This window comes from Aeromonas sp. S5(2024) (assembly GCF_041403025.1).
Classification (GTDB): domain Bacteria; phylum Pseudomonadota; class Gammaproteobacteria; order Enterobacterales; family Aeromonadaceae; genus Aeromonas; species Aeromonas hydrophila.
In genome coordinates this window covers 403,468-461,138 of sequence record NZ_JBGLRI010000002.1, presented here as the reverse complement: position 1 = coordinate 461,138, position 57,671 = coordinate 403,468, and the positions used below count along the sequence as shown (strand labels likewise).

Genomic DNA, 57,671 nt, shown 5'->3' with positions numbered 1-57,671 from the left:
GAGCGTCTCCCTCGGTGCCGGTGGCATCAAGCATGCGGATCGCCTGCTGGCGGGCCCGGCCATTCGCCTCGACTATGTGGCGGGCGAGCGGGTCAAGGCCATGACCCTGAGCAGCAAAGAACAACCGGGCGGCATCAAGCTGGTGCTGCAGGCCGACGATCTGGCCGGCCTCAACGAAGGGGCGCCGCTCTGGTACAAGGGCCTGCAGGTGGGCCAGATCAACCAGCTCACCCTGGATGGCGGCGGCAACGCCAGCGTGGCCTTGGTCGTGCAGAGCCAGTATCAGCATCTGCTCAACCGGGCCCGTTTCTATCGGGCGGCGCCGCTGCAGATCGATGCCGACCTGAGCGGCATCAAGGTGGAAACCAGCCCGGCCAGCGCCTGGATTGGCGGCGGCATCAAGCTGGTGCAGGCCCCCGCCGGCGAGCGGGTCAACCGGCTCTATCCCAGCCAGGAGCTGGCCCTGCTCGGTACCCGGGATGCCAAGCCCCGTCGCTGGGTGTTGAAGGCGGAGCAGGCTGACGGCATCGGCATCGGCTCCCCCGTGCTCTATCTGGGGCTCGAGGCTGGCAAGGTCAACGCGCTGCGCGCCGCCAAGGAGGGGGTGGAGATCGAGCTTGAGATCGCCGCTGTCTATGCCCCCCTGCTGGAGCAGCAGCCGCAATTCTGGAAAAAGCCGGCGCTGGATACCCGGGTGCGGGTGGATGGCGTGCAGGTCAAGGTGGGGAACCTCGCCACCCTGCTGCGCGGCGCCATCGAATTCGATCGGCTCGGTACGGGTCGCAGCAGTCACCAGCTGTTTGACAGCAAGGAGCAGGCCAAGGCCAAGGTACGGACCCTCTCCCTGGTGGCCGACAGCAACCCGGGACTCGGGGTAGGCAGCCCGATCCGCTACCGCGGGGTCGACATCGGCAAGATTGAACAGATTGAGCTGGAGCCGACCCTGGGCCAGGTGATCTTCAAGGCCGAGCTGGATGGCCAGTATGCCGCGCGCTTCCTGCAGTCTGGTGCCCGCTTTACCCTGGTCCAGGCCAAGCTGGGGCTGGGCGGCGTGGCCCACCTCGATACCCTGATCAAGGGCGCCTTTGTGGAGGCGCAGCCCGGTCAGGGTGCAGGCAAGGAGCGCTTCCCCCTCAGCCAAAGCGGTCCGGCCGGTCTGGCGCTCACCCTCAAGAGCGCGTCGGTCAACGGCTTGAGCGTCGGCAGCCCGTTGCTGTTTCGCAAGATGGTGGTGGGCAGCGTGACCAAGGTGGCGCTGGCCCGCGATGGCAGCGAGGTGCTGATCGACGTCAACGTGGAGCAGGAGTACGCCCATCTGGTGCGGGCCAACTCCCGCTTCTGGAACGTCTCCGGGGTCAAGGCGGATATCGGCCTGACCGGTGGCACCATCGAGGTGGAGACGGTGCAGAGCCTGCTCGCCGGCGGCATCGCCTTCAACACCCCAGAGAAAGAGATGGGGCCGACCGTCAAGGCCGGCCACAGCTACCCGCTGCATGCCAAGGCGGAAAAAGAGTGGCAGGAGTGGAGCCCCCGCATCCAGCCCTGATCTCTCCCCTCACCCACGTTCACCCAAGCCCGGCACTGTGCCGGGCTTGTTTTTACCGGCCGCGCTTTCAGAATATTCCTACCCTTGTGATAAGATGTTGCCCCTCTTTTTCGGTCAACGAGACTGCACCGTGCACGACAACACCTATCTTCCCGATCACTTCTTGCGTCATATCGCGGCCATCATGCCGGCGCACCTCTCCATGGATGAGTTCGTGGCCAGTTGTCGACGACCGCTGCGGCGCAGCATCCGGGTCAACACCCTGAAGATCTCGGTGGCGGCGTTTGTGGCGCGGATGCAGCCGCTCGGTTGGCAGCTCGATCCCGTGCCCTGGTGCGACACCGGCTTCTGGCTGAGTCGCGAAGACGAGAGCGTGCCTCTTGGCAACACCGCCGAGCATTTGAGCGGCCTCTTCTACATTCAGGAGGCGAGCTCCATGCTGCCGGTCACCGCCCTGTTTGCCTGCGAGCAGACCCGGTGCGATGGCATGCTGCTGGACGCAGCGGCGGCCCCCGGCTCCAAGACCACCCAGATCGCGGCCTTGATGAACAACCAGGGCATGCTGGTTGCCAACGAGTACTCCAGCAGCCGGCTCAAGGTGCTCAGCGCCAATCTGCAGCGCTGCGGCGTGACCAACGTGGGCATGACCCATTTTGATGCCAAGGTCTTCGGCCAGTGGTTGCCGGAAACCTTCGATGCCATCCTGCTCGACGCCCCCTGCTCCGGTGAGGGGACGGTGCGCAAGGACGAAGACGCCTTGCGCAACTGGAGCCTCGAGAGCATCGACGAGATTGCGGCGGTGCAACAAGGCTTGCTGGAGAGTGCCTTTCATGCCCTCAAACCGGGCGGCGTGCTGGTCTACTCCACCTGTACCTTGAGCCTGCGGGAGAACCAGGCCGTCTGTCAGTCACTGCGGGACAAGTTCGGCGATGCGTTCAGCTTTGACTCGCTGGCCGATCTCTTCCCCGCTGCAGAGCAGGCCTGCACGCCGGAAGGATACCTGCACGTTTGGCCCCAAATCTTCGACAGTGAAGGCTTTTTCGTTGCCAGATTGCGCAAGCACCACTCCGTACCCAACACCATGTTCAAACCGGGCAAGCTCGGCAAATTTCCCTTCTCGCCGCTGCCGGCCAAAGAGTCAGAGCCCATGCTGCGCGAGATTGAAGCCGCCTTCGGGGTCGTGCCGCAGGGAAATCTGTTTGGCCGCAGCGAGGAGATCTGGCTCTTCCCCCAGCTGTTCGAACAGGTACAGGGCAAGCTGCGCTTCGATCGCATCGGGCTGAAATTGGCGGAGACCTTCAAGAAGGGTTATCGACTGACCCATGAGTGGGCGCTGGCCTATGGCGACGGTGCGAGCAAGGGATTCGTGGAGCTCGGCATAGCTGATGCACGGGAGTTCATGATGGGGCGGGATGTGTGGCCGGAGCAAGCCGCCGGCACTGGCGAGGTGATCGTCCGCTATCAGGGGCACACCCTGGGCATGGGGAAATGGGTGGGCAGCCGGGTCAAAAATGCCCTGCCCCGCGAGCTGGTGCGCGACAACAATCTGTTTGTGTAACGAGTGTTCTCGGAGCAGTAAAACCCACACTCCGGTTGAACTTTTACGTGGATCTTGAAAAGCCTTGAGCCTTGTCTAAGCTTAAGGCTATCCGAACACCAGTTAGCGCACGGCTCTGCAAGGAGCCAATTCCCCTATGCCAGGTACAAGGAATTCGTACCTGGCTTTTTTTATGCTCGCAGTTCGCATGTAGCAATTAGGCACCATGCCGCCGGTGCGTTTACTCGAGCACCTCTGCCGGCTCTGGTACTTCGACATGCGGCGCGGCTTGTTCCTGTTGCAGCTCATGTTGATAGAGCAGATCGATGGCCTGCTCGATGAGAGAAGCCTGGCTGTCTTCGAGCTGCAACCCCAGCATGGCCAACCGTTCGGCGTGGCGATTGCTGATCCAGCATTGCAATCGGCTGTGAGTTTCCTGCTTGCGTTTCACGTGCTGGCGCTGCCGCTCGGCGTTGTCTTGCGCACTGCTCACTTTCATTTCCTGGCTCATATCACCTTGCAACTTTGATTTTTATCGCCTGTTATCTCTCATCGATTCTTCACCATCCGCTGACGAACGTGAGGAGCCTGACTCTCCCCCTCTTGATGGGGTGAGCTCAGTGCGCTGCAAATATATCATTGGATCAACAAGATATCATTTAACATAAAAATATTAGTGACGCGGTTATATTACAGCAAGCCATCCAGGGCGTGATCCGAGAACTTGTGGGCATCGTCGAAATACTCCTGCAAGGTGCGGATGTCCTTGTGGCGGGTGACCTCGATGATCTTGTTCATCGGTTTGCCGGCAGTGACCGCCGAGGTGATGAAGCCGCGGCGCAGACTGTGGCCACTGACCTGGAGATCGTCGATGGCCTGACCGGTGCGCCGCTTGATCATCAGGTTGATACCCTGTGGACCGAGCGGCTCCTGCATGAGCTGACCCCAGCGATTCATCCGGCGAAACAGGGCGCCTTCGCTGATCCTGCTCTGTTTGAGCCAGCGCGCCAGTGCCGACACCGGACAATATTGTTTGCCGGGCACCAGGGCGATCTCTGTTTCATGGAGCTGATGTTTGCTGGGTTTGAGCCGAAGACGGATTCCCTGCCCCACAAAGTCGAGATCATCCACTTCAATTCTTGCGGCCTCCGAGCGTCGCAAGGCGCCGCTGAACATCAGCAACAACAGGGTGTAATCCCGCAGCCCTGCCAGATTGCCGGTGTCGATCTCATCGAGCACACAGGCCAGTGGTTTCAGGGTCAGCGCCCCCGTTTTGCGTTTGCGGTTGTCACCGAGCCGCACTATGCCCCGCATCATCTCCTTTATCTCTGCATGCTCGGTCGGCATGGGGTGGATCCCCTTCTGCTTGAAGGCATAACGAATGCCGGCGAGCCGTCTTACCAGGGTGGCCGGTTTACGGGGTTCACCGTTACACAGCTCCCCCCTCCCTTCTTCCTTGTCCAGCCAGACCCAGTCCGCCAGGATGCCGTCAGCCTGATCTGCCAGGAAGTTCATGATGTGATGATGGGTGGTCTGCAACGGATCGAGCCCATGCAGCTGACACCAGAATACGAAGATGCGGGTATCGGCCTGATAGGCATTGAGGGTGGAATCGGCTTTGGCGCTGCGCAGGAAGCGTCTGGCCCGGCTGTTCAGTTGAGGATCGAAGACACTCTGCAAAGCCTGTTGAGTTTGGGCCTGGATGTGTGGGTAGTTCACTTAACTCTATGATTTAATGCGGAGTTTCGTTGGATCTTACAGGATCTTGCAGATCTATCAAGTATCGATAATGAATATTATCGATACTTATGAAGAATGCTTTTAACCTATTTCTGCCCCCTCATTTATTCCTCAATTCCCTCTCATCCTTGCTCCGTTTTATCACGGTTGGGGATTTGATCTCATCAGCATCCACCACACCAAGTGAGAGATAACGATCTGCCATGATCGTTTTGGGATGGGTCATGATAAGTGTTGATTGTCATAGTAAAACGCCCCGCTATGCGGGGCGTTGTTTGTTATCGCTTTGCCAACTTGAACAACTCGAAGAAGTTGTGACTGGTTACTTGGGCCAATTCGGCCAGCGGCATTTGCCGCAGATCCGCGATGAACTGGGCCACGTCGCGCACGAAGGCCGGTTCGTTCTCCCTGCCCCGGTGCGGAACCGGCGCCAGATAAGGTGAGTCGGTTTCAACCAGCAACCGCTCCAGCGGCAGCGCCTTGACCACCGCCTGCAGAGCAGCCGCATTCTTGAAAGTGGCGATGCCGGAGATGGAGATATAAAAACCCATCGCCATGGCCGCCTCCGCCATCTCGAGCGACTCGGTGAAGCAGTGCAACACCCCGCCGACCTGCTCGGCCCCCTCTTCGCGCATGATCTGCAGGGTATCCTGCTGAGCATCGCGGGTGTGGATGATGAGGGGTTTGTTCAGGGCGCGGGCCACCCGGATATGCTCGCGGAAGGAGGCCTGCTGTACTTCCTTGTTCTCCGGCGAATAGAAATAGTCAAGCCCGGTCTCGCCGATGGCCACCACCCTTTCATCTGCCGCCTGGGTTAGCAACAAGGCGGCATCGACGCCAGGTTCCTGATTGAGAGGGTGCACGCCACAGGAGGCAAACACTTGAGGATAAGGGGCGATCGCTTCCAGCATGGTCGGGAACTGCGCCTGGGTGACGCTCACGCACAGAAAATATCCCACGTCCTGCTCGGCGGCCTTGGCCAGCACATCGGCCATATTGGTCTGCTTGCTGCCATAGCTCAGGCGATCGAGATGACAATGGGAATCAACGAGTAACATATAAAACCTTTGTAGCTAGATCTATAACCAGCGAGTCAGCCAGTTCATCAGATGGATGGTGGGATTGGAGAGTTGCCCCGGCTGGCAGGCCATCTTCAGCTCGACCAGCTGTTGCTCCGCCTCCAGCAGCTTCTCGCTGGAATGAAGCTCGGCCAGTTGCTGACTCAGCGCCGTCAGATCCGGCATCGCCAGCTGATGATGGCCGCAACCGGCCTGCGTCTTGAGGGCATCGCACAAGAACAGCTGCAGCCAGTGCAGCCTGACCTGGGTATCGGTCGCCAGCAGACCGCACACGTGGTTGGCCCGGGTCGGCGTCTGTGCCAGTGCAAGAAAACTCTCCAGCAGATCCCGGCGGGCACTGTCTTGCTGCTCTTCGATATAGCGCAGCACCCGCAGCGGCGCCCCCTGGCAGATCCGTACCTGGGCCAGCGTGGCCTGATGACCCTGCTCGGCCAGCCAGCGCACCGTCTCACCCTCGGCAGGCAACTGGCAGACATGTTTGTGACAGCGACTGAGAATGGTCGGCAGCAGGCGGGAAACCTGGGAGGCGATCAGCAGCAGCAAGCTGTCGCCGGCCGGCTCTTCAAGGGTTTTGAGCAGGGCGTTGGCGGCCGACTCCGTCATGCGCTCCGCATCCGGGATGATCACCACCTTGCCGCGAGCAAGCTGGGCCGAATTCTGCAGCCGTGAACAGATCTCGCGAATGGCCTCGACCCCGATGGTCTTGCTCTCCGTCGTCAGGGTGCCGAGATCCGGATGATGGCCCTTCTCAAACAGCTGGCAGGAGTGACATTGACCGCAGGGCTCACCCCGATCGGGCCGATGGCAGAGGTGCAAGCGCGCCAATTGTTCCGCAAGCTGCTCCTTGCCAAGACCGGGGTCGCCGAGCAGCAGCCAGGCGTGACCGAGTCGACCGGCCGCGGCGGTCTGGCTCAAGGCATGCCAGTCCGGGATCAACCAGGGATACATGAGGGCTCATCTTTCAGATAGTGGGCCAATGCAGTCTCGATGGCCGCCTTGACCTGCTCCGGCGCTTGGCCGGCATCGATCACCTTGATTGACTCATCGGCGGCAGCCAATTCCAGATAGCGCTGGCGGGTACGTTCGAAGAAGCTGAGTTGCTCGAGCTCGATCCGGTCCAGCTCACCGCGGTGGCGGGCCCGCTGCAGGCCGATGGCGGGATCGATGTCGAGATAGAGCGTCAGATCCGGTTTGAAGTCGCCGAGCACGGCCCGTTTGATGGCGCCGATGAGATTGGCATCGATGCCGCGGCCACCGCCCTGATAGGCCTGGGACGAAAGATCGTGGCGATCGCCCACCACCCAGATGCCGTCGGCCAGGGCCGGCTTGATGCGGGTTTCGACCAGCTGGACCCGGGAGGCGTACATCAGCAACAGTTCGGCTTCGATGGTGAGGCGCTCGTCGTGCACCTCCTTGACGATGGCTCGCATCCGCTCGGCCAGCGGGGTACCGCCCGGTTCACGGGTACACTCGATCCGCGCCACGCCGTGGCCATGCAGATAGTCGGTCACATAACGTACCGCGGAGCTCTTCCCTGCTCCTTCCAGTCCTTCAATCACGATAAATTTAGACATTAGGGTTTCTTCAATATGTATTCGCGGACCGCCCGATTGTGTTCATCGAGGGTCTTGGAGAAGTAGTGGGCACCGCCCCCTTTGGCGACAAAATAGAGGTAGTCAGTTGATTTGGGGTTGAGCGCCGCCTCGATGGAAGCCTTGCCCGGCATGGCGATGGGCGTGGGCGGCAAGCCGTCGATCACATAGGTATTGTAGGGGTTCACGTCGGTCAGGTCGCTGCGACGGATGTTGCCATCATACCTGTCCTTCACCCCGTAGATGACGGTGGGATCGGTCTGCAGCTTCATGCCAAGGCGCAGGCGATTGACGAACACCGAGGCAATCTGGGCCCGTTCTTCCGGCTGACCGGTCTCTTTCTCGATGATCGAGGCCATGATCAGCGCCTCGTAAGGGGTCTTGTAAGGCAGATTGGCCTGGCGCTTGTCCCAGCTCTGCTGCAGGAAGGCCCGCATGTCCTGATAGGCGCGGCGCAGGATGGAAATATCGCTGGCATGGGTGGTATAGGCGTAGGTTTCCGGCAGGAACCACCCCTCCAGCTTGCCATTGTCGATACCAAGCTCCTGGGCCAGATCCGCTTCACTCTGCTCCACCGTCAAGCGCTCCAAATAAGGGGCGCTGGCCAGCTGCTTCAGCCAATCCTCGAAACGGGATCCTTCGACGAAGGTCAGGCTGAAGTGAAACTCCTTGCCGGAGGCGAACAGGGAGAGGGTCTCCTTGAGGGGAGCCCCTTCCTTGATTTCATAGGTGCCGGATTTGATGGCAACCAGCTCGGGGTGACCGCGCAGCCAGAGCCGCACCGCCCAGGGGCTGGTTTCCCCCTCCCCCAGTTCGGCGATCAGGCGCGCCGCATGGGCCCCCTTCTCGACGGTGAAGAGGCGGGTCGGCCCCTTGTTGGTGAGCGTCTCCACCTGCTGCCATTTGTAATGTACATAGCCCCCGGCCACGGCAACTGTCAGCGCCGCGCCCGCGAGCAGGGTGTAAAGCCGATTAAACTTCAATGACCAAACGCTCCTGTAAGCGGCGGATCAATACCGGACTGGCATATTGGGTCTCCCCGATGCCGGTCACCGGCACTATGCCCATCAGGGTATTGGTCAACCATACCTCTTCGGCCTGCCACAGTGACTCCAGCGGAGCCTCCACGACACGCAGTTCAATGCTCATCTGTTTTAGCATCGCCATCACCTGGCGCCGCATGATGCCATCTATGCCGCAGTGGGCAAGATCCGGCGTAAACACCGTTCTGCCACGGCGCCAAAACAGATTGGCACTGACCCCTTCTACCAGAAATCCCCGGCTGTTCAAGACTATACCTTCGACTCCCGAACGCGCCGCAAGTTCGCTTTTCAGCAGCACCTGCTCCAGCCGGTTGAGGGTCTTGAGGCCCGCCAGCATGGGGGCGTCGCCCAGTCGTTGCTGGCACACCAGCAGTGGAATACCGGTTTGCTGCCACGCCGGGTAGTGGGCCGGGTAAGCGGCCAGCGACAGGATCCGGGTCGGCGCATGGCAGGCAGTGCCATCATACCCCCGGCCACCACTGCCTCGGGTCAGCATCACCTTGATCACCGCCAGCGTCTGGTCGCGAGCCATCCCGGCGACCTCGTCACCAAGCTGTTGCCAGTCCAGCTCGGCAAGGCCGAGTCTGGCGCTCGCTTGCTGCAGCCGTGCCAGGTGAGCCGGCCACCAGACGGGGCGACCATCCTTGACCAGCAAGGTGGTGAAATGGCCATCGCCATAAGCCAGGCCACGATCCATGGCGGAAACGCTGTCTGTCGGTATTCCATTGATCAGCAAAAGGATCCCTCCGATAAAAAAGGCCCGATACTGTCGTATCGGGCCCATACTATCCGCCCAGGGCGAATTATACGCGTTTGAAGATCAGTGAGCCATTGGTGCCACCAAAACCGAAGGAATTGGAGAGGGCATATTCGAAGTTGCCAGCCTTGGCAACATGAGGCACCAGGTCCAGATCGCACTCATCATCCGGGTTGTCCAGGTTGATGGTGGGCGGCGCCATCTGGTCGCGCAGCGCCAGTACCGTGATGATCGCCTCGATGGCGCCGGCGGCACCCAGCAGGTGACCGGTCATCGACTTGGTGGAGCTGATCATCAGAGATTTGGCATGCTCGCCAAACACCGCTTTCATGCCGCGCAGTTCGGCCACGTCACCCAGGGGGGTGGAAGTGCCGTGGGCGTTGATGTAGCCCACCTGCTCGGGGGCGATACCGGCATCCTTGATGGCATTTTGCATGGCGCGGGCGCCACCGTTGCCGTCAGCGGGAGGCGCCGTCATGTGGTAGGCATCGCCACTCATGCCAAAACCGACCAGCTCGGCGTAGATCTTGGCGCCGCGGGCCTTGGCGTGTTCGTACTCTTCCAGCACCAGCACCCCGGCACCATCACCCAGCACAAAACCGTCGCGATCTTTATCCCACGGACGGCTGGCCTTGGTGGGCTCGTCGTTGCGGTTGGAGAGCGCCTTGGCCGCCGCAAAACCGCCCATCCCCATCGGGGTAGAGGCTTTCTCGGCACCGCCGGCCACCATCACGTCCGCATCACCGTAGGCGATCATCCGGCCGGCCATGCCGATGGCATGGGTACCTGTGGTGCAGGCGGTGGTCACGGCGATGTTCGGCCCTTGCAGACCCTTCATGATGGAGAGATGACCGGACACCATATTGATGATGGTGGACGGCACGAAGAAGGGGCTCAGCTTGCGGGGGCCGCCGTTGACCAGGCTGCTGTGGTTCTGTTCAATCAGACCCAGGCCGCCGATACCGGAACCGATCGCCACACCGACGCGCTCGGCATTTGCCTCGTTGATGACGAGACCGGCATCATCCAGCGCCTGTATGCCTGCGGCGATACCGTACTGGATGAAGAGGTCCATCTTGCGAGCTTCTTTGCGGTTGATACCGTACTGCTCGGGATCGAAATCCTTGACCTGGCCTGCGAAACGGGTCGCAAACTCGCTGGCATCAAAGTGTTCGATGGGAGAAATGCCGCTCTGCCCGTTGAGCAGGGCTTGCCAGCTGGATTCGGCAGTGTTGCCTACCGGGGAAAGCATCCCCAAGCCGGTCACCACGACTCTGCGTTTTGACACTGAGGTAGTCTCCGAGAGGTGTTTTGAAAAGGGGTAAACATAAAAGAAGCGGCCCTTGGGCCGCTTCTTTCAGAACAGGAACTTATTCCTGATTAGCGGTGATGTAGTCGATAGCCGCTTGAACAGTGGTGATCTTCTCGGCTTCTTCATCAGGAATTTCGGTATCGAATTCTTCTTCCAGCGCCATTACCAGTTCAACGGTATCCAAAGAGTCAGCGCCCAGGTCGTCGACGAAGGAGGCAGCGTTCTTAACGTCTTCTTCTTTAACACCCAGTTGTTCGATGATGATTTTCTTTACGCGTTCTTCGATGTTGCTCATGACCTGAATTTTCCTTTAAAAATACGCTATTGCGTCTGGTTGGGGTAGTTTATTCAATTGACGTGAGTTTGCAAGTGGCTTGCCGCTGGTCAAACCACGAAATTCGCCAAACTTCGGCGTACTATCGCAAATTTGAACAGATCTCACGACAAATTGATTACACCATGTACATCCCGCCATTAACATGCAGGGTTTCGCCAGTGATGTAGGCGGCATCATCCGATGCCAAGAATACCACAGCAGCGGCAATTTCTTTCGGGTCGCCCAGACGAGCGGCAGGCACCTGGCTCATGATGCCGGCACGCTGCTCTTCATTGAGCGCCTTGGTCATATCGGTCTCGATGAAACCGGGGGCAACCGCGTTCACGGTAATGCCGCGGGAGGCCACTTCACGAGCCAGCGACTTGGTAAAACCAACCAGCCCCGCCTTGGCGGCCGCATAGTTGACCTGACCGGCGTTGCCCATGGTGCCCACCACGGAGCCGATGCTGATGATGCGGCCATTGCGCTTCTTCATCATGGCACGCAGCACCGGTTTGCTCAGTCGATACAGGGAAGTGAGGTTGGTGTCGATGATCTCGTTCCACTCATCATCCTTCATCCGCATTAGCAGGTTGTCACGGGTGATGCCGGCGTTGTTGATCAGGATGTCGATGTCGCCAAAACGCGCCTTGATGGCGGCGAAGACGGCTTCGATGGATTCCTGGCTGGTCACGTTCAGTGCCATGCCGCAACCCTGTTCACCCAGATAGGCGCTGATCGCCTCGGCGCCGCTCTCGCTGGTCGCCGTGCCGACTACCTTGGCGCCACGGGCCGCAAAAGTTTCGGCAATTGCACGGCCGATGCCACGACTGGCACCGGTCACCAACACAACCTTATCGGTAAAGCTCATTACTTGCTCCTGTTTACTTGATCTGGGCCAGCGCCTGCTCGAAAGAGGCTGCATCGTTGGCATGAATACCTTCCACGCGCTTGTCGATGCGCTTGGCGAGCCCGGTCAATACCTTGCCCGGTCCCATCTCGATCTCGAGGGTAACCCCCTCATTGGCCATCCGCTCGACAGTCTCGGTCCAACGAACCGGGCTGTACAGCTGACGCACCAGAGCCTGTTTGATGGCGGCCGGATCCTGTTCACAGGATACGTCGACATTATTGATGACAGCGATGGCAGGAACCTTGATCTCGATCCCGTCCAGCGCAGCTGCCAATTTTTCTGCGGCAGGTTTCATCAGGGCGCAGTGAGAAGGCACGGAGACCGGCAGCGGCAGTGCACGCTTGGCGCCGGACTCTTTCATCAGCACGTTGGCACGCTCGACGGCCTCTTTGTGACCGGCGATGACCACCTGGCCCGGAGAGTTGAAGTTGACCGGGGAGACCACTTGTCCTTGCGCCGCTTTTTCGCAGTTGGCGGCGATGGCGTCATTGTCCAGCCCGATGATGGCGGCCATGGCACCGGTGCCTTCCGGTACGGCTTCCTGCATGGCCAGACCACGCAGCTCGACCAGTTTGACCGCATCGGTAAAGGCCAGTGCACCGCTGCACACCAGGGCGGAGTACTCACCCAGGCTGTGGCCAGCCATCACGGCGGGGGTTGCCCCACCCTGCTGTTGCCACAGACGCCACAGCGCGACAGAAGCTGTCAGCAAAGCAGGCTGGGTACGCCAGGTCTTGTTCAGATCGTCGGCCGGGCCATCCATCACCAGGGCAAACAGGTCATAACCCAGCACCTGGCTCGCCTCGGCGAAGGTCTCCTTGATCACGGCATGTTGTTCGGCCAGCTCGGCCAGCATGCCGACGGTTTGGGAGCCCTGTCCCGGGAAGGCAATGGCAAATTGGGTCATCATTGATTCCTTTAGATAAGACAAAAATGAGAGCGGCAGGATGAGCCAGATTGCTCATCCCGACCACGATCAGAGGCGAACCAGCGCCGAGCCCCAGGCAAAACCACCGCCGAAGGCTTCCAGCAATACCAGCTGGCCCGGTTTGATCCGGCCGTCACGCACCCCTTCATCGAAGGCGATGGGCACGGAGGCGGCAGAGGTGTTGCCGTGCTTGTCGAGGGTCAGCACCACCTTGTCCAGCCCCATGCCAAGCTTCTTGGCGGTGGCGCTGATGATGCGGAAGTTGGCCTGATGAGGCACCAGCCAGTCCAGCTCGCTCGGTGCGATGCCGGCGGCGGCCAGGGTCTCGGTGACGATCTCGCTCAAACGGGTGACCGCCACCTTGAACACATCGTTGCCCTTCATGTACATGTAGGCTTCAAGTTCGGCCCCCGGCATACCGCGGCGCGGCTGCGGCAGCTTGAGCAGATCGCCGTAACGGCCATCCGCATGCAGATGGGTGGAGAGAATGCCCGGCGTGTCGCTGGCGCCGATCACCACGGCCCCTGCCCCGTCACCAAAGAGGATGATGGTGCCGCGATCTTCCGGATCGCACATGCGCGACAGCACATCGGCCCCGACCACCAGTACGTGGCGGGCAGCGCCGGATTTGACGAACTGATCGGCGATGGAGAGCGCGTAGGTGAAGCCGGCGCAGGCGGCGGCCACGTCAAAAGCCGGGATCCCTTGCACCCCGAGCAGGCCCTGCAATTCACAGGCGGCGGCCGGGAAGGCGTTCTCGGCACTGGTGGTGGCCAGCACTATCATGTCGAGATCGGCGGCGGTCAGGCCCGCCGCGTCCAGGGCGCGCAGAGCGGCCTGGTGAGACAGGGTGGCGACGGTTTCATCGGCACCGGCAATGCGACGTTCACGGATCCCGGTACGCTCCACAATCCACTCGTCGCTGGTTTCCACCATCTGTTCGAGATCGGCATTGGTACGTACCGAGTTCGGCAGATAACTGCCAGTACCCAAAATTTTGCTATGCATAGAGTTCTTATAGATCCCTGTCGGAAAAGACAGATTCAAGGCGATCTGCTATTTGCAATGGAAGTTGATGCTTGGCCTCTTGCGCGGCCAGCAGGATCGCGTTACACAGGGCGCGCCGTTCGGCCCGCCCGTGGCTTTTTACCACAATGCCGCGCAATCCTAACAGACTTGCACCGTTATACTGGTCGGGGTTCAGGTAAGAAAAACGTCGTTTGAACATAAATCCGGCGATACGGCCAAGAAAACTGCGTTTCTTGCGGGGATATCCGGCCAGTTGGGCCATCATCCGCACCACCCCCTCCGCCGTCTTGAGGGCGACATTGCCGACAAAACCGTCGCAGACGATAACGTCGCACTCGCCGCTAAAAATTCGATCCCCTTCGACAAAGCCAACGAAGTTGAGTGCCTGGCACTGGCGCAGCAGTTCGGCACTGTGGCGCACCAGATCGTTGCCCTTGATCTCCTCCTCCCCCACGTTGAGCAGGGCTACCCTGGGAGTGGCAACCCCCTCCACCTTTTCAGCCACCACTGACCCCATCACGGCAAACTGCAGCAGGGTGTCGGCATCGCAGCTGACGTTGGCACCGAGATCCAGCATCACGGTGCGTTTGCCGGACAGGGTGGGCAGCGCCTTGATGAGGGCGGGTCGGTCGACGCCGGGCAGGGATTTGAGCACGCATTTGGCCATGGCCATCAGTGCACCTGTGTTGCCGGCGCTGACGCAGGCATCGGCCTCGCCGCTCTTGACCAGATTGAGTACGACTCGCATGGAGGAGTCTTTCAGGGTACGCAGTGCCACGATCGGTTTGTCGCCCATCCCAACGACCTGGGAGGCATGTACAAAACGGACGCGAGGGTGATTGAGCAAGCCATGTTGCTGCAGGAGGGGGGTGGTCTGGTGCTGGTCACCGACCAGGATCAATTTCAGCTGGGGTAAAAGAGACAGTGCCTGCACGGCGGCAGGCACTGTTTCCGAGGGGCCAATATCTCCCCCCATGATGTCTAGCGCGACAGTTTGCGTAGACAAAGGCAATCCTTAAGCGATTACCTTTTTACCGCGGTAGAAACCATCGGCAGTCACGTGGTGACGACGATGAATTTCGCCACTGGTCTGATCAACAGTCAGGGCAGCGGTGGTCAGCGCATCGTGGGAACGACGCATGCCACGCTTGGCACGGGTTTTACGGTTCTGTTGTACGGCCATTGTAGGCTAACTCCTAAATTCACTTACGTTTAAGCTCTTCAAGAACTGCAAAGGGATTCGGCCGCTCATCAGCAGGTTCGATTTCACCCCAGGTCATCTCCATGTTACCGCGCGGGCAAGCATCCATGGGATGCATGGCCACCTGCGGCAACGAGAGGATGAGTTCATCCTCCAGGATTTGATGAAGATCCATCTCGCCGTTTTCGTCCAACTCAATGGGCTCATAAGCTTCCGGCAGTTCTTCCTCGTTTGTTCTCTCGAACAGCGGAGTGTAGATAAATTCAGCTTCACAGAGATGCTCGAATGTTTCTCCACAACGCTGGCAAACCAGGTCAACCTTGGCATGGGCAGTGCCTTTCATAACGGTCAACTTCTGGACATCTTTGCCAAAGTGCAGCGATACATCGATATCACTCTGCAAGCCTGCGGTTGATTCCTCCAGCCTGGGCATCTGCGACTTTTCCACTATCCCGACATAATCGAGCAGCTTCGAGGCACTACGGACTGGATCAACCTTTACGGGCAACTTCACCTTTTGCATAGGGCGCGAATATTATAGGTCCAACAACTGATAGTCAAAGGAAAAAGTCCTTACCGCCGATGATTTTAACCTCACAACCCCCGCACATGGCGGAACTTGCGCTCACCGGTGGCTGATTATGCCATAAACCAACGAATCCGACACCGGATCCTGGCCGCATTTGCGCTGACGGTGGGGATCCGGCGCACTCCTTGACAGCAGAATTTCACAGCGCAGGTGACTCAACCACTCCCCTGCCCCCTCGGGGTTCATGGATGGTTGCCGCACAGCCCGACTTGGCGCCCCTGCCGCATATGGGGACAAGCGCAAGGTTCGGGCGGGATGGCCTCCATCAGACGGCGGATGGCCCGAAAACTGTCCAGCGCCGCCTGGGCGGCGATGGGGTTGATGAGCCAGCCAGGCAGATTGTCACCCGGGTTGGTATAAGTTTCGAGGCGTATCAGGGTGGTGCCGTTGAGTTGCGGCACCGCCTCCCAGCGTCCTTCACTGGTGCGGATCCGCACCCGACCGGGGTAAGGCGGCAGAGCATCAGGGGCGGCCCATACCGTCAGTACCAGACCGCAATTTGGCTGGCGTTGCAGGCGAGAGTGGGTGATAAGCTCCCGCTCCTGCACCGGCCAGGGCGCAGAGAGCCGGGTATAGACCAGATCTTCATCGGGCGCCGGCTTGGCCAGCACCCTTACCTCCAGGCTCTGAGGCAGCCACTCCTGATGGCGGGCGGTATCACGCAGTACGGCCAGCAGCGCCGAGGGCGGAGCGGCCACGTTCATCTCCAGGCGCAAAGCCAGAAAAGCGCCGGGAGGATGAGCCCGGCTCCAGAGCAATATGCCCGCCTCCCCCGCCTGCAGGTGCCAGCCCTGTGCCCAGGCCGGCACGCAGAGCAACCATAACAGCCATATCCCGACTCTCATCATCCATGACCCCGCCTTGCCCATTCCTATGCTTATAGCCGTTTTTCTGGCCCTGCGAGGTAGAGGCCAGGGTTAACCCGCGCCAGCGGTCCCGATATGCTGGTGGTAAAGCCGTTTGATCTCGTCGCGCAGCCACAGCACCTTGGTGTTGTGGTTGTTGCGCTTGTGCCAGAGCAGGATGAAGGCGATGTCGAGTTGCCGATAGAGGGCTTCATCCAGCGGCAGCGGCAAGGAGATCAGATTGTCGTGGTGCTGGCGGGCATAGCTGGCGCAATAGGAGGGCACCACCGCGATCAGTTCGTGGTCTGACTGGGCTGCGATGTGCAGCGCCTGCTCGAAGCTGGAGACCCGGATCGGCACCTGCCGGCTAAGCCCCTCATCATCCAGCAGGCTGTCGAGCGCCCAGGCATCGCTCGCCTCCCACACCACGCTGACATGGGGATAGGCGAGGAAGTTGTCGAGATTCCAGGTGCGGGCCAGCAGCGGATGATCCCTGCGCAAAAACACCATGGGCCTGTCTTCGAACAACACCTCGTGATCGATGTAATAGGGCAGCCGGTTGACCCTGGCCAGCGAGCTGGGGTGGGTTTCCCTCGCACAGAAGCCGAGATCGGCATCGCCATTGATGATGTCGTTGAGGGAGTGATGGTCCCAGTTCATGATCCGGATGGTCGATTTGCGATAGGTTTCATAAATCACCATGGGCAGATCATTGAGAAAGCTGATGTAAAAGGGCGACTCCAGCACCAGCCTGAACGCGGCCCCCTCCGGAATGGCATTGCCGCAGAGGGAGGCGATGTTGCCCGATAGCTGGAACCACTCCTTGAGCTCTTCCTCCAGGGTGAGCGACAGATTGGTGGGCTCCAACCCCCGCAGAGTGCGAAGGAACAGCGGGTCGTCGAACCAGTCGCGCAGCCGCGCCAGCGCCTTGCTGACGGTGGGCGCCGTGACATTGAGTTTCTTGGCAGCCTTGGTGACACTGCGCTCTTGCAGCAACAGCCGAAATACCACCAACAAATTGAGATCGAGGTCGATCAAGGGACGCATGCTCAGGGATTCTCCATGACCGGGGCACCATAGGCGAGGCTGTCGAAGACCGGCCCCAGGGCGCGAAAGAGCAGATAGAGTAACACGGCGCCGAGCAGGGCACAGGCAAGCAGCGTGCTGGGGGCAAAGCCAAGCCACCCCATCAGCCAGATATAGCCGGCGCTCACGGTTATCTGGGCAAGACAGAGGGTGGCGCTGGCGAGCGCTATCTGATGACGGCAACTGGCCAGCGCCTCGCCCATGGCGATGCCGAAGCTCGCGGAAAAACCGATGCAGGTGAAGGCAAAGCCTGCCAGCAGCAGCCAAAGGCCCCAGGAGCTCTCAAGATGAGAGGCCAGGATCAGCAGCAGCGCCAACCCCAACCCACCGTGGGCCAGTGCGAGCAGGCTGTGCTTGTGGAGTCGACGCAGCAACAAGGGGGCGAAGAAGGAGGTGATCATGCTGATCATCGCCATGATCATCATGATGCGGGCATACTCTGCGGTTGCCAGCCCCCTCTGGGTCATCAGGATCATGGGTGAAGTGCTGACATAGGTCAGAATGCAGGTCATGCCGGCACTGCTCAACGCGCACATCCAGAGGAACTGCGGCACTCGCAAGAAGGCAAAGCGGGCTGCTGACGCACTCGAGGATGACTCAGGGTGCCGCGGCAGGCTTTCTTTCAACCCCAGCAGGTTGAGCAGCAGCACCACGCCGCCAAGCAGCGCCATGGCCTGAAAGATGGCAGGCCATGGGAAGCCGGTCAGGATGAGATAGCCCAGCAGCGGCGCCAGCACGGGGATCACGCAGATGACCCCATTGATGGCCGACAGCACGGCCGCCAGCCGAGCCGGTGGCAACACGTCTCGCAGCACGGTAAAGGTCATGATGTAGAGGGCGCCGGCCCCTGCCCCCTGGCCGACCCGCGCCAGCAGAAACTGCGCGGTGTCGGCGGCGCTGCCGGCCAGCAGCGACGCCAGCATAAACAAGCCGGCCCCACTCAGGATCACCGGCCTGCGGCCGTGACGATCCGCCAGCAGGCCGGCCAGCGGGACGGTCGCGGCCATGCCGAGCAGATAGAGGGAAAACGCGGTGTGCAGCTGAGCCTCGCTGGCCTGAAGGCTGGCACCTATGTTGGGCAACGCCACCAGATATAGATCGATCCCTACCGGGTAGAGCGTGATCATCAAAAAACAGCAGAGCATGTAACGGCCCATGGTGACTCCTCAGCGTCCTCAGCGAATGGGTAGCATCGACGGGGCACTATAACGTCAGGCCGGATGAATAAGCCGATAGCTGTGTTTTCCAATCTCGACATGCTGGAGAGAATGGCGGCGATATTTGCCCTCGCCGCACGGGGGCGATACCATCGACGCCTGCCCGTTTCTGAACCTGGATACCTGATTGCCATGTCGCGCCCCCTGATCCTCGCCTCCACCTCCCGTTACCGCAAAGCCCTGCTGGAAAAGCTGGGCCTCCCCTTTGAGTGCGCCGCGCCAAATGTCGATGAATCCGTGCTGCCCGGGGAGGATGCACAGACGCTGGTGGCTCGCCTTGCCCATGCCAAGGCCCGTGCCATCGCCGATCAGCATGATCAGGGGATGATCATCGGTTCGGATCAGGTGTGCGTCTGTGATGGTCGGATCCTGGGCAAGCCGGGAACGGTCGAGCGAGCGGTGGCCCAGCTGATGGCGGCTCAGGGGCGCAGCGTCACCTTTTATACCGGCCTGTGCGTGCTGGACGCCGCGTCTGGCCGCGCCGAACAGCTGATAGAACCCTTCACCGTTCATTTTCGCCAGCTCGATGAGGCGGCCATCCGCCGCTATGTAGAAGCTGAACAGCCCCTCGACTGTGCGGGCAGTTTCAAGTGTGAAGGCATGGGGATCGTGCTGTTCAAGGCCCTGGAAGGGCGCGATCCCAATGCACTGATCGGCCTGCCGTTGATCGGCCTGATCGAGCTGCTGGCCCGCCACGGTATCGCCCTGCCCTGATGGGCACGATATGCCAACCACGAAAAACGGGAGCCAAGGCTCCCGTTTTTCGTTTATTCATCGGTTATATCGCAAGGCTAACTCAGCAATCGCTGAAGCTCCGCCATGGTATCAACCACCGCCAGTGGATGGTGGGCCAGCAAGCGTGCACGGTCGTGCACGCCCCAGCTCACCCCGATCCGCGGCATGGCCAGCGCCTCGGCCATCGCCATGTCGTGGATGGAATCACCGATCATCACCGCCTGGTGCGGGGTAATGCCCAGCTCATCCAGAATTTGCGTCAGCATCAGGGGATCAGGCTTGGAGTTGGCCTCGTCCGCCCCGCGCGTGGCGGCAAAGAGCGGCCGCAACCCTGTTTCATCCAGTACCCGGTCCAATCCACGCCGTGACTTGCCGGTAGCGACCGCCAGGGCCACCCCTTGTGCATGCCAATGCAGCAACAGTTCCCTCGCCCCGGCGAACAACGGGCTGGGTGTGCTGTCATGGACGTAATGGTGGCGATAACGGGCGATCAGGGCATTGGCCCGCTCACCCCCCTGCTCCAGGGAAAACAGCCGGGGGATACCGACCTCCAGACTGAGACCGATGATCTGGTGCGTCTCGACGGCGGTGGGCACGGGCTCACCGCAATCGCGAGCCGCGTGCGCCACACAGGCAACAATCCGGCCCACCGAGTCCATCAGGGTACCGTCCCAGTCGAAGATGGCGAGCCGGATGGTCTGCATCAGCGAGCTAACTTGTTCAGGAAGTCGTCGAGTTCGGGGGCCAGCGGGGCTTCCACCTGCATCTCGCGGCCATCGGCCGGATGGATGAAGCTCAGCTTCCAGGCATGCAAAAACAGTCGTTTCAGCCCCTGGCTGCGCATTTTATCGTCAAATGCGGCTTCTCCATACTTGTCATCACAGGCGATGGGGTGACCCGCATGCTGGGTATGCACCCGGATCTGATGGGTACGACCGGTGATCGGGCTGCACTCCACCAGGGTGGCCTCGGCAAACTGACGGGCAATCCGAAAACGCGTCTCGGAAGGCTTGCCATCGCTGCTGACCCGCACTACCCGCTCGCCGGATTGCAGGTCATTTTTGCGCAGCGGCGCATTGACCACCTTGACGTGAGGCTGCCACTGGCCACGCACCAGCGCCAGGTACTGTTTGCGCATGGTCTTGACCCGCAGCTGCTCATGCAGGCTGCGCAGGGCGCTGCGCTTCTTGGCAACCAGCAGTACGCCGGAGGTGTCGCGATCGAGCCGATGCACCAGTTCGAGGAAACGGGCTTCCGGGCGCAGGGCGCGCAGCCCTTCAATCACGCCAAAGCTCAGGCCGCTGCCGCCGTGTACCGCCATGCCGGACGGCTTGTTCAGCACTATCATGGCGTCATCTTCAAACAGGATCTGGCTCTCCAGACGCTGGATGCTGCTGAGATTGGCCGAGGGCAGTTCGTTCTTTTCGGCAACCCGCACGGGGGGGACCCGTACCTCGTCACCAGTGCAGAGTTTGTATTCCGGTTTGATGCGCTTTTTGTTGACGCGCACTTCCCCTTTGCGAAGGATGCGATAGATCAGGCTCTTGGGGACGCCCTTTAGCTGAGTCTTGAGAAAATTGTCGATGCGCTGCCCTTCATGCTCAGCTTCGATGGTGAGCAGCTGCACTTGTTGATGTATCTGTGTCATGGCGCGGATTTTAACACTGCCGGCGGCCCTTGGCTGCATGCTTTGTTGAAAAATGGCGCCTTGCTATAAAAGTGGTTTAAATGGGATAATAAACAAGGTTTTGTCATTGTGTTCAAGCCTTGTACTAAGTGGCCAAAATTTATGCCACCCAATCCCGAAACACCGTGTATACAAGAACATGACGGTTCCCGGGTGCGAGGTACAGCGCATGGAGAACGCAAACAGAACCGCTAATTTGTCTCCACACCGGTATCCTTTTCATGCCTTCTCGAGAAGGCTGGACCAGAGTGCCCTTAGTTTGCGCCTCATGCATACCCCAACCGGGAGGTTGCCCCAGTATGCTGAAGACCCGAGGCCGGCGCCGGCAGGATCCTGTGGAGGAAATCAAAATGACAAAATAACGAGAACTCAATGAAAAGAATGCTAATCAACGCGACTCAGGAAGAAGAGTTGCGCGTAGCGCTGGTTGACGGACAACAGCTCTACGATCTGGATATTGAAAGTCCGGGACACGAGCAGAAAAAAGCGAACATTTACAAGGGCAAAATCACCCGCGTAGAACCCAGTCTTGAAGCTGCTTTTGTCGACTATGGCGCCGAGCGCCACGGTTTCCTGCCGTTAAAGGAAATCGCCCGCAATTATTTCCCCTCCGGTTACTCCTATCAGGGTCGTCCCAACATCAAAGAAGTGGTCCGCGAAGGCCAGGAAGTGATCGTCCAGATCGACAAGGAAGAGCGTGGCACCAAGGGTGCAGCCCTCACCACCTTTATCAGTCTGGCCGGCAGCTACCTGGTACTGATGCCGAACAATCCTCGCGCCGGTGGTATCTCCCGCCGTATCGAAGGTGATGAACGGACTGAACTGAAAGAAGCCCTGAGCGGCCTGACCGTGCCGGACGGCATGGGCCTCATCGTGCGTACCGCCGGTGTGGGCAAATCCCCGGAAGAGCTGGAATGGGATCTGAACGTTCTGCTCAACCACTGGGATTCCATCCACAAGGCGTCACAGAGCCGCTCTGCACCGGTGCTGATCCATCAGGAAAGCAACGTCATCGTGCGTGCCATCCGTGACTACCTGCGTCGCGATGTCGGCGAGATCCTGATCGACAACCCGGTCATCTTCGAGCGTGCCAAGGCGCATATCGAGCTGGTTCGTCCCGATTTCCTCAATCGCGTGAAGCTGTACAAGGGTGAAGTTGCCCTGTTCAACCACTTCCAGATCGAGAGCCAGATCGAGTCGGCCTTCCAGCGTGAAGTGCGTCTGCCCTCCGGCGGCAGCATCGTCATCGATCCGACCGAAGCACTGACCTCCATCGATATCAACTCCTCCCGCGCCACCAAGGGCGGCGATATCGAAGAGACGGCGCTGCAAACCAACCTGGAAGCGGCCGACGAAATTGCCCGTCAATTGCGTCTGCGCGACCTGGGTGGCCTGATCGTCATCGACTTCATTGACATGACCCCGGTTCGTCATCAGCGCGAAGTGGAAAACCGTCTGCGTGAAGCGGTGCATCAGGACCGTGCCCGCATCCAGCTGGGCCGGATCTCCCGTTTCGGTCTGCTGGAGATGTCTCGCCAGCGTCTGCGTCCCTCCCTCAACGAGTCCAGCAGCCATATCTGCCCTCGTTGCCAGGGCCAGGGTGTGATCCGTGACAACGAATCACTGGCGCTGTCCATCCTGCGTCTCATCGAAGAAGAGGCCATGAAGGACAACACCGAGCAGGTTCACGGTCAGGTACCGGTCGATGTTGCCGCCTATCTGCTCAACGAGAAGCGTGCTTCCATCGCCAGCCTGGAACAGCGTAATGATGTACGTGTCTACATCATTCCGAACCAGCATCTGGAAACCCCGCACTACGAAGTGACCCGCATCCGTCAGAACGAGATCCCGGAAGCGGCCAGCTACGAGCTGAAAACCGAGATTGCCAAGCCGGTCTACCAGCCGAAGCAGGCTCAGGTGATCGAGCGCGAACAACCGCTGCTGCAAGGTTTTGTCCAGGCGCCCCAGCCGGCCCCCGCCGCGCCGGCCCCGGTTGTGGCTCCCGCTGCACCGACCGCCCCCGAAGCCGGTCTGTTTGGCAAACTGTTCAAGGCCATCTCCGGCTTGTTCGGTTCCGACAGCGCCTCTGCCGACGTGAAGGCTCCTGCCGACAAACCGGCAGCCCAGCGCGAAGCACGCAAGGATGAGGGTCATCGTCATCAGCGCGATGAAACCCGCAGCCGCGGTCAGCGTGGTCGTCGTGATGACAATCGTGGTAACCGCAGCCCTGCCGATACCGCAGAGAAGCGGGAAGCGGGTGCCAATCGTGAAGGTGGTGAAAGCCGCAACCGTCGTCCCCGCAAAGAGCGTGAGCCGCGCCAGGAGCGTGAAGCCCGTGGCGAAGTGCGTGAACAGCGCATGGAACGTGAACCTCGCGAGGCTCGTGAGCCGCGTCAGGAACGCGAACCCCGCGCCCCGCGCCCTGCTCGTGAACCCCGTGCTCCGCGTGAACCTCGCGCCGAAGTGGTCGTTGACGCGGTAGAAACCGTCGATACCACCATGGTCAACGACGAGCCACGTCTGGAAAAAGAGCAGAAAGTGGCTGAGCGCCGCGAACGCCGTCAACTGCGCAAGCAGATCCGGGTCGATGCCCCGGCCAGCGACGTTGCCGCCCTGCCCGCCGATGCTCCGGTTGTTGCCGAAGAGGCCTCCGACGCAGTAGAGCAGCACGATGAGCAGGCCGAAGGCCAGCGTCGTTCCCGTCGTACGCCGCGCAATCAGCGTATCGAAGGCCAACGTCGCAAGCGCATCAATGAAGATGCCCGCAGCCAGCGTGAAGATGAAGAACAGTCTGCCGAAGGCGCTACCCCTACCCTGGCTGCAGCTGCCCAGGCAGATGCCGCCCAGGTGAAAGTGGAAGAGCCGGCAGTCCCTGTCATCACCATCCCCAGTGCTGAAGCGGTTGCCGCCGCCCTGCAGGCCTCTGCTGCGCTGACCGAGCATGTCGTGCCTGAAGCCGTTGTGGCAGAGGCTCACGAGCAGGCTGAAGTCGTGGCCGCAGAGCCAGTGGTAACCGAAGCGGTAGTTGCTGAAGAAGCCCAGGTAGCGGTAGCAAACGAGCCAGTGGTTGCAGAAGTTGCTGCCCCGGTCATTGCGGAAGTCGTTTCTGTCGAGGCACCGGCTGTCGAGACTGCCGTGGTTGAAGCGGCACCTGCTGCACCGGCAGTTGAAGAAGCCGCTCCGGCAGTGGTTGTAGCCGAGGTTGCCCCTCTGGTGGTTGAACAGCCTGCTGCGGTCGCTGAGCCTGTCATCGCTGACGAGGCTCCGGTAGCCGCTGCCGTAGCAGCCCCTGTGGCCAAGCAAGTCAAACGCAGTGGTGGCCTGCTGGCCGGTGCCCGCAAGGCCTCTGCGCCGATGGCAACACCGGCAGCTGCCCCTGCCCTGCCGGTACGCGAGCCGGTTGATCATGCGCCGCTGGTGCGCAGCGAAGTGGCAAGCTCAGGTCGCCATGGCGGCAGTACCGCTGCCGTCAACGTTGCAACCAGCCCGGCCGGTCGTCCTTGATGACTCGCTAGTCTGACAAAAAGAGCCACACATTGTGTGGCTCTTTTTTAGGTGCGGCATGGCGTCAGCTCGTCTCGGTTACCCGTCCTTTTACTACTCCGCTACCTACTAGCACTGAGAGCCACAAACTTCTCCCATCATATTGAATAACCACAGCCATTGACTCGCTGCGGTTCAATCCACACTCCTTGTTTTGTCTTCCTGCTGCTGAGACTGTATAGTTCCTGGCTTTGGCAGAGTGGATAAGATAAGAGCCAGCACAGATACAAATATCACGCTGTGTAGACATCCTTCACAACACCGGTGCGCATGAACGCCAAGCCTGCCACCCATCTCGAAGTCGGTTTGAAGTGCGTATGCCTCTATCAACCGGCATCGATTGGTCATTCGACCTTCCATCCTCTCGGCAATCCAGACGTGCTGCCGACCAATGCAGGCAAAGACCCCTCTCCCATAGCTGTCAACACAGCTAATCCCATCTGCTAATTTAGGCCATCATGTGCCATGAGATGACAGACATAGACCCTTAGCCGAGCAGCTCCATGACTCTCGCTGCACTCTATGCAGAGGCAGAACTGCAAAAGACGCCCACTCTGCCAACCCTCCTATCTTGAATGCCTGTTGATGGGTGGGGATGAGCTTAGTGGGTGAGAGAAGTAATTGATTGAATGGAATAATTAGTTTGATGGCATATCAAGGATGGTCAGGCTGGAAACCCGGCGGGTAGGAGCCTAATATCACACGCTCGTTTTTAAGGCCATGAAAAAAGGGCCACAAGGGCCCTTTCTCAACACGCTTTTGGTATCTGTATCAGCTGAACAGATGATGGCTGATCAGGAACAGACCACCAGAGAGCAGCATGGTCAGCGGCAGGGTCAGCACCCAGGCCATCAAGATGGTCTTGATGGTCTGGCTCTGCAGGCCCGACTTGTTGGCCACCATGGTCCCCGCTACGGCAGAGGAGAGGATATGAGTGGTCGATACCGGCATCCCGGTCAGACTGGCCACGCCGATGGAGGCGGCAGCGGTGATCTGGGCGGCGATCCCCTGGCTGTAGGTCATGCCGGAGGAGCCAATCTTCTCGCCTACTGTGTAGACGATACGACGCCAGCCCACCATGGTGCCACAACCCAGCGCCAGCGCGATGGAGACGATGACCCAGGTCGGTGCATATTCGGCAGTGGCCGTCAGATCCTTGCGCCATTTGGCAAGGTCGGTCAGCTCTTTGGCCGGCAGCGGCAGCTTGGACACCTTGCGAGCGGTATCGTCGATGCACAGCAGCAGACGGCGCACTTCACGGCGGTCGGTCAGATCCATCTCTTCATAGGTCCGCACCTGAGCAAGACGATTGTCCAGCGTGGCCATGGCCTGCAGGGCACCATCGGCAGCACAGTGGGTCATCAACTCTTCCTGGGCCTGGGCAGGCACACTGAAGTTCACTACCTTGGAAACCTGCTCATGGTTGCGCTGATAGATCTCCATGATGCGCTGATTGGCATCCTGGGTGCGATCCAGGTCATAGGAGCGGCTGTTCATGTCCAGAGCGAAATAGGCAGGAGCCATGCAGATCAGCACCAGCATCACCAGACCGATACCCTTCTGGCCATCGTTGGAACCGTGCACAAAGCTCACGCCCATGGCAGACGCCACCAGAGTGAGACGCGCCCAGAACGGCGGATGCTTCTTGCCATCCACCAGCAGACGCTCTTCCGGGGTCTTGTGGATCTTGCTGCCCTGCCAGACGCGTTTCATGGCGAACAGCAGCAGCGCGGCGATGATGAAACCGACGGTGGGAGAGATGATTAGGGAAAGCATGATGTCGATGGCTTTCGCGACGTTGATGCCTTCCTGCAGCGGTTGATGGCTGATCCAGGCATAGGCGCCGCCTACCCCCAGAATGGAGCCGATCAGCGTGTGTGAGCTGGACGCCGGGATCCCGAAGAACCAGGTACCCAGATTCCACACGATGGCGGAAAACAGCAGGGAGAACACCATGATCAGACCCTGAGTGGAGTCCATCCCCAGCAGCAGATCGATGGGCAGCAGGTGGACAATGGCATAAGCCACCCCCAGACCACCCATCATGACCCCGGCAAAGTTGAACAGACCGGAGGCCACTACTGCCATGTGTGCCGGCATCGCCTTGGTATAGATAACCGTTGCTACCGCGTTGGCGGTATCGTGAAAGCCGTTGATGAATTCATAGGCCAACACAAAAAAAACGGCCAATACCAAACCGATTGACCACCACAAACCCAAACCACTAAACATTTCAAACATAAAAAACGAACCTGTTTATGAGTTGCGGCGGATTATGCCAGAAGGCTGGTAACGCCATACCCGTTGTTGAAATATTTCAGTAAGAAAAAAAAAGAGCATTCCGTCTGCAAATAGCTTAGAGCCAGTCAGCATGCGGCTTGTCACAGATTAATTAAACAGACCTTGCCTGACAAAAACAGTCTCCAAACGGGAACAATTCATCATCGGTATGCCGCAGAGATCACTCTCACCGACTTAGGCTCCGTCAATTTTCGACCGACCGTATCGCCCTGTTTGTACAAATGACAGGCAAGATCACTCCCTCGCCCAGCCCTCTTCGCCACATCAATCTGCCGAAGCAAATGGAGAAGGGCGCCAGCGGCGCCCTCTTTTAACACATTGCCGACGGCTCGACTGTCGATCCGATCTCAGTCCTGATTGATGCGACTGGCAACCGCCCCCTGCTGGCTCTTGTACTTGGCGTTTTCCCGTTTGTTATAGGGACGCGCCGCCACACCGGAGAGCATCTCGAAGTTCAGCGCACCGATCTTCATCTTGGGGCGCAGCGCCAGCGGCAGCTTACCGCCGTTGTAGAACTCCAGCACGATGCGACCGGACCAGCCCGGATCGATGCGGTGCGCGGTCACGTGCACCATCAACCCGAGGCGGGCCAAGGACGAGCGGCCATCTAGCCAGCCCACAATGTCGGCCGGCAGGGTGACCGATTCGTAGGTCACCGCCAGGGCCAGCTGGCCCGGGTGAAGATAGAAGGCTTCGCCATCCGGCACGTGGATCTCATCGCTCATCACCCGATCGATGGCGTCGGCCATTTCGCTGCTGGGGCCGCTCAGATCGATATAGGGGGCGGTATGATCGCGAAACACCCGAAACTCGTTGCCCAGCAGCACGTCGACGCTGACGCCGCTGATCCGTTCAATACCGGGTCTGGGCTCAATGACGATCTTGCCTTCATCCAGATGACGTTCGATATCGGTATCACAAAGACGCATTGGGCGACTCTCCTGACAAATTGTTCATTTAAAAAAGCCGGGCATCACCCGGCTTGAATATCTCAACCAATCAACATGTGGCGAATACGCGCCTTGAGCATGTCGATGGCGATGCGGTTCTTGCCGCCACGGGGAACGATCACATCCGCGTACTGCTTGGAAGGCTCGATAAACTGCAGGAACATGGGGCGTACCGTCTTCTGGTACTGCTTGAGCACCGAGTCCATGGTCCGGCCACGCTCCTGCACATCACGCACCAGACGGCGCAGCAGGCAGATGTCGAGCGGCGTGTCCATGAAGATGGAGGCATCCATCAGATCCCGCAAGCGGCTATCGGTGAGCAGCAGGATCCCTTCCAGAATGATCACCCGGCGCGGTGCGAACGGGGTCACTTCGCTCATGCGGGTATGTTCGGTATAGGAGTATTGGGGAATATTGACCGCATCACCTTGCACCAGCTGGCTCAGGTGCTGGACCAGCAGGTCGTGATCCAGCGCGTTGGGGTGGTCATAGTTGGTTTTGACCCGCTCTTCCATGGTCAGGTGGGTCTGATCGCGGTAGTAGCAATCTTCGGTGATCACGCCAATCTGACCGGCTCCCAGCTCGGCCACCAGCTCTTCATAGATGGTTTGGGCTATAAGACTCTTGCCGGAAGCGGATGCACCAGCAATACCGATGATCACACACGAATGTTGAGTATCAGACATTGAAAATACCTAAAGAGAAGAGCAGTGGGGATGGTTTAAACCGATCCATTATATAAAAAAGGGTGAGCCATGCCCACCCTCAAATCCACCCCAGGCGGTCGACCGCCGATTATTCATCCAGCGCCATGGCATAGAGGGGGGTCGCAATCGGTTTACCGCTGAAATAGAGTTCAGCCCCCACCCGGCGGGCCAGCTTCAGATAGGCCTCTGCCAGCTCCCCTTCCGGTGCGCCGAACACGGTCGGGCGACCGTCGTCCATGTGCTGACGGATGTCGATGTGCAGCGGCAGCTGGCCGAGCAGGGCCACCTTGTACTGCTCCGCCATCTTCTGGCCGCCGCCGGTGCCGAACAGCGGCTCCTGATGACCGCAGGCGCCGCAGACGTGATAGCTCATGTTCTCGACGATGCCGAGCACCGGCACCTGGACCTTGTTGAACATGGCGATGCCCTTGCGCGCATCCGCCAGCGCCACGTCCTGCGGCGTGGTGACGATCACCGCCGCCGTGGTCGGCACCTGCTGGGCCAGGGTCAGCTGGATGTCGCCGGTACCCGGCGGCATGTCCACCACCAGATAGTCCACTTCGCCCCAGCGGGTCTCGTGGAGGATCTGGGCCAGCGCCTTGCTCGCCATGGGGCCACGCCAGATGGTGGCATCCTGCTCGGCCACCAGATAGCCGATGCTGTTGCTCTTGAGGCCGCAGGCCATCACCGGCTCCATCAGCTTGCCGTCATGGCTGACGGGGCGCTCCTTCAAGGTCCCGGTCATGGTCGGAATGGAGGGGCCGTAGATGTCCGCATCCAGAATGGCGACCCGCGCCCCCTCTTTTTGCAGCGCCAGCGCCAGGTTGACCGCGGTAGTGGACTTGCCCACCCCGCCCTTGCCGGAGGCAACCACGATGATGTTGCGAATGCCCTGCACCGCCGCCAGCCCTTGCGCTCGCGGCAAACTGGCGACCTCGATTTCGCCTACCCAGTCGATACGGGTGGCGCCGGTGGCGCTGCGCAGGCGGGCGTCAAACTCCTGCTTGATCTGCTCAAACAGGGAGTGGCCTGCAAAGGGCAGCACCAGCTTGATGGTCAGCGTCGAGCCCTGTTTGTCGATGCTGCGCACGAAGCCGGCAGCCACCAGATCCTTGCCCCAGCCAGTTGGCTTAAATTCGGCGAGGATCTGTTTTACTGAATCAATCACCATTAACTCCTCATTATCTTGTCTTTATCTTGAGGTGAACGGTTACCGCACACAAATCAGTGGCTTGCCTGCTGGTCGACCAGCGTGCGCCGGCAGGGCGGACGAGCCACAACCCTAGGCAGGCTACCCCCAATTCGGGTAACATGCACGGCACTCTATCATCCCAACAAGCACATCAAGAACGACTATATGGCAACTGATCCTCGTACAATGCTGGTAACCTGCGCCCTTCCCTATGCCAATGGCTCCATCCATCTTGGCCACATGCTGGAACACATCCAGGCCGATATCTGGGTTCGTTATCAGCGAATGCGCGGTCACCAGGTGCACTTTGTCTGTGCCGACGATGCCCACGGCACCCCGATCATGCTCAAGGCCCAACAGCTGGGGATCACCCCGGAAGAGATGATCGCGGCCGTCTCCAAGGAGCACCAGGCCGACTTCGCCGGCTTCAACATCAGTTTTGACAACTATCACTCCACTCACAGCGACGAGAACCGCGAGCTGGCGGAGCTGATCTACGGCCGTCTGCAGGCTGGCGGCAAGATCAAGAGCCGCACCATCTCCCAGCTGTTCGACCCTGAAAAGTCCATGTTCCTGCCGGACCGCTTCGTCAAGGGTACCTGCCCCAAGTGCAAGTCCCCTGAGCAGTATGGTGACAACTGTGACAGCTGCGGCGCGACCTACAGCCCGACCGAGCTGATCGATCCGAAATCCGCCGTCTCCGGCGCCACCCCGGTGATGAAGGACTCCGAGCACTTCTTCTTCGACCTGCCGCAGTTTGAAAAATGGCTGGCAGAGTGGGTGCGCGGCTCTGGCGCCATCCAAGAAGAGATGGCCAACAAGATGCAGGAGTGGTTCGAGAGCGGCCTGCAGCAGTGGGACATCACCCGTGACGCCCCCTACTTCGGGTTCGAAATTCCCGGCGCCCCGGGCAAGTACTTCTACGTCTGGCTGGATGCCCCCATCGGCTACATGGCGTCGTTCAAGAACCTGTGCAACAAGCGCGGCGACATCGATTTCGACAGCTACTGGAAAGCGGACTCCGAGGCCGAGCTCTATCACTTCATCGGCAAGGACATCGCCTACTTCCACTGCCTGTTCTGGCCGTCCATGCTGGAAGGCGCCGGTTTCCGCAAGCCGACCAAGGTCAACGTACACGGCTACGTGACCGTCAACGGCGCCAAGATGTCCAAGTCCAAGGGCACCTTCATCAAGGCTTCCACCTATCTCAACCATCTGGATCCAGAGTGCCTGCGTTACTACTACGCCGCCAAGCTCAACAGCCGCATCGACGATCTGGACTTGAACCTCGATGACTTCGTCGCCCGCGTCAACGCCGACGTGGTCAACAAGCTGGTCAACCTGGCGTCGCGCAACGCCGGTTTCATCGCCAAGCGTTTCGACGGCAAGCTGGCGGCGACCTGCGCCGAGCCTGAGCTCTACGCCGAGTTCGCCAACGCCCGCACTGCCATCGCCGAGGCCTACGAGAGCCGCGAGTTCAGCCGCGCCATCCGCGAGATCATGGCGCTGGCCGACAAGGCCAACCGCTACGTGGATGACAACGCTCCCTGGGTCATCGCCAAGCAGGAAGGCGCTGACGCCGAGCTGCAGGCGGTCTGCTCCGTCGGCATCAACCTGTTCCGCGTGCTGATGGCCTACCTCAAGCCGGTAATGCCGCTGCTGGCCGAGCGTGCCGAAGCCTTCCTGGGGGAAACCCTCAGCTGGGATGGCATCGAAATGCCGCTGGTTGATCACACCGTTGCCCCGTTCAAGGCGCTGTTCTCCCGCATCGAACCGGCCAAAATCGAAGCCATGATCGACGCGTCCAAGGAAGATCTGGCCAAAGAGCAGGCACCGAAAGCGAGCGGCCCGCTGGTAGACGATCCCATCAGCGAGACCATCAGCTACGACGACTTCGCCAAGATTGACCTGCGCGTAGCGCTGATCAAGAAGGCCGAAGCCGTACCGGAAGCGGACAAACTGCTCAAGCTGCAGCTGGATATCGGCGGTGAGACCCGTCAGGTGTTTGCCGGTATCAAGTCCGCCTACAATCCGGAAGATCTGGAAGGCAAGCTGACCGTGATGGTGGCCAACCTGGCCCCGCGCAAGATGCGTTTCGGCATGTCCGAAGGCATGGTGCTGGCGGCAGGCCCGGGCGGCAAGGATCTCTGGATCCTGGAGCCGCAGGACGGCGCCCAGCCCGGCATGCGCGTCAAGTAAGCGAAGCCCGGTCATCAAGCAATCAAGGGAGGCCTGCGGCCTCCCTTTTATTTTTCCCTCTTCGCCCCCTTCCCTCTTTCCTCTCCCCACTGAACGCCCTGGATGGTGCGCACTTCACCCCTTCGGTGCTTGTTGCGTTTGGGTAATTTGCCTAGACTGGCGATTCACTTCGGGCCCATGGCCCCCTTCATCAGGCAAGGAGCAAGCATGATCACCTTATATGGCACCCCCGTCAGTCGGGCCCTGCGCGTATCCTGGTTACTGGAAGAGCTGGACGTGGCGTGGCAGTTCCAGTTTCTCGACTTCGCCAAGGGCGAGAACCGCAGCGACTGGTTTTTGACCCTCAACCCGAGCGGCAAGATGCCGGTGCTCAAGGACGGGGAGTTTGTGCTGACCGAATCTGCCGCCATCATGCAGTACCTGGCCGAGGTGTATGGCCCGAACTGGCTGCCAGCCAGAGGGACCCAGACCTCGGCGCTGCACGCCCAGTGGGTCAGTTTCATCACCTGCGAGCTGGAGCAGCCGCTGTGGACCATCGGCAAGCACCGCTTCGCCCTGCCCGAGGCCCAGCGTCTGCCGGCCATCTTCCCCACCGCCAAGTGGGAGTTCGACAAGGCGGCGGCCATCGCCGAATCCTGGGTACCCGAGCAGGGTTACCTGCTGGGGGAACAGATCACCATCGCCGATCTGCTGCTGGCCCATACCCTGATGTGGGCCACCCGCTTCGAGCAGACCATTCCCCCCAAGCTGGCGGCCTATCGGGATCGTCTGGCCAAACGCCCCGCCCTGCAGGCGGTGCTGGCCAAGACCCAGGCCATCGCCGATGCCGCCCAGGCCGGCTGACCCAAGAGCGCCATCGACGCAAACGGGAGCCTGTGTGGCTCCCGTTTTTCATGGCGGTTCGGCGTCATTGGCGTGGCAAGGCGCTCAATTGGTATGAAAGCCGCTCCCCTTGGGTGGCGGCGCCACTTCATACTCCATCCGGGTCACCTCGGCGGTGCGCGGCCCGCGCTCCAGCCAACCCAGCATCATTTGCACGCTCTGCTCCGGCCCGCAGATGAGGATCTCCACCGAGCCATCTTCCAGGTTGTAGGCATGGCCCCGCAGCCCCAGTTGCAGCGCCCGCTCCCGGGTGAAGTAACGAAACCCCACCCCCTGAACCAGGCCCCACACTCGCACGACAAACGATTGCTCTCCCATTTCTCACACCTTCCCCTTAAGAAATTTCCCCCCAAGGCGATAATGAGCGCGACACTCTCATCCCCTTGCAGGACGCAATACCATTATGAAAGAAGTAAAGTTTCGGTGGGTTGACCGTTATCTCATTCACCTCACGATCAGCGAAAAATTTCTCATCACCTTCTGGTGCCCGCTGCTGTTCATCGCCTTTCTCAGCTGGTATCTGCTGGCCGACGGTCACCAGCAACAGATACAGCTGCGCCTGGATCAGCTCAAGCAGCGGGTCGAACTGAGTGCCCAGCTCTCAAGCCAGCATGCCGGTCTCACCCTGCCGGCCGAGCTCACGCTGAGCCCGACCGGCAGCACAGGGCTAACCCGGCAGGGCGACATCTATCGATACGGCGCCAGCGCCGGTCAGGCCGGGATCGTCACCGGCACCCTGGATGCCTCCCGCTACTCCATGTGGGATGGTCAGGGCACCACGCTCACCATCATCGCCGTGCTGGCTGCCCTGCTGGCGCTGGTCACCCACTACCTGATGACCTTTGTCTCCGGTGCGCTCTACTCCACCAACAAGGCGTTGCAGACCGTGGCGGATGGCGACCTCACCTTCCGCCTCAACTTCTTCCCGGTGCGCGACGAGTTCTCCATTCTGGCGGGCAGCATCGACAGGTTCACCGACCGCCAGCACAAGATAGTGCAACTGGTGGAAGAGTCCGCCGAGGCGCTGACCCTGGCCGCCGACGAGTTTCGCGATCACGCCAGCGAGGGTGAGAGCATGGCCCGCTCCCAGCGCCAGCACATGGACTCCCTGGCCGCCGCCATGGAGCAGATGTCTGCCGCCATCCGTGAAGTGGCCCGCAACGCCAACGACACCCTGCAGCAGACCCGTCAGTCAAGTGAAGAGGCGGCCAACGGCGCCGCCCGGGTATCGCGCACCATCACCGCCATCCGCACCCTGGCCGACGAGATCGGCAACGCCTCCGGCGCGGTGGAACGGCTGACCCACAACGCCAATCGCATCAACGAAGTGGTCAACGTCATCAACGCCATCTCCCAGCAGACCAACCTGCTGGCCCTCAATGCCGCCATCGAGGCGGCCCGCGCCGGCGAGCAGGGCCGCGGCTTCGCGGTGGTGGCCGACGAGGTACGCACCCTCGCCAGCCGCACCCAGCAGGCCACGGTGGAGATCCAGCAGATGATCGAAGAGCTGCAGGCCGGCACCGGCGCGCTGAACGACATCATGGAGAAAACCGTAGGTCGCGCCGCCAGCAGCCAGGCCTTGATCAGCGAAGTGGGGCTCGACATCGACAAACTCAGCAACCACAGCGATGCGGTGCTGGAGATGAGCACCCAGATCGCCACCTCCAGCGAGCAGCAGAGCTCGGTGGCCGAGGAGATCACCCGCAATCTGGATCAGGTGCGCCACGAAGCGGGCCAGGTGGAAGAGTCCGCCAGCGCCTCGGTGGCCGGCACCGCCGGCCTCAAGGCCACCGCCACCGAGCTGGCACAGGCATTGAAGGGGCTAAAAATCTGATTAGCAAGCTCCCAAAGCCTGACGCTATCTGCCAAGGTTGTTTGAGTTTTGCCAGCGGGCCACATAGAATGTGGCCCCTTTTCTTTTGACCATCTGGCAACCCCCATGAGCGCTTCCATCTATCTCGTCAAAGGCCGCGAAAAATCCCTGCTGCGTCGCCACCCCTGGATCTTCTCCAAAGGGATCGAGCGGGTACAGGGCAACCCCATCGATGGCGATACCGTCGAGATCTACACCCAGGATGGCAAGTGGCTCGCCCGCGGTGCCTGGTCCGGCAGCTCCCAGATCCGTGCCCGGGTCTGGACCTTCGACAAAGATGAAACCGTCGATCTCGACTTCTTCATCCGTCGCCTCAAATACGCCCAGGAGTCCCGCGATGGGCTCATCAAGCGTCAAGGCCTCACCGGCTATCGCCTCTGTGCCGCCGAATCCGACGGCCTGCCGGGTCTGACCATCGACCGTTATGCCGACTTTCTGGTGTGCCAAATTCTCTCCGCCGGCGCCGAGTTCCAGCGCGAGCTGATAACGCAAGCGCTGCGCACTCTCTACCCCGAGTGCAGCATCTATGAGCGCTCCGACGTGGCGGTACGCAAGAAGGAAGGGCTGAAGGAACGTACCGGTGTCATCTATGGCGAGACCCCGACCGATCCCGTGATCATCGAGGAGAACGGTGGCGTCAAGATCCTGGTGGACATCCGCAACGGTCACAAGACCGGCTTCTATCTGGATCAGCGGGACAACCGCCAGGCTGCCGCCAAGTACACCGAAGGCAAGCGGGTGCTCAACTGCTTCTGCTACACCGGTGGTTTTGGCGTCTACGCCCTCAAGGGCGGCGCCAAGGAAGTGATCAACGTCGATCTCTCCCAGAATGCACTGGATATCGCCCGCCAGAACGCCGAGCTGAACGGGCTGGATACCAGCAACACCCAGTTCGTTCGTCACGACGTGTTCAAGCTGCTGCGTGAATACCGCGAAAAGGGCGAGAAGTTCGATGTCATCGTGCTGGATCCGCCCAAGTTTGCCGAGAGCAAGGCCCAGCTGATGGGCGCCTGTCGCGGCTACAAAGACATCAACATGCTGGCGTTCCAGCTGCTGGCACCGGGTGGCGTGCTCTTGACCTACTCCTGCTCCGGCCTGATGGAGCAGAGCCTGTTCCAGAAGATCGTCGCCGATGCGGCGCTCGATGCCGGTCGCGACGCCCAGATCCTGGAGCTGCTCTCCCAGGCATCCGATCACCCCATCGGTACCGCCTATCCGGAAGGCTTCTACCTCAAGGGGCTGGTGGTGCGCGCCCGCTAAGCCGAGCAGACCAGCGCTGCCCCCTGTCCCCGGTTCCAGATCCGGGCCAGGACGTCCGGCAAATCATCAAAAAGCCCGCGATCAAAGCGGGCTTTTTTCATGCGGCCGCCAAAGAGATAACCGCCCCCCGACTTTGCCACCAGCAGCGATGGGTGCTCCTGTCTCTCCTCTTCAACTGACGACAGCCATCCTCAATCTGGAATTGCCCCATCGTTAGCCCGCTTCTCATCTCTCTTTCACCCAGACATGGCATACACAGCCCACCGGCAGGGACTGTTCGGCATTTTCTTTATGCAAAAACATGAAATATTACGCATCAACATTAAAAATTCCTCGGGGAAATATCGGCCATAAACGCATACTCACTCACCTGAATGAATATCACTGTTTTTTCCCTGCGGTTGATCACGCCATGCCCCTGTCCACCTCGCACATTGCTCGGGGCGGCAATAATTCCGCCCGCAACAAATCATCCCGCTCAATCACGCGCCGGCGCGCCCAGCGGGAAGTAGTGCCGAAATGGCCTGGCCTCCTCCACTACCCGCACGATGGAGGGATGGCTAAGCAACCGGGCGCGATAGGCACGCAGACGGCCATATCCAGCGGGGATCTCGTGGGCCCAGTCGGCGTAGAAGAGCGAGGGGGCGGCGGCGCAATCGGCCAGCGTGAAGTCTGCACCGGCAATCCAGTAGCGTCCTTCGAGCCGCTGATCGAGCCAGGGGTAGATCTGATCGAGCAGCTCGCGGGCCTCCGCTACGCCATAACGGTCGCGATCCGCGATCGGGCGCAGCGCATCCAGCACCACTTTTTGCATCGGCGTCATCACATAGTTATCGAAGACGCGATCCAGCATATGCACCTCCAGACCCGCATCGCCAGGCGGGATCAGGCAGACGGGGCCCCGGTGGTGCGCCTGCAGATGGGCGACTATGGTGCTGCTCTCGAGAATGCAGCGACCGTCATCGAGCAACACGGGGAAGCGCTTGAGTGGCCAGAGGGCGGCAAGTTCGGCGTTGGCCGCCGGCTCTTCGAGATTCCGGTACTCGAACGGGGTGGCATTCTCGTAGAGGGCGATCAACACCTTCTGGCTGTAGGATGAGAAAGGATGGGCATAGAGTTTCATCGGGACAATCCTTGCACGCTGATGGATGACTTCCCTAGTCTAGATCCCCTCTCACCTTCGCTGCAGCGCGGATCCCTTGCTGGTTTTTGGATGATAAATGCGCATTCATGACGAAAATCACACCCGTATGGCTCTCTTTTAGGTAGGGTGATCCCGCCTGTGGCCGCCAAGCCTGGGCAGCCGACTCATCAGGGTTGATGAGCGGCACCACAACAAAAATCGATGTCAGGCCAAGCTGAACATCATCAAGGATCCCGTCATGAATCAATCATTGCCGCTGTTGACGCCGCTACGGGGCATCGCTGCCCTGATGGTGGTGCTGTTCCACGCCCGCTTGCTGCTCTTTCCCCAGTGGATGGAGTCGATCGCCGGCCACACCCAACTCATCGAGAACGGCTACCTCTGGGTCGATCTGTTCTTTATTTTGAGCGGGTTGGTGCTGGCCCATGTCTACGGGGAAGGCTTCGCCCGCTCGCCCCGCACCATCGGTTATGGCCGCTTCCTCTGGCTGCGGCTGACCCGGGTTTATCCCCTCTACCTGGTGACCCTGCTGCTGCTGCTGGGCTGGGAGCTCTACAAGGCCCACCATGGGATTGGCTTCTACGCCGGCCCCCTGTTCAAGATGTGGGAGTGGGAGGGAATGCCTCCTTTTGGCTCCCCCTTTACCCCGGCCGAGGCGTTGCCAAGCAGCCTGTTGCTGCTGCAGGTGGTGACCGATCACGGATTGACCTGGAACTTCGCCGCCTGGTCGCTCAGCGTGGAGTGGATCAGCTATCTGCTGTTTCCGCTGCTCATTCCGCTCGCCGTCACCCGCAGCCGCTGGAGCAACCTCGCCCCCTTGCTGGCCCTGACGGTGCTGGCCTTTATCGTGCACAGCCAGGGTACCCTGGATGTCACCAGCGGGGCGCTGGCCATCGGGCGCGGGGTGAGTGAATTCGTGCTCGGCCTCTGGCTGCTGCCGAAGGTCAAGGCCGCCCAGCAGTGGCCCATGATGCAGCGGGATCTGCCGCTGCTGCTCGCCTTTCTGCTCCCCTTCGCTCTGATGCAGTTCACCATGACGCCGCAGCTGACCCTGCTGCTGATCAGCGCCTACGTGTTGCTGATCTGGGTTGCCGCCTGCCAGGGCGATCGCCAGAGCCCGCTGCTGCGCCTGCTGGACAACCGCTTCACCAACTGGCTGGGGGATCTCTCCTACTCCATCTACCTGCTGCACGCGCTGGTGCTGCTCACCGGCTGCGAGCTCATCCACTATCTGGCGCCGGGGATCACCGCGTGGTGGTATGGCCAGACCAACCCGCTGCTGGGGGTAGTGGCCACCTTGCTGATGCTGGCGGTGCTGATCGGGCTCTCGGCGCTGAGCTACACCCTGCTGGAGCGGCCGCTGCAACGGCGCCTGCGCCGCTGGGGCAAGGCTCGCCAGCCGGTAATGGAGCAAGCCGGCTAAGTTCCCCACCAAAGATGGCCCCGAAGTGAGACAGGCTCGGCCTCATCGGGGCAACACAGGGGGATATGCCTCACGGCCAGCGCATGGCGAAGGCTGTCCCCTCTCTCATTTTTCCCGCCAATCCCCTGCGCTTTGTGTGAATTCCAGTTCGAACCAGAGAGGGCATTTGTGGCATAATGGCCCGTCCTGTGGCCCTTGGCGGGGCTGCGCCGGCGCATCTGTCGCCTCTCCTCCCCCGTCCTGCCAGACTGCCTTGCACGGCTGCCTGACATCGCTGCGCTCAAAGCCAGCCAAGGCCACCCGAATTTCGCGCGCATACGCGCACATTTGACGGCTCCACAGAGCCGCTGCACTTATTTGTACACGCAAGTTTGCACACACAAGGGGAAAGTATGTCTTCCATTCGTCTGACCCAATACAGCCACGGCGCTGGCTGCGGCTGCAAAATCTCTCCCAAGGTCCTCGACACCATTCTCAAGAGCCAGATCCCGGGCTTTGACGACCCGACGCTGGTGGTCGGCAACAGCAGCAAGGATGACGCGGCCGTGGTCGATATCGGCAACGGTCAGGGTATCGTCTCCACCACCGACTTCTTCATGCCCATCGTCGATGATCCCTTCACCTTCGGCCGCATCGCCGCCACCAACGCCATCAGCGACATCTACGCCATGGGTGGCAAACCCATCGTCGCCATCGCCATCCTCGGCTGGCCCATCAACACCCTGGCGCCGGAAGTGGCCCAGCAGGTGATCGACGGCGGCCGTCAGGTGTGCCACGAAGCGGGTATTTCTCTGGCCGGCGGCCACAGCATCGATGCCCCCGAGCCCATCTTCGGCCTCGCGGTGACCGGTATCGTGCCGCTCAATGCCATCAAGCAGAACGACACCGCCAAGGTGGGCGACACCCTCTATCTGACCAAGCCGCTTGGCATCGGCATCCTCACCACCGCCCAGAAGAAGGGCAAGCTCAAACCCGAGCACGAGCAGCTGGCCCCCAACGCCATGTGCACCCTCAACAAGATTGGCCAGCGCTTTGCCGAGCTGCCCGGTGTGCATGCCATGACCGACGTGACCGGCTTTGGTCTGGCCGGCCATCTGCTGGAAATGTGCGAAGGGTCCGGCGTCAGTGCCCGTCTGGACTTCAAGGCGCTGCCGCTGCTGGACGAGGTAGATTACTACCTGAGTGAGGGCTGCGTACCGGGCGGTACCCTGCGCAACTTCGACTCCTATGGCGACAAGCTGGACGCCATGGATGATCGCACCCGCAACATCCTGTGCGACCCGCAGACCAGCGGCGGCCTGCTGGTAGCCGTCGGTAAAGAAAGTGAAGCCGAGCTCCTTGCCATTGCCGCACAGGCAGGGCTGACCCTCTCCCCCATCGGCCAGCTGCAGGCCCGCACCGGCAACCAGTTCATCGAGGTTGTCCAATGAGTGCACTGCCACTGGCCACGGATTACGCCCGGATTTTTCTGGATGACGTTCCGCTCATCGACCTGCGCGCCCCCATCGAGTTCAAGGAGGGGGCCTTCCCCTGCTCAACCAATCTGCCATTGATGACGGATGATGAACGGGCCCAGGTCGGTACCTGCTTCAAGCAGCAGGGGCAGGCGGCCGCCATTGCACTGGGCCATCAACTGGTCGGTGGCACGGTGCGGGCCGAACGCCTCGAGGGCTGGCTGGCCCAGTTGCGCCAGCAACCGGATGCCGTGCTCTACTGCTTTCGCGGCGGCCTGCGCTCACAAACGGTGCAGCAGTGGCTGCATGAAGCTGGGGTCACCCGCCCGCGGATCGCCGGCGGCTACAAGGATCTGCGCCGCTTCCTCATCGACACCCTCGATGGGGCGGCCGCAGAGTGCCAGTGGACCGTGCTGACCGGCATGACCGGCTCCGGCAAGACCCACATGCTGGCCGAGGTGGCCCAGGCACTGGATCTGGAAGGCCATGCCCATCACAGGGGGTCGTCGTTTGGCCAGCTGCCCGGCGGCCAGCCCAGCAACATCAACTTTGAAAACAACCTGGCCATCGAGCTGCTCAAGCGTCGCCAGCAGGGCGAGCAGGCTTTCGTGGTGGAAGACGAGAGCCGTCTCATCGGCCGCTGCTGCCTGCCCAATCCACTGTTCGATGCCATGAGCCAGGCGCCGCTGGTGGTGGTCGAGGTGCCGCAAGAAGAGCGCGCCGAACAGATCCGCCAGGACTATGTGCACGATCTCTGGCTGCGCTATCAGGCGATGTTTGGCGCCGAAGCAGGCTGGCCGCTGTTTGCCGCCTACCTGACCGATGCACTGGCCAGACTCAAGCGCCGGCTTGGCGATCAGGCCCATCGCGAGCTGGACGCCCTGATGCAGAACGCGCTCGCCGAGCAAGCCAGCAGCGGTGATACCTCGCTGCACCTGGCCTGGATCACCCTGTTGCTGACCCGCTATTACGATCCCATGTATCTTTACCAGCTTGGCAACAAGCGCGAACGCATCATCTTCCAGGGTGACAAGCAGGCTTGCCTCGACTTCTTTGCCGAGCAGCGCGCCTGAATCAGCGGCCCATCAAGAGGACCCCATATGTTGAAATTCGAGGTGATCCCGGTCACCCAGTTTGCCCAGAACTGCTCCCTTATCTGGTGTGACGAGACCCATCAGGCCGCCCTCATCGATCCGGGCGGCGAAGCGGACAAGCTGCTGACCGCCATCGCCAAACGCGGGCTGACCCTGACCCATATCCTGCTGACTCACGGTCATCTGGATCACGTGGGTGCCGCTGCCGAGCTGCGGGAGAAAACCGGGGTGGCCATCACCGGCCCCCACAAAGAGGATGCGTTCTGGCTCGACATGCTGCCCCAGCAGAGCCAGATGTTCGGCTTCGCCCATACCCCCGCGTTCACGCCGGATCACTGGCTTGAGCAAGGTGACAAGGTAAAGGTGGGTCAATGCGAGCTGGAGGTGTACTTCTGTCCTGGTCACACCCCGGGCCATGTGGTGCTGCTCTCTCAAACCGAGCGGCTTGCCTGGGTGGGCGACGTGCTGTTTGCCGGCAGCATAGGTCGGACCGACTTTCCCCGTGGCGATCACGGGACGCTCATCAAGTCGATCACCGAGATCCTGCTGCCCCTTGGCGATGACATCGTCTTCATCCCCGGCCACGGTCCCAGCTCGACATTCGGCCGCGAGCAGGCAAGCAATCCCTACCTGACACAACCTATCTGGTGATCCCCCGCTCCTCGCGGGTGTCCCACTGGGCCTTGAGGCGCAAGATCTCCGGCATGATCTCGAGAAAACAGGCGAGCAGCCGGGGATCGAAGTGCTGGCCGGCACCGTCACGCATCGTTGCCAGCACCTGCTCCAACGGCCAGGGTTCCTTGTAAGGGCGACGCACGCTCAGGGCGTCAAACACATCGGCGATGGCCACGATCCGCGACGCCTCGGGGATCCCTTCGCCGGTTTCTCCTGCAGGGTAACCCGAGCCGTCCCACTTCTCGTGGTGATGCAGGGCAATCTCCGCCGCCATGCGGAAGATGAGCCCGTCTGAGCGCTTCAAGATTTCGTACCCGATGCGCGGATGGGTGCGCATGATGGCCCACTCCTCTTCGGTGAGAGGACCGGGCTTCTTGAGAATGTGATCGGGGATCCCAATTTTGCCCATGTCGTGCATGGGGGCCGCCAGCTCCAGTAACTCGGACTGATCCGCACTCCAGCCCGCCGCGTCGGCCAGGGCTCGGGCATAGGCGGCCATGCGCCAGATATGTACCCCGGTGTCGGTGTCGTTGTAGTGACCCGCCTCGCTCAGCATCACGATGGCGGTGCGGTAGCTGCGCTCGAGCTGATCGAGCCGTACCAGCGAGAGGTGAGTGCGCACCCGGGCGCGCACCGTGCTTGGGCAAACCGGCTTGTAAATGTAATCCACCCCGCCCGCCTCGAACCCCTGGCTCTCGCTGTCCGGGTTGTCGCTCGCCGTGATGAACAGCACCGGGATCCCGGCATGGGCCGGATCGGCTTTAAGCCTACGGCACACCTCGTAGCCGTCCATGTCAGGCATGCGCACGTCAAGCAGGATCAGGGCCGGTTCGTGGCGCGCCACGGCGGCCAGCCCCTCCTCGCCGCCCTTGGCAAAAAAGAGGCTGTACTCCTCCTTGAGGATTTGCCGCAACAGACCGAGGTTGCTCGGCTCGTCGTCGATGATCAACACTCGCGGTCGATTCATGATCCAGGTGTCTCCCGATTGTCCAGATACCCCTCCAGCTTGCAGGTCGCGAGCTGGATATCGAACAGCTCCAGGGCCGCACTGATCTCGCTCACCAGCTCAGCAGGCAAGTAACTCTTGGCCTGGCCCAGCGCCGGTTCAATCAGTTCCAGATCCTCGCTCATCAGGGCCTCACGCAGGGCGTGCAGGCACACCTCCTGCGCCTCACCCTGCGCCAACGGGGAGCTGACGGCCCCCGGCTCGCGTCCGGCATAGAGGTCGATGGCCTGCTGCGCCCGTTCCAGCGCCTCCAAGAAGGGGGCCATCAACTGGCTGGTGTCCCCTCCCTGCTCGATGGCCTCATTCAGTTCTGCACTGATGCGCGCCACATCGGTGAGCGACAGACTGCCCGCCACCCCCTTGAGCTTGTGTGTCAGGCTCGCGGCCGCATCAGTCTCGTGCTGGGCGATGTAGTCCGGCAGCACGGTACCGACCGTCATGTAGTCATCGCGAAATCGCCGCAGGTATTTGAGATAGACAGAGGCCTCGCCCCAGTTGCGAAGCCCGGTATCGATGTCAATGCCGGCCACCGGCTCCACGGCAGGTGGCACGTCGTTGATCGTGAGCGGCACCACGCTGTCGGGCAGGTAACGCAGCAGGGTCGCGATGAGCTGCTCCACGTCCAGCGGCTTGGCGATGAAATCGTTCATGCCGCAGGCCAGCGCTGCCTCGCGTTGATCCTTGAACACCCCGGCGGTGAGTGCCAGCACGGGCGTCTCCTTGTGTCCCGGCAGCTGGCGCAGGCGACGGGTCGCCTCGTAGCCATCCATCACCGGCATCTGCACGTCCATGAGCACCAGATCGATACGTTGCGCCGGGTCGGCAAGACAGGTCAGGGCCCGCTCCCCGTCGATGGCGGTGATCACCTCGGCCCCCTCCCGCTGCAGCAAGCGGGTTGCCACCTCCAGGTTGATGTCGCTGTCATCGACCAGCAGTATGTGAACGCCAGGCAGGCGCAGACGGCGCTGGCCACTCTCCAGCAGATCCACATGCTCGCGCTTCTCATGGATGAGGCGTGCCACCGCGTTGTAGAGGCTGGAGCCGGTGAACGGCTTGTGCAGCACCAGATCCACCTGCTCCGAGCCGGGGCGGCGCATCAGCTCTTCCTGGGAATAGGCCGTTGCCATGATGATGATGGGCGAGCGATCCTGCTGCTCGAAGGCTTGGCGAATGGCCACGCAGGTCTCGAGACCGTCCATGCCCGGCATGATCCAGTCGAGCAGGATCACATCGAAACGCTCCCCCTGACGCAGCAGATGGTGCAAGGCCTGCTCGCCCGACTCCACCACCCGTGACTGCCAACCGAGGGAGCCCACCGTCATCGACAGGGTGTCGCGGGTTACCTGATTGTCGTCGGCGATAAGCAGCGAGACGTGCTGCAACCGCTCGTGGAAGGCCTCTGGCCGCTCTACCTGTTCCAGCCGGACACGAAACCAGAACTCGCTCCCCTTGCCCAGTTCGCTGGTGACGCCGATGTCGCCCCCCATCAGGTTCACCAGACGGCGACTGATGGTCAGGCCGAGCCCGGTTCCCCCAAAACGGCGGCTGGTAGAGGAGTCGGCCTGGGAGAAGGCATTGAAGATGTTGGCCTGCTGCTCGGGCGGAATGCCGATCCCGGTATCGCGCACCCGAAACAGCAAGGTGGCCATGCCGTCTTGCTCGGCTTCCAGCTCGACCTTGACTTCCACCTCCCCGCGCTCGGTGAACTTGATGGCGTTGCCGGTCAGGTTGAGCAATACCTGCTCGAGGCGCAGGGCGTCCCCAACCAGGTGAGCGGCCTGCTCAGGGGCGCTGCTCACCACCAGCTCGAGGTGCTTGTTGCCAACGCAGGTGGACATGATGGCCGCCACATGATCGAGCACCTCTTCCAGGCTGAATGGCACCTGCTCGAGCTCGAGCCGGCCCGATTCAATCTTGGAGAAATCGAGGATGTCGTTGATGATCCCAAGCAGAGCCTGCCCGGCCTGATGGATCTTGCGCACCAGGGCGCGCTGGCCATCGTCGAGTCCCCCCTGCTCGAGCAGGTAGGCCAGCCCCATGATGGCGTTCATGGGGGTGCGGATCTCGTGGCTCATGTTGGCGATGAAATCCCCTTTGACCCGCGCCAATCTGGCCGCCTCCTGCTGCGCCAGCTGCTCCCGATGCCGGCTGAGCACCAGCGAGGCCACTGCGGCGCCGAACAGCAACAGCAAGATGGCGCAAGTGGCCGAGATGATCCCCCAGATATGAGTGCGAATGGCCAGCAGCTCGCTGCGTGGCACCATGGAGGCAGCCTTCCAGGCCAGCTGATCGTGATTCAGTGCCGGGTACAGCGTGGTCCAGCTCCACAGACCGTCGGCGAGCTCAACCTGGCCGCTCGAAGCCCCCAAGAATGCCTGCCAGGCCTGGGGAGAATACTGCTTCAAGGTGAGGTCCGGACGCTCGAGCATGAAGCCCCACTCTTGTGCCGGATCCGGGCTGCGCAGCCAATAGCCATCCTGATTGAGCAGCATGGTGTGATCGGCGGCCCTGCCACTGCTGTTGGCAAATACCTTGAGCATACGGCCGGCCTGCACGTTGATGAGCAGCAAGCCCAGATCGCGATCCCCCAGGCGCAGGCGTTTGGCAATACGGATCATGGAATTGAAGGGGCGATCGATCACTCCCTGCTCGACGTTGAGATCGAGCGGCGAGACGTAGATCCGCTCCCAGGGCAGCGCCATGGCATCGCGGAAATAGTAACGATCCTTTTTGTTTTGCAGCTGGTCATCGGGCACACGCTGCAGATGCTGGCCCTGACGATTGAAGCGCACCAACTCCATGCCATCCGGCGCCAGCCAGCGTACCTGGGCATAGTCAGGATTGCGGTTCATCAGCACGGTAAACTGGGCGGCAATGTTGTCACGCTCGTTGCGACCCGCCGCCTCGAGCAGGATGGGCTCTTCAGACATGCTGCGCACATGGCGCAGCGGTACCGCCAGTTCGTCATCGAGACGACCGCTGGCAAGCGACAGGAAGGTGCTCTCGTCGCTACGTACACGGTAGAGCTCGCGCTCGATCAGTGCGTCACCCAGCAGATACCCACCCACTAAAACCAGTACCAGAATGGGTGTGAACAGCAGGAAATATCCCCGTATGATTCCCTTCATCACGGTCAACATTACCCCGTATTTGGACTTGTTCGAATACTTTATAGATGCCAGAGCATCACAGTTGGTGTGCTGCTGTCAATCATGCCTACAAGTAAAGACTAACAGTACTATTTGAGTATTTTATTTTTATCGGGGAAAAATGCTGTAAAAACAAAGAGGCCACCCGTTTGGGTGGCCTCTTTACTGGAACGTTCGCTGTCGATTAAACGCGAACGAAGTCCAGGTGAACCAGCTTGTAACGTACCGGGTGACGCTGGATAGCCTTCACTTTCACGTTAACTTCTTCGCCGTTGATAACCAGAGTCAGTACAGACTCGTAGAATTCCGGCTTTTCTTGGGCCAGGATGAATTTCTTGTGGTCAACGGTGATGGACTGGGCTTCTTTACCTGCACCGTAAACGATGGCAGGAACTTGGTCAGCATGACGCAGGCGGCGGCTCGCACCTTTCCCCAGGTCAGAACGGACTTCAGCTTGGAATACGAAAGACATAATGTTTATCTCATATAGATGAATGTATGGTGTTGACTGCGACCGGTCAGCACCTCGCAAAACGAGGGCGCATACTATCACGGGCCCCGAACAGTGACAAGAGACCTTAACGCCCCTGCTCCAACCGGGCAAAGCGCAGCTGGCGCTGAGCCGGGCTAAGGGCATCGAAGCGGGCCAGGGTCTGCGGCGCCGGACAATACAGGGTGTCTCCGGCCTTGACCCGAATGCCGTTGCCCATCAGCGCCCGATTGTCATCGACGATGGCCAGCAGATAGCTGTAGGTATCCCCTGCCGCCCCCGTCACGGTACCGCTCTGGGCCAGCATGGCGGCGATGCGCCAGAGCGTCTCCCCCGCCGCAACCTGATGACATACCCGTTTGCCACCCGCCGCTGGCGCCGCCAGCGTGAGGGTACTGCCGGTCGGCTCGCTCGCCAGTGAAACCAGCGCGGGATCCTGCCCCTCACCTGCTTGAGCAAGCAGTGTCGCAGGCGCTTGCCAGTCCGCTGCTCGCAGATTCAGAACGGCCAGCAGGGGCTCGGCATCCTCTGTACTATTGCTACGGGGCTGACCTGGTCGCTGCGGCGCGGCAAACTCGGCCATGAAGGGTACGCCAAGGGTGGCCACCTCTTGCTGCGCATGGTGCTGGTAAGGGGGAACCGCAACGGGTGCCAGCCCGTAGGCCGCCTCGTCAATGCGCCTTAACCTGGCCAGATAGGCCTTGGAGAGCTCGGCCTCCCCTTCGAACAGATCGAACGGTGGCACCAGCCTGGCCGGAAACAGCACCTGCCAACGCCCCTTCTTCTTCTTGAGTTCCAGGGTGGGAAATTGATTGCCCCGCCAGGCCACGAACATGGCGGGCGGGGTGCGTTGCAGCGGGTAGTATTCCGGGTTCAGTTGCACCCAGGTTTGCTCAGCAATGGGTTGATAGCCACTGATGTTGACCATCGCCATCCCTAACCAGATTCCAAGCATCCTTGCTCCTCCGTCAGCGTCCAACCGGCCGGCAACACGGCTCCGGCCCCTCTCCTTTACAGCAGATTAGCACTGAGCGATAGCGTTCAGCACCCGTTTATCGGAGACCGGATAGGGGGTCCCCAGATTCTGGGCAAAAAACGACACCCGCAGCTCCTCGATCATCCAGCGGATATTGGCCACCTCGGTGGGAATAAGCTGGGATTTGGGGATCTTGGCCAGCAGCGCCTTGTACTCCGACTCAACACTGTGCACCTTGAGCATGTAGACCCGATCCCGGTTGGGATCGATGGCCAGCTTCTCCAGACGTCGTTCGATGGCCCGCAGGTAACGCAGCAAGTCAGGCAGCCGCTGCCAGCCGGTCTCGGTGACAAAGCCTTTGTGGATAAGGTTGCCGAGCTGCTGCTGGATATCGGACATGGCAAAGGCGGTATCGAGCTGCATCTTGCCCTTGAGCCGCTTCTTGATCTCATGGGACAGCGTCAGCACGGCTTCCACCTGCTTGGCCACCTCCACCACCGCATCGTTGAGCTCGGCGCGAACATACTCCTTGAGCGCCTCGAAACCGGCCTCATCCCAGGCCAACCCGCCATGCTGCTCGATCAGCTTGTCACATCCGCAGGCGATGCAGTCGTCAATCAGTTCCGCCACCTTGCCAAACGGGTTGAAATAGAGCCCCAGCTTGGCTTTATTGGGCAGCTTCTCCTGCAGGTATTTGATGGGGGATGGCACGTTGAGCAGCACCAGCCGGCGCTGACCGGCCCACATCAGCTGCTGCTGCACCACCGGGCTCTCCACCAGCTGGATGGCGACCGAATCCTTCTCGTCTACCAACGCCGGATAGGCCTTCACCTCGAATCCGCCGCGCTTCTGGCTGTACTCTTGCGGGAGCTCGCCAAAGCTCCACAGAGTGAGACCGGACTGCTCGATATCATCGTCCGCCACTTGTGACAGGGTCTCCTGCACCTTGCCACGCAGCGACTCTTTCAAGGCCTCCAGATCTTTTCCTTCCGCCACCTTCTTGTGTTTGTCGTCCACCACCCGGAAGGTGAGTTTCAGGTGATCGGGCACCGCAGCCCAGTCCCAGGATTCACGGGGCACGGTCACGCCAGTCATGCGGCGCAGCTGGCGCTCCATCTCGTCCAGCAGCGGCCCCTGCTCGGGGTTGATGCTGGCGAGCAGCGCATCGGCATAGTTGGGCGCCGGCACAAAGTTCTTGCGCATCGGCTTTGGCATCGACTTGATGAGGGCCACCAACAGCTCGTGACGCAGCCCCGGGATCAGCCACTCGAACCCCTTCACCTCCACCTGGTTCAGGAGCGGCAGCGGAATATGCAGCGTCACGCCATCCGCCGCCTCCCCCGGCTCGAACTGATAGGTCAGCTTGAGCTTGAGGCGCCCCTGCTGCCAGAAGTTGGGGTAGTCGAGATCGCTGATGTGGGCCGCATCCCCCTTCATCAGCATCTCTTTTTCGAAGTTGAGCAGCTCGGCGTCCTGCTTTTGCGCCTCTTTCCACCACTTGTCGAAGTGGCGGCTTGATATCACATCCTCCGGCAAGCGGGCATCGTAGAAGCGGAATAGATCCTCGTCATCCACCAGGATGTCGCGCCGACGAGACTTGTGCTCCAGCGCCTCCACCTCGGCCAGGAGCTTGCGGTTATCGCTTAAGAAGCGGTGGCGAGTCTCGAAATCCCCCTCCACCAGGGCGCGGCGGATAAACAGCTCGCGGCACAGCGTCGGATCGATGCGGCTGAAGTTGATGGTGCGCTCATTGACCAGAGTCAGGCCATAAAGCGTCACCTTCTCCTTGGCCATCACGGCGCCGTTTTTCTTCGACCAGTGGGGGTCGCTGTGGTGCAGCTTGATGAGGTGGCCCGCCAGCGGCTCCACCCACTCGGGTTCAATCTTGGCGTTGATGCGGGCGTAGAGGCGCGAGGTTTCCACCAATTCTGCGGCCATCACCCACTTGGGCGGCTTCTTGAACAGACCCGAGGCCGGGAACAGGTGGAAGCGGCCGTTGCGGGCGCCGAGGAATTCAGGTTTTTCCAGATCCTTGTTGCCGATGTGGCTCAAGAGGCCGGTCAACAGGGCGCAGTGCACCGTCTTGAAATCTGCCGGTTCATGGTTGGCTTTAAAACCAAGCTCCTTGACCGTCTGGCGCAGCTGGAAATGGATGTCCTGCCATTCGCGCACCCGCAGGTAGGAGAGAAACTCCTTCTGGCACATGCGGCGGAACGGATTGCTGCCAAGGGCATCTTGCTGCTCTTTCAGATAGTTCCAGAGGTTAACGAAAGCGAGGAAGTCGGAATCCTTGTCCTCAAAGCGTCTGTGCTGCTCATCGGCGGCCTGCTTCTTCTCCATGGGCCGCTCGCGGGGATCCTGAATGCTGAGGGCAGCGGTGATCACCATCACCTCGCTCAGGCAGCCGGTCTGCGCCGCGCTGATCACCATCTTCGCCAGACGCGGATCAAGGGGGATGCGCGAGAGCTGGCGACCGGTCTCGGTCAGCTGCAGTTTCGCTTCACGATCGCCGGTGGCGGGCAGCTCGCGCACCGCCTCCAGCTCTTTGAGCAGGGTCAGGCCGTCCTTGATATGGCGTGACTCGGGTGGCTCGACGAACGGGAACGCCTCCATGTTGCCAAGGCCGAGCGCCAGCATCTGCAGAATGACGGATGCCAGGTTGGTGCGCAGGATCTCGGGGTCGGTGAAGGCCGGGCGGCCGTTGAAATCCTCCTCCGAGTAGAGGCGGATACAGATACCGTCCGCCACCCGGCCGCAGCGACCCTTACGCTGGTTGGCACTGGCCTGGGAGACCGGCTCGATGGGCAGGCGCTGCACCTTGGTGCGCCAGGAGTAGCGGCTGATGCGGGCGGTGCCCGGATCGATGACGTAACGAATGCCCGGCACTGTCAGCGAGGTCTCAGCCACGTTGGTGGCCAGCACGATGCGCCGCCCGGCGTGTTGCTGGAACACCTTGTTCTGCTCGGCGTTGGAGAGGCGGGCGTAGAGCGGCAGCACCTCGGTGTCGCGCAGGTTGAGCTTGCGCAGGGCATCGGCGGTATCGCGGATCTCCCGCTCGCCGTTCATGAAGATGAGGATGTCCCCTAGCCCTTCGCGGGCCAGCTCTTCCACCGCATCGAAGATCCCCTGCAGCTCGTCGCGCTCTTCCAGCCCTTCACTCTTGTCACTGCTTTTTTTATCAACAAATAGCGGGCGGTAGCGCACCTCCACCGGGTAGGTGCGACCGGAAACCTCGATCACCGGCGCCTTGTTGAAATGGCGGGAGAAACGTTGTGGGTCGATAGTAGCCGAGGTGATGATCACCTTGAGATCGGGGCGCTTTGGCAGCAGCTGCTTGAGGTAGCCCAGAATGAAGTCGATGTTGAGGCTGCGCTCGTGGGCCTCATCGATGATGATGGTGTCGTACTGGGTCAGCATCCGGTCGTTCTGGATCTCCGCCAGCAGGATACCGTCGGTCATCAGCTTGATGTGGGTCTGCTCGCTCACCTGATCGGTAAAGCGCACCTTGTAGCCCACGTAGTGGCCGAGTTCGGACTCCATCTCTTCGGCAATACGGGCCGCCACGGTACGGGCCGCCAGACGACGTGGCTGGGTGTGGCCGATGAAGCCCTTCACCCCGCGCCCGAGCGCCAGACAGATCTTGGGGATCTGGGTGGTTTTGCCCGAGCCGGTTTCGCCGGCGATGATCACCACTTGATGCTCTTCAATGGCTTTGGCGATCTCCACCTGCTTCTGGCTGACCGGCAAGTTGTCCGGATAGGTGACCTTGGGCACACCCGCCAAACGGGATTGGTAGCGCGCCTGTGCCGCATCCAGATCGGCGGCGATGGTCTCGAGTACGGCAGCCTGTTTGCCCTCGGGCAGCTTCTTGGCCCCGTGCAAACGGCTGGAGAGACGGCGGGCGTCGAGATTCATGCAGGCAGGGAGACGGCGGCGCAGCGCCTCGATAGAGAGAGACAAGGTACGAATTCCTTAAAAGAGTGCCCGGCAATAGGGCCATATCGATAGCTGGGAGAGATCCTAAAGAGCGAGGCCAGAGGGTGCAAGCCTTAAAGCGGCCGCGAGGGCGATGAAAGAGGCGTTATCCGGGTAGGCGGCACTCCCCATCACCATAAGAAAGAGCAGGCCAGATGCCTGCTCTTTGGATGACAACAGTGCCCCATCAGCCGGGCTCAGGCCCGCGCCTTGCGCACGAAGCAGGCTCCCAGCTGGGCGTGGATGGCCTGCATCACGTCATGGCGGCTGATGACCCCGAGCAGATGCCCCTCCTCCACCACCGGGTAGATCTTGGGTTTTTGCCCCATCATCATCTCGGCCAGCTCCAGAATGCTGGTATCGGGGCCAACGGCCAGCACCTCCTTGCGCATCACGTCCCGTACCTGGGCCACCTGTTCGCAGTGGTAAGCCTCTTTCAACATGACGGCGATGCAGTCCTGCTCGGAGACCCAGCCAATCAGATGACCCCGCCCATCCACCACGGGGCCACCAAGCTGACGACTGTTGAGAAATTTTTCCACCGCCGCCTGCACCATCATCTCCGCGCTGAAGGTGATGGGCCGAGTCTGCATGTAATCCTTTGCCTTGAGTGATTCCATCGTGCATTCCCCCAACCGGCCTCCCGGCCGGGAGGCGCGAGCCGGGCACTATGTCCGGCTCACTCCAAGCATAGCTTGCATGGATCAGGAGATGGATTGCAGCAACAGCAAGAGCTCGTTCTGGCTGTGGCAATCGGTCTTCTTGAAGACCCCTTTCAGGGTCGAGCGCACGGTTTCCACCTTGACGCCGCGCAGCTCGGCGATATCGTTGCTGCTGTAGCCCTTGCTCATCAGCACCAGCAACTCTTTCTCGCCGATGGTGAGCGGATAGAGGCTGGCCAGTGCTTCAATGTCGGGATTGAAGGAGTGTTCGGGATCCCGCAGCACCACTTCCACATACCGCTCGAAGCGGTTGAGACCGCTCATCAGGGTGCACTGGATCAGCAACGGCCGCAGATTGGGCTGACGGGGAATGGACATATAAGCGCTGGCACCAGGCAACAGATAGGCAAAGCCATTCAATATCTCTTTGAACTGGCGTTGCTGCTCCTTATTTTGCAGCGAGAAAATACCATTGCCTGCCCGCAGCTCCACGTTCTCGTCGGCAATACGATTGAAGGCCACATTGGAATAATGAATATGCCCTTTGTCATCCACGATGGCGCTGGGTTTATTGTGGTTTTTTACCAGCTGTTGCAGCTGATAGTTCTGGGTTTCCAGGGCCAGCAGGTTCCAATAATGTTGGCTCCAGGCCGCGAGGCCAGAATAAACTTCGCCAAGGGAAGAAATTTCCTGGGCGCTGAAATCATCCTGGGTGGCCGCCCGGTAGGTACACAGGCTGCTAAGCCCCCGCCCCTTCACCCGGCAGACACCACCGGCCGCGAACTGGGCGCCGAAGCTGGCCAGCAGACCCGCCGAGTTGGACAGCGTGTTGGCGCTGACGATCCCCTGGCAGCCCTTGTCCAGATAGTGATTGAACCACACATCCTGGCGATGGTGCTGGACGTAGAACTGCTGCTGGGCCTCGGTCAAGCCGCTCGCGAAGAGCTTGATGCCGTCGCTCTTGTCATCATCGCGCAACAAGAACAGCGACGAGCTGCCCGACACGTCGGAGCGGAACTGATCCACCACCAACTTAATGTCAGAATCATTAATACCGCACTCATATAACTGGCTTATATAGGGCGATACCCTTTCTTTTACTAATGCCTTCACACCCGAACTCCTAATTCTTATTTTTATTGAAGTGGCATCTTACTCTGCAATGAGAAACGCGAAAAGTAGTCAAATGAACAAAGGTTTTATAACTGATCCATAAATAGTAATGATGAAACGACATAAGCGTCTTCGAAAGCGAAAATCTTAAATCCAAGTTAATGTTTTATATGATTTTTGTCGTTGATGTTGGGTTTGTCTGCAACAAGGCAACAGGCTAGTACAACGGTCGATTGCGCGCAAAAGCACTCCTCTTGCACCATTTGTCGCGACAAGTTGCATTGCAACGACAAAATCATCCCGCCAGCCGGGCCGTTGCCCCAGTTATTCTGGGCCTGCCGCCGGCGCAACGCACTCCGCCATTCGCGCGCATCGGCTGCAACTTGTCCAAAGATCTGCGGGCAACCAGCAAGGTGCTTTCGGCAACTCGAAGTGCTTCATCTCGACTTTCGTCGCCGGCATTCTCCTCATCGTCTTGGTCAACGTGGATCAGCTGGTGGTGATCTGGCTGCAACATGAGCACACCCAAAAGACGCTACCACCTCACTTGCTGTTGACGTTTCCAGTCAAGCGAAGCTCCCAACGCAATGCATCTGCTCTGCCTAGCTTCGCCATTGCCTCGATACCAGGTGCATCTTCCATCAGGAAGCCGCGCATATCGAGACCCAGACAACTGATATGAAAAATAAAAAAATAGAAGTGGCCAGCGGTGTCAATATATAGCCGGTATGTTCATCCATGGCTCGCCAAGCACATTGCTGACTACAGATAAAAAGAATAAGTGAAGCAATCAATGCATTTATGTTGCAAGTGGCAAAGCAAGACAAAATGTCTCACCACGATTAAGGCGAACGTCTTAAGTAATATTTGGTAACAACTTGTTCATTAGCATTCGTCAGAATATGTGATACTAGATTGAACATCGATATTTTAGTGTGGTGAGCCTTTATCAATATGGATATTACCATGACCCATTTTCTGACCATGGATGTCAGTCTGTTCGCTATCAAAGTGCAGCCTTGCCTGCCGAGAGGACCTCATGCAGTCCACTAGCACAGCCCCGAATACGCATCTGTACGGATTATTGCTGATGGTGCTGGCCATCACCCTGATGGGCCAGTTTGGACACCAATTGTGGACCCCCGACGAGCCTCGCGAGGCGGCCATCGCCTGGGAGATGTTCACCAGCCGTGAACTGGCCATCCCGACGCTGGGCGGCAGCAGCTTCATCGAAAAACCGCCCCTCTATTACATCCTCACCATTCCCTTTCTTGCCCTGCTCCACGACAACCTCGGCGTCACGGTAGCGCTGCGTCTGGTGGGGGCTCTGTGGGCCATGGCAACCCTGCTGTTCACCGGCCTGCTGGCCAGACGGGTACTGGGCTCCCGCACTGCCGCCCTCTGGTCGGTGATCGCTCTGGGTACCATGGAGGGCTTCATCATGAACAGCCACTGGATCCGGGTCGATACCAGCCTCGCCTTTTTCGTCGCCTTCACCATGTGGGCATTTGCCGAATGGTATCTGGCGGATCGCCAGCACATGCTCTGGTGTGCGGGGCTTGGGCTCTCCCTCTGCTTTCTGGTCAAGGGCCCCATCGGCCCCATTACCCTCTTCTTCGGCTGGCTGGCGCTGTTTTTGCCGGCACTCAAACGCCATCTTGCACACCAGGAGGGAGGCCGTTTCGTGATACAGCACCTCGGTATGACCCTCCTGTTTGTCGCCCCCATCGCCGGCTGGCTGCTGGCCCTGTGGCAGCATCCTGAGGGGGAGTCGCTCTGGCAGCAGTGGTTCTGGCAAAATCAGGTGGGCAGGTTGACGGGCAGCTCGGCCGAGCTCGGTCACATCAAGCCCGGTGAATACCTCTTTTATCTTGGCGGGCTGGCCGAATACACCCTGCCCTGGCTGCCCCTGGTGCTGCTCTGGTGCTGGCAGACCCTCAGGCAGAGGCAGTGGAGCGCCTCCCGCCTGTTTCTGCTGAGCTGGGCGCTGGGTGCCCTGCTGCTGCTCAGCATCGCCTCCACCAAGCGGACTCTTTACCTCTTTCCACTGATGCCGGTCTTTGCCCTGATGATCGGGCAACTGAGCGTCTGCTGGCCTCGCTGGCTCAATGGTTATGGCCGTGGCTGGACCTTGTTCATGTTCCTGTTTGCACTGGCGCTGCTGATGGCCCCCTTTTATCTGCCGCTGTTGCCGCTGGAAATACCCGACAAGGTGCTCAGGATCATCAGTACGCTGGGTTGGCGGCATGTATTTGCGGCCATATTACTTATCTTTGCAGTAGAACAGTTGTGGCGCTGGCGCGAAATACACGGTGCAACCTTGCTGGCCAGCGCAGCCGGCATTATGTTTATGCTGACGTTTATTCTGGCCTACCCCGCCATTGATGCTGCCAAGAATATGAAAGATGACACCCAACACTTCTTGTTTAAAATACCGATAGAACAACGCACCAATATTGCCGGCTGGCAATTTGGTGAAACCGAACGCGGATTATTTTCGGTATATGGCAACTGGCAAATAACCAATGTCGACAAGGCCCGCCTCAATGCTATTTTGACCTGCCAGGACCCTGTCTATACCAGCCTGCTCATCAATCAGGATGACCCGCAGTTTCAACTGGCCGAGTTGCTGGCAGAGCAGCCTTACCGACTACTGGCGACAGGCCACCCCAGGGTAGACAAGGATGCCCGAGCCATCTATTGGGTGAAGGGCCGCTGTCTGCCTTGATGGTCCCCCCTGCATTGGCTGGGGTAGCACTTCACAGTAGCGCGCCAGCAGACGACCAAACAAGACAGGCTATCGCCTTGCAAACCGGATAAAAAAACGCAGCGGATACATTTCTGTATCCGCTGCGTTGTCTGGTCACGTCGTCATGCGCAAGACACGCGGTACGGCGCACTTACCAGGCCGAGCTTAGAACGGCATCTTGAAGCCGGGGGGCAGTTGCATGCCGCCAGTAAGTTCGCCCATCTTGCTCTTGTTCTGCTCTTCCACGCGACGCACGGCATCGTTGACGGCAGCGGCCACCAGATCTTCCAGCATCTCTTTGTCATCTTCCATCAGGCTCGGGTCGATCTCGATGCGGCGCACGCTGTGGCTGCCGGCCATGGTGACCTTGACCATGCCAGCGCCGGCTTCACCGACCACTTCCATCTGGGCAAGCTGCTCTTGCATCTTCTGCATGCGCTCTTGCATCTGTTGGGCCTGTTTCATCAGGTTCCCCATTCCACCTTTACCAAACATATGTCGTCTCTCGTCTTGAAATCCGGCATCCAGCGCCGGGCCGTGGGTTTACCCGTCCTAAGTGGGGACAGCCAAACCATTTTTCAACCGGGCACTAGGCCCGGCATGGTGTTTGTCAGCGACTCAGCGGCTCTATGCTGTCGTGGTGAAGCACGGCGCCGAATCGCTGCTGCAAAAATTGCACGTTGGGATCCTGCTCCAGATCCCGGGTGACCTGCTCACGCACCCCGAGATAGAGGCGATGTTCTATCTCCAGCGGCGTCTCCTGCTCAGGCACATTGCCCAGCGTGACCTCCACCTGCACCGGTTGCCCCAGCTCGGGGCCGATGATCTCCGCCAGATCGGCGCGCGCCCTGTCGCTGATCAGATGGCGCTGCTCCGGTTTGAGGGTCAACAGAACCTTGTCCCCCTGCTGGCTCATGACCGAGTTGATGGCCAGCTGACGCAGCCGGCCACCGACACCGGTGCGGGCAATCAGCTCGGCCCAGGGGTCGCCACAGCTGTTCAGCAGGGAAGACGGGATCAATCTGGCCGCCACTTCTCCCGCTTGCGGCTGGTTGTCACCCTCCAGCTCGTCCCAGTCGATGGTCTCCATCACCGAGGCCGCAGGCGCCGGCTCGCTGGCAACGACCTCGCGAGGGGCCGGCACGGGAGCCGCAACAGGCACAGCGCTAACCTGCCGAGGAGCACTACCCTCCAGATCCCAGGGCGGCAGATCGTCTGACTGAGGACGTGCCACGGCCGCGGGAACAGGCGCCGGCGACAAAGCCTCGGCAGCCCGCTCCGGCAGAGGGGCGCTGGCAAACGCACCGCTGAAACCTTGGCTCAAATACTCTTCGTAGTCGCTGCCGCTCTCTTCATAGGCATCGAGCGGCGGCAACTCGTCATACCCCGTCTGCGGAGCTGGCCGGGCAGACGTCTGCCCTTGCCCATCAACCCGCGCCGGTTGCGGCTCGAAAGCCGGGGCTGGCGTGGCGGCGGCTGGCTGTATCGCAGTTGCCGATCTGGCAGCTGCCACCGGTTTGGCGGGCGCTGTGCGCACAGAGGTGGTCGCCACAGACGGTTCGCTGCGCAGACGACTGCGCAGCAGATTGCGCTTGCCAAGCAGGCTTTGCATGCTGGAGACCGTCGAGGGGACGGCCTCTGCGTCGGCCACCACCTCGGCCTGCGGGATTGATTCGGCCTCGGGCTCCGCCATGACAGGCAC

Annotated in this window: 48 protein-coding genes (2 of these 48 only partly in view); 13 read left to right on the top strand and 35 right to left on the bottom strand. The window is 60.4% G+C overall.

The features are described 5' to 3' along the window. Together ACB032_RS05840 and rsmF are read left to right on the top strand one after the other, a co-directional pair. Nucleotides 1-1,546: the 3' portion of an MlaD family protein gene (locus ACB032_RS05840; RefSeq protein WP_371137548.1), read on the top strand. Its footprint begins 1,007 nt before the window's first position; 1,546 of the gene's 2,553 nt are visible here — the last part of the coding sequence; its start codon lies beyond the left edge, outside the window; it ends in the stop codon at nt 1,544-1,546. A 130-nt stretch (nt 1,547-1,676) separates the two neighbouring features. Further along, nucleotides 1,677-3,104, top strand: coding sequence for a 16S rRNA (cytosine(1407)-C(5))-methyltransferase RsmF (rsmF, locus tag ACB032_RS05835; protein ID WP_371137605.1), 1,428 nt, complete (start codon nt 1,677-1,679; stop codon nt 3,102-3,104). A 220-nt stretch (nt 3,105-3,324) separates the two neighbouring features. Here the strand turns inward: rsmF and ACB032_RS05830 are convergent, their stop codons facing one another. The 18 genes from ACB032_RS05830 to ACB032_RS05745 all read right to left on the bottom strand — a co-directional run bounded on the left by ACB032_RS05830 (nt 3,325) and on the right by ACB032_RS05745 (nt 18,670). Then, a complete protein-coding gene (locus ACB032_RS05830; RefSeq protein ID WP_062726108.1) occupies nt 3,325-3,594 on the bottom strand; it encodes a RepB family protein in 270 nt (89 codons plus the stop codon). A 179-nt stretch (nt 3,595-3,773) separates the two neighbouring features. Further along, nucleotides 3,774-4,715 carry a site-specific integrase gene (locus ACB032_RS05825; RefSeq protein ID WP_371137604.1) on the bottom strand — a complete coding sequence of 314 codons (942 nt, stop codon included), beginning with the start codon at nt 4,713-4,715 and terminating at the stop codon, nt 3,774-3,776. A 386-nt stretch (nt 4,716-5,101) separates the two neighbouring features. Continuing rightward, entirely contained in the window at nt 5,102-5,881 is a 780-nt protein-coding gene (locus ACB032_RS05820; protein WP_201973691.1) for a TatD family hydrolase, read from the bottom strand. A 21-nt stretch (nt 5,882-5,902) separates the two neighbouring features. Then, nucleotides 5,903-6,850 (bottom strand): DNA polymerase III subunit delta', encoded by a 948-nt coding sequence (gene holB / locus ACB032_RS05815; protein WP_341669825.1) that lies wholly within the window; start codon nt 6,848-6,850, stop codon nt 5,903-5,905. Beyond that, a complete protein-coding gene (gene tmk, locus ACB032_RS05810) occupies nt 6,835-7,476 on the bottom strand; it encodes a dTMP kinase (RefSeq protein WP_049049584.1) in 642 nt (213 codons plus the stop codon). The genes holB and tmk overlap by 16 nt, the downstream gene beginning before the upstream one ends. Then, complete coding sequence (gene mltG / locus ACB032_RS05805; protein ID WP_016350715.1) at nt 7,476-8,477, bottom strand: endolytic transglycosylase MltG; 1,002 nt, start codon at nt 8,475-8,477, stop codon at nt 7,476-7,478. The genes tmk and mltG overlap by 1 nt, the downstream gene beginning before the upstream one ends. Then, a complete protein-coding gene (gene pabC / locus ACB032_RS05800) occupies nt 8,467-9,321 on the bottom strand; it encodes an aminodeoxychorismate lyase (RefSeq protein WP_371137547.1) in 855 nt (284 codons plus the stop codon). The genes mltG and pabC overlap by 11 nt, the downstream gene beginning before the upstream one ends. 19 nt (nt 9,322-9,340) lie before the next feature. Further along, nucleotides 9,341-10,582, bottom strand: coding sequence for a beta-ketoacyl-ACP synthase II (fabF, locus tag ACB032_RS05795; protein ID WP_017408413.1), 1,242 nt, complete (start codon nt 10,580-10,582; stop codon nt 9,341-9,343). Nucleotides 10,583-10,664: 82 nt separating this feature from the next. Continuing rightward, nucleotides 10,665-10,901 (bottom strand): acyl carrier protein, encoded by a 237-nt coding sequence (gene acpP / locus ACB032_RS05790; protein ID WP_005300909.1) that lies wholly within the window; start codon nt 10,899-10,901, stop codon nt 10,665-10,667. A 157-nt stretch (nt 10,902-11,058) separates the two neighbouring features. Continuing rightward, on the bottom strand, nt 11,059-11,793 hold the full coding sequence (gene fabG, locus ACB032_RS05785; RefSeq protein WP_005300916.1) for a 3-oxoacyl-ACP reductase FabG: 735 nt from the start codon (nt 11,791-11,793) through the stop codon (nt 11,059-11,061). Between the two features lie 13 nt (nt 11,794-11,806). After that, the gene (gene fabD / locus ACB032_RS05780; protein WP_371137546.1) at nt 11,807-12,742 is read right to left on the bottom strand and encodes an ACP S-malonyltransferase; all 936 of its coding nucleotides are present in this window, start codon (nt 12,740-12,742) and stop codon (nt 11,807-11,809) included. A gap of 69 nt (nt 12,743-12,811) precedes the next feature. Continuing rightward, nucleotides 12,812-13,771: a beta-ketoacyl-ACP synthase III gene (locus ACB032_RS05775; protein ID WP_016350719.1), complete on the bottom strand. Its 960-nt coding sequence runs from the start codon at nt 13,769-13,771 to the stop codon at nt 12,812-12,814. A gap of 7 nt (nt 13,772-13,778) precedes the next feature. Continuing rightward, nucleotides 13,779-14,798 carry a phosphate acyltransferase PlsX gene (gene plsX, locus ACB032_RS05770; RefSeq protein WP_017782847.1) on the bottom strand — a complete coding sequence of 340 codons (1,020 nt, stop codon included), beginning with the start codon at nt 14,796-14,798 and terminating at the stop codon, nt 13,779-13,781. A 9-nt stretch (nt 14,799-14,807) separates the two neighbouring features. Continuing rightward, nucleotides 14,808-14,975 (bottom strand): 50S ribosomal protein L32, encoded by a 168-nt coding sequence (gene rpmF, locus ACB032_RS05765; RefSeq protein WP_005300935.1) that lies wholly within the window; start codon nt 14,973-14,975, stop codon nt 14,808-14,810. Nucleotides 14,976-14,994: 19 nt separating this feature from the next. Further along, nucleotides 14,995-15,516: a 23S rRNA accumulation protein YceD gene (yceD, locus tag ACB032_RS05760; protein ID WP_011706102.1), complete on the bottom strand. Its 522-nt coding sequence runs from the start codon at nt 15,514-15,516 to the stop codon at nt 14,995-14,997. 248 nt (nt 15,517-15,764) lie between these two features. Beyond that, nucleotides 15,765-16,430, bottom strand: coding sequence for an START domain-containing protein (locus ACB032_RS05755; protein ID WP_323994123.1), 666 nt, complete (start codon nt 16,428-16,430; stop codon nt 15,765-15,767). A 69-nt stretch (nt 16,431-16,499) separates the two neighbouring features. Continuing rightward, the gene (yidZ, locus tag ACB032_RS05750; protein ID WP_371137545.1) at nt 16,500-17,474 is read right to left on the bottom strand and encodes an HTH-type transcriptional regulator YidZ; all 975 of its coding nucleotides are present in this window, start codon (nt 17,472-17,474) and stop codon (nt 16,500-16,502) included. A gap of 2 nt (nt 17,475-17,476) precedes the next feature. Beyond that, nucleotides 17,477-18,670, bottom strand: a complete 1,194-nt coding sequence (locus ACB032_RS05745) for an MdtL family multidrug efflux MFS transporter (protein ID WP_371137544.1) — start codon at nt 18,668-18,670, stop codon at nt 17,477-17,479. A 192-nt stretch (nt 18,671-18,862) separates the two neighbouring features. Between ACB032_RS05745 and ACB032_RS05740 the strand changes: the two genes are divergently transcribed. After that, nucleotides 18,863-19,444 carry a nucleoside triphosphate pyrophosphatase gene (locus ACB032_RS05740; protein WP_371137543.1) on the top strand — a complete coding sequence of 194 codons (582 nt, stop codon included), beginning with the start codon at nt 18,863-18,865 and terminating at the stop codon, nt 19,442-19,444. Nucleotides 19,445-19,521: 77 nt separating this feature from the next. Here the strand turns inward: ACB032_RS05740 and ACB032_RS05735 are convergent, their stop codons facing one another. Both ACB032_RS05735 and rluC read right to left on the bottom strand, forming a co-directional pair. Then, nucleotides 19,522-20,169 (bottom strand): HAD family hydrolase, encoded by a 648-nt coding sequence (locus ACB032_RS05735; RefSeq protein ID WP_371137542.1) that lies wholly within the window; start codon nt 20,167-20,169, stop codon nt 19,522-19,524. Then, nucleotides 20,169-21,113, bottom strand: coding sequence for a 23S rRNA pseudouridine(955/2504/2580) synthase RluC (gene rluC, locus ACB032_RS05730; RefSeq protein WP_371137541.1), 945 nt, complete (start codon nt 21,111-21,113; stop codon nt 20,169-20,171). The genes ACB032_RS05735 and rluC overlap by 1 nt, the downstream gene beginning before the upstream one ends. A gap of 411 nt (nt 21,114-21,524) precedes the next feature. On the opposite strand from rluC, the gene rne reads away from it, so the two are divergent. Beyond that, nucleotides 21,525-24,656 carry a ribonuclease E gene (gene rne, locus ACB032_RS05725; RefSeq protein WP_371137540.1) on the top strand — a complete coding sequence of 1,044 codons (3,132 nt, stop codon included), beginning with the start codon at nt 21,525-21,527 and terminating at the stop codon, nt 24,654-24,656. Nucleotides 24,657-25,466: 810 nt separating this feature from the next. Here rne and ACB032_RS05720 read toward each other — a convergent pair. The 4 genes from ACB032_RS05720 to apbC all read right to left on the bottom strand — a co-directional run bounded on the left by ACB032_RS05720 (nt 25,467) and on the right by apbC (nt 29,824). Beyond that, a complete protein-coding gene (locus ACB032_RS05720) occupies nt 25,467-26,936 on the bottom strand; it encodes an inorganic phosphate transporter (protein WP_011706094.1) in 1,470 nt (489 codons plus the stop codon). Nucleotides 26,937-27,343: 407 nt separating this feature from the next. Then, nucleotides 27,344-27,925 (bottom strand): dCTP deaminase, encoded by a 582-nt coding sequence (dcd, locus tag ACB032_RS05715; RefSeq protein WP_011706092.1) that lies wholly within the window; start codon nt 27,923-27,925, stop codon nt 27,344-27,346. A 62-nt stretch (nt 27,926-27,987) separates the two neighbouring features. Continuing rightward, nucleotides 27,988-28,632, bottom strand: a complete 645-nt coding sequence (gene udk, locus ACB032_RS05710) for a uridine kinase (RefSeq protein WP_011706091.1) — start codon at nt 28,630-28,632, stop codon at nt 27,988-27,990. Between the two features lie 109 nt (nt 28,633-28,741). Then, nucleotides 28,742-29,824, bottom strand: coding sequence for an iron-sulfur cluster carrier protein ApbC (gene apbC / locus ACB032_RS05705; protein WP_371137539.1), 1,083 nt, complete (start codon nt 29,822-29,824; stop codon nt 28,742-28,744). A gap of 186 nt (nt 29,825-30,010) precedes the next feature. Here apbC and metG point away from each other — a divergent pair, with 186 nt between their 5' ends. Further along, complete coding sequence (gene metG / locus ACB032_RS05700; RefSeq protein WP_371137538.1) at nt 30,011-32,044, top strand: methionine--tRNA ligase; 2,034 nt, start codon at nt 30,011-30,013, stop codon at nt 32,042-32,044. A 207-nt stretch (nt 32,045-32,251) separates the two neighbouring features. Then, complete coding sequence (locus ACB032_RS05695) at nt 32,252-32,887, top strand: glutathione S-transferase family protein (RefSeq protein ID WP_130632342.1); 636 nt, start codon at nt 32,252-32,254, stop codon at nt 32,885-32,887. A gap of 84 nt (nt 32,888-32,971) precedes the next feature. Here ACB032_RS05695 and ACB032_RS05690 read toward each other — a convergent pair whose 3' ends face one another. After that, nucleotides 32,972-33,244 (bottom strand): acylphosphatase, encoded by a 273-nt coding sequence (locus tag ACB032_RS05690; protein ID WP_005300975.1) that lies wholly within the window; start codon nt 33,242-33,244, stop codon nt 32,972-32,974. Nucleotides 33,245-33,329: 85 nt separating this feature from the next. Between ACB032_RS05690 and ACB032_RS05685 the strand changes: the two genes are divergently transcribed. Beyond that, a complete protein-coding gene (locus tag ACB032_RS05685) occupies nt 33,330-34,760 on the top strand; it encodes a methyl-accepting chemotaxis protein (protein WP_130632341.1) in 1,431 nt (476 codons plus the stop codon). Nucleotides 34,761-34,865: 105 nt separating this feature from the next. Further along, a complete protein-coding gene (locus tag ACB032_RS05680) occupies nt 34,866-36,059 on the top strand; it encodes a class I SAM-dependent methyltransferase (protein WP_371137537.1) in 1,194 nt (397 codons plus the stop codon). A 478-nt stretch (nt 36,060-36,537) separates the two neighbouring features. Here the strand turns inward: ACB032_RS05680 and ACB032_RS05675 are convergent, their stop codons facing one another. Continuing rightward, nucleotides 36,538-37,182, bottom strand: a complete 645-nt coding sequence (locus ACB032_RS05675; protein ID WP_270812482.1) for a glutathione S-transferase family protein — start codon at nt 37,180-37,182, stop codon at nt 36,538-36,540. Nucleotides 37,183-37,441: 259 nt separating this feature from the next. Between ACB032_RS05675 and ACB032_RS05670 the strand changes: the two genes are divergently transcribed. The 4 genes from ACB032_RS05670 to ACB032_RS05655 all read left to right on the top strand — a co-directional run bounded on the left by ACB032_RS05670 (nt 37,442) and on the right by ACB032_RS05655 (nt 41,825). Then, complete coding sequence (locus tag ACB032_RS05670) at nt 37,442-38,626, top strand: acyltransferase family protein (protein WP_371137536.1); 1,185 nt, start codon at nt 37,442-37,444, stop codon at nt 38,624-38,626. 392 nt (nt 38,627-39,018) lie between these two features. Then, a complete protein-coding gene (gene selD / locus ACB032_RS05665) occupies nt 39,019-40,056 on the top strand; it encodes a selenide, water dikinase SelD (RefSeq protein WP_016350735.1) in 1,038 nt (345 codons plus the stop codon). Beyond that, complete coding sequence (gene mnmH, locus ACB032_RS05660; RefSeq protein ID WP_206817309.1) at nt 40,053-41,153, top strand: tRNA 2-selenouridine(34) synthase MnmH; 1,101 nt, start codon at nt 40,053-40,055, stop codon at nt 41,151-41,153. Before selD ends, mnmH begins: the two co-directional genes overlap by 4 nt. Before the next feature lie 27 nt (nt 41,154-41,180). Then, nucleotides 41,181-41,825, top strand: a complete 645-nt coding sequence (locus tag ACB032_RS05655; RefSeq protein ID WP_206817311.1) for an MBL fold metallo-hydrolase — start codon at nt 41,181-41,183, stop codon at nt 41,823-41,825. On the opposite strand, the gene ACB032_RS05650 is transcribed toward ACB032_RS05655, so the two are convergent. The 7 genes from ACB032_RS05650 to ACB032_RS05620 all read right to left on the bottom strand — a co-directional run bounded on the left by ACB032_RS05650 (nt 41,815) and on the right by ACB032_RS05620 (nt 53,220). Further along, nucleotides 41,815-42,816, bottom strand: coding sequence for an HD domain-containing phosphohydrolase (locus ACB032_RS05650; protein ID WP_011706078.1), 1,002 nt, complete (start codon nt 42,814-42,816; stop codon nt 41,815-41,817). The genes ACB032_RS05655 and ACB032_RS05650 overlap by 11 nt on opposite strands. Further along, the gene (locus tag ACB032_RS05645; RefSeq protein ID WP_371137535.1) at nt 42,813-45,983 is read right to left on the bottom strand and encodes a response regulator; all 3,171 of its coding nucleotides are present in this window, start codon (nt 45,981-45,983) and stop codon (nt 42,813-42,815) included. The genes ACB032_RS05650 and ACB032_RS05645 overlap by 4 nt, the downstream gene beginning before the upstream one ends. A gap of 205 nt (nt 45,984-46,188) precedes the next feature. Beyond that, nucleotides 46,189-46,476, bottom strand: a complete 288-nt coding sequence (gene rplY, locus ACB032_RS05640; RefSeq protein ID WP_024945378.1) for a 50S ribosomal protein L25 — start codon at nt 46,474-46,476, stop codon at nt 46,189-46,191. A gap of 106 nt (nt 46,477-46,582) precedes the next feature. Further along, nucleotides 46,583-47,449 (bottom strand): hypothetical protein, encoded by an 867-nt coding sequence (locus tag ACB032_RS05635; RefSeq protein ID WP_102988762.1) that lies wholly within the window; start codon nt 47,447-47,449, stop codon nt 46,583-46,585. Nucleotides 47,450-47,515: 66 nt separating this feature from the next. Further along, nucleotides 47,516-51,430: an ATP-dependent RNA helicase HrpA gene (gene hrpA, locus ACB032_RS05630; protein WP_371137534.1), complete on the bottom strand. Its 3,915-nt coding sequence runs from the start codon at nt 51,428-51,430 to the stop codon at nt 47,516-47,518. A 212-nt stretch (nt 51,431-51,642) separates the two neighbouring features. Further along, entirely contained in the window at nt 51,643-52,065 is a 423-nt protein-coding gene (locus tag ACB032_RS05625) for a CBS domain-containing protein (protein WP_017408387.1), read from the bottom strand. Nucleotides 52,066-52,149: 84 nt separating this feature from the next. After that, on the bottom strand, nt 52,150-53,220 hold the full coding sequence (locus tag ACB032_RS05620) for a transcriptional regulator (RefSeq protein ID WP_011706072.1): 1,071 nt from the start codon (nt 53,218-53,220) through the stop codon (nt 52,150-52,152). Between the two features lie 1,039 nt (nt 53,221-54,259). Between ACB032_RS05620 and ACB032_RS05615 the strand changes: the two genes are divergently transcribed. After that, the gene (locus tag ACB032_RS05615) at nt 54,260-55,948 is read left to right on the top strand and encodes an ArnT family glycosyltransferase (protein ID WP_371137533.1); all 1,689 of its coding nucleotides are present in this window, start codon (nt 54,260-54,262) and stop codon (nt 55,946-55,948) included. A gap of 186 nt (nt 55,949-56,134) precedes the next feature. Here ACB032_RS05615 and ACB032_RS05610 read toward each other — a convergent pair whose 3' ends face one another. Both ACB032_RS05610 and dnaX read right to left on the bottom strand, forming a co-directional pair. After that, nucleotides 56,135-56,464 carry a YbaB/EbfC family nucleoid-associated protein gene (locus ACB032_RS05610; protein WP_011706069.1) on the bottom strand — a complete coding sequence of 110 codons (330 nt, stop codon included), beginning with the start codon at nt 56,462-56,464 and terminating at the stop codon, nt 56,135-56,137. 115 nt (nt 56,465-56,579) lie between these two features. After that, nucleotides 56,580-57,671, bottom strand: the end of a protein-coding gene (dnaX, locus tag ACB032_RS05605; RefSeq protein WP_371137532.1) for a DNA polymerase III subunit gamma/tau. It continues 1,470 nt past the right edge of the window; 1,092 of the gene's 2,562 nt are visible here — the last part of the coding sequence; the start codon falls outside the window, past its right edge; the stop codon is at nt 56,580-56,582.

What these genes read in the sequence shown, in the direction of transcription:
- ACB032_RS05830 (WP_062726108.1), bottom strand. Translation starts at nt 3,594, where the DNA reads ATGAGCCAGGAAATGAAAGTGAGCAGTGCGCAAGACAACGCCGAGCGG.
- ACB032_RS05820 (WP_201973691.1), bottom strand. Translation starts at nt 5,881, where the DNA reads ATGTTACTCGTTGATTCCCATTGTCATCTCGATCGCCTGAGCTATGGC.
- holB (WP_341669825.1), bottom strand. Translation starts at nt 6,850, where the DNA reads ATGTATCCCTGGTTGATCCCGGACTGGCATGCCTTGAGCCAGACCGCC.
- tmk (WP_049049584.1), bottom strand. Translation starts at nt 7,476, where the DNA reads ATGTCTAAATTTATCGTGATTGAAGGACTGGAAGGAGCAGGGAAGAGC.
- pabC (WP_371137547.1), bottom strand. Translation starts at nt 9,321, where the DNA reads ATGGGCCCGATACGACAGTATCGGGCCTTTTTTATCGGAGGGATCCTT.
- acpP (WP_005300909.1), bottom strand. Translation starts at nt 10,901, where the DNA reads ATGAGCAACATCGAAGAACGCGTAAAGAAAATCATCATCGAACAACTG.
- fabG (WP_005300916.1), bottom strand. Translation starts at nt 11,793, where the DNA reads ATGAGCTTTACCGATAAGGTTGTGTTGGTGACCGGTGCCAGTCGTGGC.
- fabD (WP_371137546.1), bottom strand. Translation starts at nt 12,742, where the DNA reads ATGACCCAATTTGCCATTGCCTTCCCGGGACAGGGCTCCCAAACCGTC.
- ACB032_RS05775 (WP_016350719.1), bottom strand. Translation starts at nt 13,771, where the DNA reads ATGCATAGCAAAATTTTGGGTACTGGCAGTTATCTGCCGAACTCGGTA.
- rpmF (WP_005300935.1), bottom strand. Translation starts at nt 14,975, where the DNA reads ATGGCCGTACAACAGAACCGTAAAACCCGTGCCAAGCGTGGCATGCGT.
- yceD (WP_011706102.1), bottom strand. Translation starts at nt 15,516, where the DNA reads ATGCAAAAGGTGAAGTTGCCCGTAAAGGTTGATCCAGTCCGTAGTGCC.
- ACB032_RS05755 (WP_323994123.1), bottom strand. Translation starts at nt 16,430, where the DNA reads ATGATGAGAGTCGGGATATGGCTGTTATGGTTGCTCTGCGTGCCGGCC.
- yidZ (WP_371137545.1), bottom strand. Translation starts at nt 17,474, where the DNA reads ATGCGTCCCTTGATCGACCTCGATCTCAATTTGTTGGTGGTATTTCGG.
- ACB032_RS05745 (WP_371137544.1), bottom strand. Translation starts at nt 18,670, where the DNA reads ATGGGCCGTTACATGCTCTGCTGTTTTTTGATGATCACGCTCTACCCG.
- ACB032_RS05740 (WP_371137543.1), top strand. Translation starts at nt 18,863, where the DNA reads ATGTCGCGCCCCCTGATCCTCGCCTCCACCTCCCGTTACCGCAAAGCC.
- ACB032_RS05735 (WP_371137542.1), bottom strand. Translation starts at nt 20,169, where the DNA reads ATGCAGACCATCCGGCTCGCCATCTTCGACTGGGACGGTACCCTGATG.
- rluC (WP_371137541.1), bottom strand. Translation starts at nt 21,113, where the DNA reads ATGACACAGATACATCAACAAGTGCAGCTGCTCACCATCGAAGCTGAG.
- rne (WP_371137540.1), top strand. Translation starts at nt 21,525, where the DNA reads ATGAAAAGAATGCTAATCAACGCGACTCAGGAAGAAGAGTTGCGCGTA.
- ACB032_RS05720 (WP_011706094.1), bottom strand. Translation starts at nt 26,936, where the DNA reads ATGTTTGAAATGTTTAGTGGTTTGGGTTTGTGGTGGTCAATCGGTTTG.
- dcd (WP_011706092.1), bottom strand. Translation starts at nt 27,925, where the DNA reads ATGCGTCTTTGTGATACCGATATCGAACGTCATCTGGATGAAGGCAAG.
- udk (WP_011706091.1), bottom strand. Translation starts at nt 28,632, where the DNA reads ATGTCTGATACTCAACATTCGTGTGTGATCATCGGTATTGCTGGTGCA.
- apbC (WP_371137539.1), bottom strand. Translation starts at nt 29,824, where the DNA reads ATGGTGATTGATTCAGTAAAACAGATCCTCGCCGAATTTAAGCCAACT.
- metG (WP_371137538.1), top strand. Translation starts at nt 30,011, where the DNA reads ATGGCAACTGATCCTCGTACAATGCTGGTAACCTGCGCCCTTCCCTAT.
- ACB032_RS05695 (WP_130632342.1), top strand. Translation starts at nt 32,252, where the DNA reads ATGATCACCTTATATGGCACCCCCGTCAGTCGGGCCCTGCGCGTATCC.
- ACB032_RS05690 (WP_005300975.1), bottom strand. Translation starts at nt 33,244, where the DNA reads ATGGGAGAGCAATCGTTTGTCGTGCGAGTGTGGGGCCTGGTTCAGGGG.
- ACB032_RS05685 (WP_130632341.1), top strand. Translation starts at nt 33,330, where the DNA reads ATGAAAGAAGTAAAGTTTCGGTGGGTTGACCGTTATCTCATTCACCTC.
- ACB032_RS05680 (WP_371137537.1), top strand. Translation starts at nt 34,866, where the DNA reads ATGAGCGCTTCCATCTATCTCGTCAAAGGCCGCGAAAAATCCCTGCTG.
- ACB032_RS05675 (WP_270812482.1), bottom strand. Translation starts at nt 37,182, where the DNA reads ATGAAACTCTATGCCCATCCTTTCTCATCCTACAGCCAGAAGGTGTTG.
- ACB032_RS05670 (WP_371137536.1), top strand. Translation starts at nt 37,442, where the DNA reads ATGAATCAATCATTGCCGCTGTTGACGCCGCTACGGGGCATCGCTGCC.
- selD (WP_016350735.1), top strand. Translation starts at nt 39,019, where the DNA reads ATGTCTTCCATTCGTCTGACCCAATACAGCCACGGCGCTGGCTGCGGC.
- mnmH (WP_206817309.1), top strand. Translation starts at nt 40,053, where the DNA reads ATGAGTGCACTGCCACTGGCCACGGATTACGCCCGGATTTTTCTGGAT.
- ACB032_RS05655 (WP_206817311.1), top strand. Translation starts at nt 41,181, where the DNA reads ATGTTGAAATTCGAGGTGATCCCGGTCACCCAGTTTGCCCAGAACTGC.
- ACB032_RS05650 (WP_011706078.1), bottom strand. Translation starts at nt 42,816, where the DNA reads ATGAATCGACCGCGAGTGTTGATCATCGACGACGAGCCGAGCAACCTC.
- ACB032_RS05645 (WP_371137535.1), bottom strand. Translation starts at nt 45,983, where the DNA reads ATGAAGGGAATCATACGGGGATATTTCCTGCTGTTCACACCCATTCTG.
- rplY (WP_024945378.1), bottom strand. Translation starts at nt 46,476, where the DNA reads ATGTCTTTCGTATTCCAAGCTGAAGTCCGTTCTGACCTGGGGAAAGGT.
- ACB032_RS05635 (WP_102988762.1), bottom strand. Translation starts at nt 47,449, where the DNA reads ATGCTTGGAATCTGGTTAGGGATGGCGATGGTCAACATCAGTGGCTAT.
- ACB032_RS05625 (WP_017408387.1), bottom strand. Translation starts at nt 52,065, where the DNA reads ATGGAATCACTCAAGGCAAAGGATTACATGCAGACTCGGCCCATCACC.
- ACB032_RS05615 (WP_371137533.1), top strand. Translation starts at nt 54,260, where the DNA reads ATGCAGTCCACTAGCACAGCCCCGAATACGCATCTGTACGGATTATTG.
- ACB032_RS05610 (WP_011706069.1), bottom strand. Translation starts at nt 56,464, where the DNA reads ATGTTTGGTAAAGGTGGAATGGGGAACCTGATGAAACAGGCCCAACAG.